57 protein-coding genes (1 of these 57 cut by a window edge) are annotated in these 56,713 nt (G+C 59.7%); 39 read left to right on the top strand and 18 right to left on the bottom strand.

The features are described 5' to 3' along the window. Together ileS and PY650_RS22380 are read left to right on the top strand one after the other, a co-directional pair. Positions 1-271, top strand: partial view of an isoleucine--tRNA ligase gene (gene ileS / locus PY650_RS22385; RefSeq protein ID WP_285881753.1) — the 3' end only. 2,612 nt of this gene lie to the left of the window's left edge; the window shows 271 of its 2,883 coding nt (coding positions 2,613-2,883); its start codon lies beyond the left edge, outside the window; it ends in the stop codon at positions 269-271. Between the two features lie 134 nt (positions 272-405). Continuing rightward, positions 406-1,041 (top strand): hypothetical protein, encoded by a 636-nt coding sequence (locus PY650_RS22380; protein WP_285881752.1) that lies wholly within the window; start codon positions 406-408, stop codon positions 1,039-1,041. 39 nt (positions 1,042-1,080) lie between these two features. On the opposite strand, the gene PY650_RS22375 is transcribed toward PY650_RS22380, so the two are convergent. After that, on the bottom strand, positions 1,081-1,539 hold the full coding sequence (locus tag PY650_RS22375; protein WP_285881751.1) for a nucleoside deaminase: 459 nt from the start codon (positions 1,537-1,539) through the stop codon (positions 1,081-1,083). A gap of 72 nt (positions 1,540-1,611) precedes the next feature. Here PY650_RS22375 and PY650_RS22370 point away from each other — a divergent pair, with 72 nt between their 5' ends. From PY650_RS22370 to PY650_RS22360, 3 genes are read left to right on the top strand one after another with little or no spacing between them, the layout of a single operon-like run. Next, positions 1,612-3,537, top strand: coding sequence for a pseudouridine synthase (locus tag PY650_RS22370; RefSeq protein WP_285881750.1), 1,926 nt, complete (start codon positions 1,612-1,614; stop codon positions 3,535-3,537). A 6-nt stretch (positions 3,538-3,543) separates the two neighbouring features. Beyond that, entirely contained in the window at positions 3,544-4,110 is a 567-nt protein-coding gene (gene rsmD / locus PY650_RS22365) for a 16S rRNA (guanine(966)-N(2))-methyltransferase RsmD (protein ID WP_285881749.1), read from the top strand. Positions 4,111-4,128: 18 nt separating this feature from the next. Beyond that, positions 4,129-4,995 carry a patatin-like phospholipase family protein gene (locus tag PY650_RS22360; protein ID WP_285881748.1) on the top strand — a complete coding sequence of 289 codons (867 nt, stop codon included), beginning with the start codon at positions 4,129-4,131 and terminating at the stop codon, positions 4,993-4,995. Here PY650_RS22360 and PY650_RS22355 read toward each other — a convergent pair. Then, on the bottom strand, positions 4,992-6,812 hold the full coding sequence (locus PY650_RS22355; RefSeq protein ID WP_285881747.1) for a monovalent cation:proton antiporter-2 (CPA2) family protein: 1,821 nt from the start codon (positions 6,810-6,812) through the stop codon (positions 4,992-4,994). The two genes, PY650_RS22360 and PY650_RS22355, sit on opposite strands and share 4 nt — an antisense overlap. 149 nt (positions 6,813-6,961) lie before the next feature. Between PY650_RS22355 and PY650_RS22350 the strand changes: the two genes are divergently transcribed. The 6 genes from PY650_RS22350 to lpxK all read left to right on the top strand — a co-directional run bounded on the left by PY650_RS22350 (position 6,962) and on the right by lpxK (position 12,926). After that, positions 6,962-8,311: a TldD/PmbA family protein gene (locus tag PY650_RS22350; protein ID WP_285881746.1), complete on the top strand. Its 1,350-nt coding sequence runs from the start codon at positions 6,962-6,964 to the stop codon at positions 8,309-8,311. Between the two features lie 21 nt (positions 8,312-8,332). Further along, on the top strand, positions 8,333-9,142 hold the full coding sequence (locus tag PY650_RS22345; RefSeq protein ID WP_285881745.1) for a 3'(2'),5'-bisphosphate nucleotidase CysQ: 810 nt from the start codon (positions 8,333-8,335) through the stop codon (positions 9,140-9,142). A 61-nt stretch (positions 9,143-9,203) separates the two neighbouring features. Continuing rightward, the gene (locus PY650_RS22340; RefSeq protein ID WP_120703322.1) at positions 9,204-9,449 is read left to right on the top strand and encodes a DUF4170 domain-containing protein; all 246 of its coding nucleotides are present in this window, start codon (positions 9,204-9,206) and stop codon (positions 9,447-9,449) included. Positions 9,450-9,628: 179 nt separating this feature from the next. After that, positions 9,629-10,948, top strand: a complete 1,320-nt coding sequence (gene waaA / locus PY650_RS22335) for a lipid IV(A) 3-deoxy-D-manno-octulosonic acid transferase (protein WP_285881744.1) — start codon at positions 9,629-9,631, stop codon at positions 10,946-10,948. A gap of 12 nt (positions 10,949-10,960) precedes the next feature. Continuing rightward, positions 10,961-11,689 (top strand): HAD family hydrolase, encoded by a 729-nt coding sequence (locus PY650_RS22330; protein ID WP_285881743.1) that lies wholly within the window; start codon positions 10,961-10,963, stop codon positions 11,687-11,689. Between the two features lie 193 nt (positions 11,690-11,882). Beyond that, positions 11,883-12,926, top strand: coding sequence for a tetraacyldisaccharide 4'-kinase (gene lpxK / locus PY650_RS22325; RefSeq protein WP_285881742.1), 1,044 nt, complete (start codon positions 11,883-11,885; stop codon positions 12,924-12,926). A gap of 12 nt (positions 12,927-12,938) precedes the next feature. On the opposite strand, the gene PY650_RS22320 is transcribed toward lpxK, so the two are convergent. Together PY650_RS22320 and mutL are read right to left on the bottom strand one after the other, a co-directional pair. After that, positions 12,939-13,169 carry a DUF2093 domain-containing protein gene (locus PY650_RS22320; RefSeq protein WP_285881741.1) on the bottom strand — a complete coding sequence of 77 codons (231 nt, stop codon included), beginning with the start codon at positions 13,167-13,169 and terminating at the stop codon, positions 12,939-12,941. Positions 13,170-13,252: 83 nt separating this feature from the next. After that, on the bottom strand, positions 13,253-15,082 hold the full coding sequence (mutL, locus tag PY650_RS22315; RefSeq protein WP_285881740.1) for a DNA mismatch repair endonuclease MutL: 1,830 nt from the start codon (positions 15,080-15,082) through the stop codon (positions 13,253-13,255). 344 nt (positions 15,083-15,426) lie between these two features. Between mutL and PY650_RS22310 the strand changes: the two genes are divergently transcribed. Next, positions 15,427-17,160: a response regulator gene (locus PY650_RS22310; RefSeq protein WP_285881739.1), complete on the top strand. Its 1,734-nt coding sequence runs from the start codon at positions 15,427-15,429 to the stop codon at positions 17,158-17,160. 127 nt (positions 17,161-17,287) lie between these two features. Continuing rightward, a complete protein-coding gene (locus PY650_RS22305) occupies positions 17,288-18,646 on the top strand; it encodes a putative bifunctional diguanylate cyclase/phosphodiesterase (RefSeq protein ID WP_285881738.1) in 1,359 nt (452 codons plus the stop codon). A 103-nt stretch (positions 18,647-18,749) separates the two neighbouring features. On the opposite strand, the gene PY650_RS22300 is transcribed toward PY650_RS22305, so the two are convergent. The 5 genes from PY650_RS22300 to PY650_RS22280 all read right to left on the bottom strand — a co-directional run bounded on the left by PY650_RS22300 (position 18,750) and on the right by PY650_RS22280 (position 22,922). After that, entirely contained in the window at positions 18,750-19,364 is a 615-nt protein-coding gene (locus tag PY650_RS22300) for a PRC-barrel domain-containing protein (protein WP_285881737.1), read from the bottom strand. A 327-nt stretch (positions 19,365-19,691) separates the two neighbouring features. Next, positions 19,692-20,579, bottom strand: coding sequence for an SMP-30/gluconolactonase/LRE family protein (locus PY650_RS22295; RefSeq protein WP_285881736.1), 888 nt, complete (start codon positions 20,577-20,579; stop codon positions 19,692-19,694). A 5-nt stretch (positions 20,580-20,584) separates the two neighbouring features. After that, complete coding sequence (locus PY650_RS22290) at positions 20,585-21,220, bottom strand: 2-dehydro-3-deoxy-6-phosphogalactonate aldolase (protein ID WP_285881735.1); 636 nt, start codon at positions 21,218-21,220, stop codon at positions 20,585-20,587. Continuing rightward, positions 21,220-22,152: a 2-dehydro-3-deoxygalactonokinase gene (locus PY650_RS22285; protein ID WP_285881734.1), complete on the bottom strand. Its 933-nt coding sequence runs from the start codon at positions 22,150-22,152 to the stop codon at positions 21,220-21,222. Before PY650_RS22285 ends, PY650_RS22290 begins: the two co-directional genes overlap by 1 nt. Continuing rightward, positions 22,152-22,922: an SDR family NAD(P)-dependent oxidoreductase gene (locus PY650_RS22280; protein WP_285881732.1), complete on the bottom strand. Its 771-nt coding sequence runs from the start codon at positions 22,920-22,922 to the stop codon at positions 22,152-22,154. The genes PY650_RS22285 and PY650_RS22280 overlap by 1 nt, the downstream gene beginning before the upstream one ends. Before the next feature lie 200 nt (positions 22,923-23,122). Here PY650_RS22280 and PY650_RS22275 point away from each other — a divergent pair, with 200 nt between their 5' ends. The 12 genes from PY650_RS22275 to PY650_RS22220 all read left to right on the top strand — a co-directional run bounded on the left by PY650_RS22275 (position 23,123) and on the right by PY650_RS22220 (position 35,334). After that, on the top strand, positions 23,123-23,860 hold the full coding sequence (locus PY650_RS22275; RefSeq protein WP_285881774.1) for an IclR family transcriptional regulator: 738 nt from the start codon (positions 23,123-23,125) through the stop codon (positions 23,858-23,860). 321 nt (positions 23,861-24,181) lie between these two features. After that, complete coding sequence (locus tag PY650_RS22270; protein WP_432761565.1) at positions 24,182-24,922, top strand: helix-turn-helix transcriptional regulator; 741 nt, start codon at positions 24,182-24,184, stop codon at positions 24,920-24,922. 759 nt (positions 24,923-25,681) lie between these two features. Continuing rightward, positions 25,682-26,833 carry an Mrp/NBP35 family ATP-binding protein gene (locus PY650_RS22265; RefSeq protein WP_285881731.1) on the top strand — a complete coding sequence of 384 codons (1,152 nt, stop codon included), beginning with the start codon at positions 25,682-25,684 and terminating at the stop codon, positions 26,831-26,833. 411 nt (positions 26,834-27,244) lie between these two features. Further along, on the top strand, positions 27,245-28,222 hold the full coding sequence (locus PY650_RS22260; protein ID WP_285881730.1) for a magnesium transporter CorA family protein: 978 nt from the start codon (positions 27,245-27,247) through the stop codon (positions 28,220-28,222). A 17-nt stretch (positions 28,223-28,239) separates the two neighbouring features. Beyond that, complete coding sequence (locus PY650_RS22255; RefSeq protein WP_285881729.1) at positions 28,240-30,141, top strand: potassium transporter Kup; 1,902 nt, start codon at positions 28,240-28,242, stop codon at positions 30,139-30,141. A gap of 166 nt (positions 30,142-30,307) precedes the next feature. After that, positions 30,308-31,486, top strand: coding sequence for a cell wall hydrolase (locus PY650_RS22250; protein ID WP_285881728.1), 1,179 nt, complete (start codon positions 30,308-30,310; stop codon positions 31,484-31,486). Between the two features lie 305 nt (positions 31,487-31,791). Further along, a complete protein-coding gene (locus tag PY650_RS22245) occupies positions 31,792-32,136 on the top strand; it encodes an AtpZ/AtpI family protein (RefSeq protein WP_285881727.1) in 345 nt (114 codons plus the stop codon). A gap of 78 nt (positions 32,137-32,214) precedes the next feature. Further along, a complete protein-coding gene (locus PY650_RS22240) occupies positions 32,215-32,967 on the top strand; it encodes a F0F1 ATP synthase subunit A (protein WP_285881726.1) in 753 nt (250 codons plus the stop codon). A 69-nt stretch (positions 32,968-33,036) separates the two neighbouring features. Then, complete coding sequence (locus tag PY650_RS22235; RefSeq protein WP_028750571.1) at positions 33,037-33,264, top strand: F0F1 ATP synthase subunit C; 228 nt, start codon at positions 33,037-33,039, stop codon at positions 33,262-33,264. Positions 33,265-33,343: 79 nt separating this feature from the next. Continuing rightward, positions 33,344-33,937, top strand: coding sequence for a F0F1 ATP synthase subunit B (locus PY650_RS22230; protein WP_285881725.1), 594 nt, complete (start codon positions 33,344-33,346; stop codon positions 33,935-33,937). A 3-nt stretch (positions 33,938-33,940) separates the two neighbouring features. After that, a complete protein-coding gene (locus tag PY650_RS22225) occupies positions 33,941-34,432 on the top strand; it encodes a F0F1 ATP synthase subunit B (RefSeq protein ID WP_285881723.1) in 492 nt (163 codons plus the stop codon). 128 nt (positions 34,433-34,560) lie between these two features. Then, positions 34,561-35,334: a phosphotransferase gene (locus PY650_RS22220; protein ID WP_285881722.1), complete on the top strand. Its 774-nt coding sequence runs from the start codon at positions 34,561-34,563 to the stop codon at positions 35,332-35,334. 16 nt (positions 35,335-35,350) lie between these two features. On the opposite strand, the gene rnhB is transcribed toward PY650_RS22220, so the two are convergent. Together rnhB and PY650_RS22210 are read right to left on the bottom strand one after the other, a co-directional pair. Continuing rightward, a complete protein-coding gene (rnhB, locus tag PY650_RS22215) occupies positions 35,351-36,010 on the bottom strand; it encodes a ribonuclease HII (protein ID WP_285881772.1) in 660 nt (219 codons plus the stop codon). 103 nt (positions 36,011-36,113) lie between these two features. Beyond that, positions 36,114-37,271, bottom strand: coding sequence for a PA0069 family radical SAM protein (locus tag PY650_RS22210; protein ID WP_285881720.1), 1,158 nt, complete (start codon positions 37,269-37,271; stop codon positions 36,114-36,116). Between the two features lie 242 nt (positions 37,272-37,513). Between PY650_RS22210 and PY650_RS22205 the strand changes: the two genes are divergently transcribed. Next, positions 37,514-38,032, top strand: a complete 519-nt coding sequence (locus tag PY650_RS22205; RefSeq protein ID WP_285881718.1) for a glycosyltransferase family protein — start codon at positions 37,514-37,516, stop codon at positions 38,030-38,032. Positions 38,033-38,213: 181 nt separating this feature from the next. Continuing rightward, entirely contained in the window at positions 38,214-38,528 is a 315-nt protein-coding gene (locus tag PY650_RS22200; protein ID WP_285881717.1) for a hypothetical protein, read from the top strand. A 41-nt stretch (positions 38,529-38,569) separates the two neighbouring features. Here the strand turns inward: PY650_RS22200 and moaB are convergent, their stop codons facing one another. The 4 genes from moaB to PY650_RS22180 form a co-directional block, all read right to left on the bottom strand. Continuing rightward, positions 38,570-39,124 (bottom strand): molybdenum cofactor biosynthesis protein B, encoded by a 555-nt coding sequence (moaB, locus tag PY650_RS22195; protein ID WP_285881715.1) that lies wholly within the window; start codon positions 39,122-39,124, stop codon positions 38,570-38,572. Next, the gene (locus tag PY650_RS22190; RefSeq protein WP_285881713.1) at positions 39,124-40,038 is read right to left on the bottom strand and encodes a 4-(cytidine 5'-diphospho)-2-C-methyl-D-erythritol kinase; all 915 of its coding nucleotides are present in this window, start codon (positions 40,036-40,038) and stop codon (positions 39,124-39,126) included. The genes moaB and PY650_RS22190 overlap by 1 nt, the downstream gene beginning before the upstream one ends. Positions 40,039-40,046: 8 nt before the next feature. Beyond that, positions 40,047-41,903 carry a tetratricopeptide repeat protein gene (locus tag PY650_RS22185; RefSeq protein WP_285881711.1) on the bottom strand — a complete coding sequence of 619 codons (1,857 nt, stop codon included), beginning with the start codon at positions 41,901-41,903 and terminating at the stop codon, positions 40,047-40,049. A 122-nt stretch (positions 41,904-42,025) separates the two neighbouring features. Beyond that, positions 42,026-43,042 (bottom strand): polyprenyl synthetase family protein, encoded by a 1,017-nt coding sequence (locus PY650_RS22180; RefSeq protein WP_285881710.1) that lies wholly within the window; start codon positions 43,040-43,042, stop codon positions 42,026-42,028. A gap of 108 nt (positions 43,043-43,150) precedes the next feature. On the opposite strand from PY650_RS22180, the gene PY650_RS22175 reads away from it, so the two are divergent. Continuing rightward, positions 43,151-43,381, top strand: coding sequence for a putative signal transducing protein (locus PY650_RS22175; RefSeq protein WP_285881709.1), 231 nt, complete (start codon positions 43,151-43,153; stop codon positions 43,379-43,381). Positions 43,382-43,389: 8 nt separating this feature from the next. Next, positions 43,390-44,166, top strand: coding sequence for a tRNA1(Val) (adenine(37)-N6)-methyltransferase (locus tag PY650_RS22170; protein ID WP_285881707.1), 777 nt, complete (start codon positions 43,390-43,392; stop codon positions 44,164-44,166). A gap of 23 nt (positions 44,167-44,189) precedes the next feature. Here the strand turns inward: PY650_RS22170 and PY650_RS22165 are convergent, their stop codons facing one another. Continuing rightward, the gene (locus tag PY650_RS22165) at positions 44,190-45,524 is read right to left on the bottom strand and encodes an Nramp family divalent metal transporter (protein WP_285881706.1); all 1,335 of its coding nucleotides are present in this window, start codon (positions 45,522-45,524) and stop codon (positions 44,190-44,192) included. Positions 45,525-45,795: 271 nt separating this feature from the next. Here PY650_RS22165 and PY650_RS22160 point away from each other — a divergent pair, with 271 nt between their 5' ends. Continuing rightward, a complete protein-coding gene (locus PY650_RS22160; RefSeq protein ID WP_285881705.1) occupies positions 45,796-46,059 on the top strand; it encodes a hypothetical protein in 264 nt (87 codons plus the stop codon). Here PY650_RS22160 and PY650_RS22155 read toward each other — a convergent pair. Together PY650_RS22155 and gltS are read right to left on the bottom strand one after the other, a co-directional pair. Next, complete coding sequence (locus PY650_RS22155; RefSeq protein ID WP_285881704.1) at positions 46,034-46,168, bottom strand: hypothetical protein; 135 nt, start codon at positions 46,166-46,168, stop codon at positions 46,034-46,036. The genes PY650_RS22160 and PY650_RS22155 overlap by 26 nt on opposite strands. An 88-nt stretch (positions 46,169-46,256) precedes the next feature. Then, the gene (gene gltS, locus PY650_RS22150) at positions 46,257-47,462 is read right to left on the bottom strand and encodes a sodium/glutamate symporter (protein ID WP_285881703.1); all 1,206 of its coding nucleotides are present in this window, start codon (positions 47,460-47,462) and stop codon (positions 46,257-46,259) included. A 363-nt stretch (positions 47,463-47,825) separates the two neighbouring features. On the opposite strand from gltS, the gene PY650_RS22145 reads away from it, so the two are divergent. The 9 genes from PY650_RS22145 to PY650_RS22105 form a co-directional block, all read left to right on the top strand. Continuing rightward, positions 47,826-48,875, top strand: coding sequence for a helix-turn-helix domain-containing protein (locus PY650_RS22145; RefSeq protein ID WP_285881702.1), 1,050 nt, complete (start codon positions 47,826-47,828; stop codon positions 48,873-48,875). A gap of 231 nt (positions 48,876-49,106) precedes the next feature. Continuing rightward, the gene (locus PY650_RS22140) at positions 49,107-50,156 is read left to right on the top strand and encodes an alpha/beta hydrolase family protein (RefSeq protein ID WP_285881701.1); all 1,050 of its coding nucleotides are present in this window, start codon (positions 49,107-49,109) and stop codon (positions 50,154-50,156) included. Positions 50,157-50,281: 125 nt separating this feature from the next. After that, positions 50,282-50,518, top strand: coding sequence for a hypothetical protein (locus tag PY650_RS22135; protein WP_285881700.1), 237 nt, complete (start codon positions 50,282-50,284; stop codon positions 50,516-50,518). A 68-nt stretch (positions 50,519-50,586) separates the two neighbouring features. Then, complete coding sequence (locus PY650_RS22130; RefSeq protein WP_285881699.1) at positions 50,587-51,447, top strand: S49 family peptidase; 861 nt, start codon at positions 50,587-50,589, stop codon at positions 51,445-51,447. A gap of 16 nt (positions 51,448-51,463) precedes the next feature. After that, positions 51,464-51,655, top strand: coding sequence for an NfeD family protein (locus PY650_RS22125; protein ID WP_285881698.1), 192 nt, complete (start codon positions 51,464-51,466; stop codon positions 51,653-51,655). Between the two features lie 123 nt (positions 51,656-51,778). After that, positions 51,779-52,738 (top strand): glycine--tRNA ligase subunit alpha, encoded by a 960-nt coding sequence (locus PY650_RS22120; RefSeq protein WP_285881697.1) that lies wholly within the window; start codon positions 51,779-51,781, stop codon positions 52,736-52,738. Positions 52,739-52,824: 86 nt separating this feature from the next. After that, the gene (locus tag PY650_RS22115; protein WP_285881696.1) at positions 52,825-53,376 is read left to right on the top strand and encodes a LemA family protein; all 552 of its coding nucleotides are present in this window, start codon (positions 52,825-52,827) and stop codon (positions 53,374-53,376) included. 83 nt (positions 53,377-53,459) lie between these two features. Next, positions 53,460-54,716, top strand: a complete 1,257-nt coding sequence (locus PY650_RS22110) for a 3-phosphoshikimate 1-carboxyvinyltransferase (protein WP_285881695.1) — start codon at positions 53,460-53,462, stop codon at positions 54,714-54,716. Between the two features lie 79 nt (positions 54,717-54,795). Next, on the top strand, positions 54,796-56,713 hold a 1,918-nt coding region (locus PY650_RS22105; protein ID WP_285881694.1), incomplete at its 3' end, for a DUF2207 domain-containing protein.

Below are 56,713 nucleotides of genomic sequence, written 5' to 3'. Positions count from 1 at the left end.
CGCCGATCCGGAGCTGTTGAAGGTATTGGAAGGCCAGGATTTTTCGGAGATCTGCATCACCTCCGACATCACCATCCGTGGTGGCGAAGGCCCGGCCGATGCCTTCCGCCAGGACGACGCCGCCAAGGTGAGCGTCGTGCCGAAGCTGGCAGAAGGCCGCAAATGCGCCCGCTCCTGGCGTATTACCGCCGATGTCGGTTCCGATCCGGAATATCCTGACGTATCGGCGCGCGATGCGGCGGCCTTGCGCGAGTTGATGGCTGTCATCTGAAGAAAATTACCGGATGAATTGCCTTTGCGGCGTTCATCCGGTAAAAGCTGCCTGAAAATGGCCCGATTTTTGCGGCAGTTGGCGTGAATTGGGATTCTGCGATAGTTGTACCGGCATGGCTGGGAAGGGTATTCATGAGAGCGATGCATAGGGTTCGTGTCGGCGTCAGCTTGACGGCACTCGTGGTTGGCTGCGGTCTTATGGCCGGCTGCATGAGCAGCCCGCGCTACGGCACGGACAAGACCGCCGGCGAACAGCTCTTCGACGATATCAGCGACATCGCTTCCGTTTCGGCGGCCACGCCGAAGGACAAGGGTGTGAAATATCCGAACCGGCCCGGTCTGGTTGTCCCCGGTGAGCAGAACAGGCAGGACCTGACAGCACCGCAGCAGTCGCTGGCAAGCAAGGATAATCCGGCCTGGGTAGAATCACCCGAAGAAGCGCGTAAGCGCCTGGCCGAGGAAGCAGATCAGAACAAGAACGACGTCAATTATCGCTCGCCGCTCGCCAAGGCCGATAGTGGCCGCAATCGCGTAACCGAGGCGCAGCAGACGGCCGCCTATCGCGCCGCGCGCCAGGATCAGGCCGGTACCTATATCGACCAGCGCCGTTACCTGATCGATCCGCCGCAGCAATATCGTCAGGTCTCCGATCAGGCTGCTTTGAACGACCTCGGCACGCCGGAGAGCAAGAAGGAAAAGCAGCGCAAGAAGGATGCCGAGGCTGCGCAGCAGTCCAGCAACAGCAGCTGGTGGAAACCCTTCCAATAAGCCTTTTCTAGCTGGAGCGGCGGTCAAATCCGCCGCTTTTTAGTCTTCCATGCGCTTTTGCTGGAAGAATTCCTTGAGAATGTCAGCCGCGTCCAGTTCGGCCATGCCCGAATAGACTTCTGGCGCGTGATGGCAGGTCGGCTGGCGATAGAAGCGCACCCCATTGTCCACCCCGCCGCCTTTTGGATCTTCCGCGCCATAGTAAAGGCGGCGGATGCGGGCAAACGAAATGGCGGCGGCGCACATGGTGCATGGCTCCAGCGTCACATAGAGATCGGCACCCGCCAGCCGCTCTTGACCAAGCGCCTCGCACGCCATGCGGATCACAGTGATTTCGGCATGCGCGGTGACATCGCTGAGTTCACGCGTGCAATTGCCGGCTTTGGCGATAACGGTGCCGTCGAGCACGAGGACGGCTCCTATAGGCACTTCATCACGCGCTTTAGCGGTCTTCGCTTCGGCCAGCGCCAGCTCCATGAAGCAATTTGTCTGCACCATCTAAGATTTTCCACTTAACCGCGGGGGCGTGACCTGATAGGAACACGCCTTAAAAATTCAGGCAAACAACAAATGACAATGAATGACAAGCCCAAGCGGCCCGGGTCCAAACCCTTTACCCGCGACGTCAAGACGAAGCCGGCGAAGACAGGCGACGACGCCAAGCCGATGAAGGCTGCGTCAGCCAAGGCGACGGCAGAGACAGAAGGCGGAGATGGAAAGGCCGAGCGTATTTCCAAGGTGATGGCGCGCGCCGGCGTAGCATCGCGCCGCGACATCGAACGTATGATCATGGATGGCCGCGTAAAGCTGAACGGCGTGCTATTGGATACGCCGGTCGTCAACGTGACCTTGACCGACAAGATCGAGGTGGATGGCGTGCCGATCCGCGGCATCGAGCGCACGCGTCTGTGGCTTTATCACAAGCCAGCAGGCTTGGTGACCACCAATGCCGATCCCGAAGGGCGTCCGACTGTCTTCGACAATCTGCCGGAAGAGCTGCCGCGCGTCATGTCGATCGGCCGACTCGACATCAATACTGAAGGCCTGCTTCTGCTCACCAACGATGGCGGTCTCGCCCGTGTTCTGGAACTACCAACCACAGGCTGGCTGCGTCGCTATCGCGTCCGCGCCCACGGCGAGATTGATCAGGAAGCTCTGGACAAGCTGAAGGAAGGCATTGCCGTCGATGGTGTGCTCTATGGCTCCATCGAGGCGACGCTCGATCGCACGCAAGGGTCCAACGTCTGGATCACCATGGGCCTGCGTGAAGGCAAGAACCGCGAAATCAAGAATGTGCTCGGCGCCCTCGGCCTCGAGGTCAACCGTCTGATCCGCATTTCCTATGGCCCGTTCCAGCTCGGCGAGCTGGCGGAGGGCCGGGTGCTGGAAGTGCGCGGCCGCACGCTGCGCGATCAGCTCGGTCCCCGTCTGGTCGAAGACGCCAAGGCGAATTTCGATGCGCCGCTCTATAATGCCTCTGCTGGTGCCCTCGAGGATGAAGCCGACGCCAAGCCGGCACGCGCCGCGAAAGAGGAACGCCTGCGCCGCGAGCGGCCCGAGGATAAGCGCGAGCGGGCCCTGAGCCGCCTGGACACCAAGCGTGAGGATCGCCGCGAAGGCGGCCGTCGCGCGGACGACCGTCGGGAAAGCTCTCGCCATGGGGAGGACGACCGTGCGAAGCGGCAGCCGCTCGGCCCGCGCCGCAGCGCCAACGTCTGGATGGCGCCCGGTGCCCGACCGCTTGGTGAAAAGGCTGCCCTCAAGGCTGCCAAGAATGCGAGGACTGCTGCCAAGCGAGGCGAGACCGAGCGCCCGCAGCGCGGCGGTTTCGACCGCCCGGATGAAGGCCCGCGCGTTCGCGTCAATCGTGTCGACGAGGCGGACGGCGAATGGATACGCTCGAGTGAGGTCGCACCGCGCAAGCGCGGCGATGACGAGGGCTTCGAGCGTAAGCGCTCCCGTGGAGATCGGCCGCAGAGCGACCGTCCCGCTCGTGGGGATCGTCCATTTGGCGATCGTCCGCGTGGCGAACGTGGTTCGCGCACTGAAGGCGGCGACCGGCCCCGTACGAAATCCTTCCAGGGCGAAGCCCGCTCCGAGCGTCCTCGCGGTGATCGCCCATTCGGTGATCGTCCGTCGCGCGGCGACAAGCCCTTCGGCAGCAAGCCGCGTGGGGATCGACCGTATGGCGACCGGCGGCCGCGTCCTGAGGGAGACGACCCCGCCAGGTCTTTCCACGGCGAGCAACGCTCCGAACGCCCCCGCAGCGACCGTCCACAAGGCGAGCGTTCCTATGGCGAACGCCCGGCGGGCAAGCCCTTCGGCAAGAAACCGGGCGGGAAGTCCTTTGGCGGCAAGCCGGGCGGAAAGCCCGGTGGGGCACGCGGTTTCTCGGGCAAGCCCGGCGGGGCCGGTCGCCCATCGGCTGGTCCTGGCCGCGGTGGCGCAAATCGCGGCGGCTCCGGAAGGGGCGGCCCAAAGGGCGGAAGGGGTTGATACGCAGTGCGGATCGTCGGCGGTGAGTTTCGCGGCCGGTCGCTTGCGGTGCCGAAGTCGGACGACATTCGTCCGACGGCGGACCGCACGCGCGAGAGCCTGTTCAATATCGTGAGCCATGCCTATCCCGGGGCCATCGACGGCACGCGGATGATGGACATCTTTGCCGGCACCGGCGCCGTTGGCCTCGAAGCTGCCTCCCGCGGTTGCCGTCATGTCCTTTTCGTCGAAAGCAGCGTCGAGGGCCGCGGCCTGCTTTGGGAAAATATCGATGCACTCGGCCTGCATGGCCGCACGCGCATCCTCAGGCGCGACGCCACCGATCTCGGCAGCGTCGGCAATCTGGAGCCCTTCGATTTTCTCTTCGCCGATCCGCCCTATGGCAGGGGTCTGGGCGAGAAAGCCTTCGCAGCTGCCGCGGCTGGCGGCTGGCTTGTGCCGGGAGCCTTGGCTATTCTTGAGGAGCGCGCCGACGTCGCCGTTGCCGTCGCGCCCGATTTTCTCTTCCTTGAGGAGCGGACTTTCGGCGATAGCAAAATGCATTTCTTCCGTTATCGACCTCGGCAGGACTAGCGGCGGAGGAAGAGAAATATGGGCGATTATGCCGATTTTGTTGGGAGCGATTATCCGCTCGCGACATCCAGCACACCGAGTGTCGCGGTCGCCTTCGGTTGCGGCGGCGCGCGCGGACTTGCCCATATCCATATCATCGAAGCGCTGGACGAGCTCGGCATTCGTCCAGTTGCAATCGCCGGCGCCTCCATCGGCTCGATCATGGGTGCGGCGATGGCAGCCGGCATGAGCGGCGCGGAAATCCGTGATTACACGCTCGCCACCGTCGGCAACCGTCCGGCTGTGCTGAACAAGATCTGGAGCCTCAGGCCGGCAAACATGCGCAGCTTCCGGATTGGCCAGTTCAATCTCGAACGCATCCTGCGCGCTTTCATGCCTTCAACCTTTCCGCAGGATTTTTCCGAACTGCACATCCCGCTGAAGGTGGTGACGACGGACTACTATGATCAGGCGGAAGTCGTCACGGAAAAAGGCGAGCTTTTCCCGGTGCTTGCGGCTTCCGCCGCCATCCCCGCCGTTTTCATGCCGGTCAAGGTCGGCGACCGCGTAATGATCGACGGAGGCATCATGAATCCGGTCCCCTACGAGCATCTGGCTGGGCTTGCCGACATCATCATCGGCATTGACGTCGTCGGCGGACCGGAAGGCGACGGCGCCCATATTCCGAACCGCATCGAGAGCCTGTTCGGCGCCGGCCAATTGACGATGCAGTCCAATATCGCGTTGAAGCTGCGGCTGCTTGCGCCGCAGATCTTTCTGAGGCCGTCTATCGGCCGCACAGGCGTGCTCGATTTCCTGAAGGCCCGCGAAATCCTTGCCATGTCCGCAGGCGTCAAGGACGAACTGAAATTCGCCATCGACCGGGTGATCACCGCGAGGAATTAAGCCCGTTCCGCCTCCTCTTGCGGCAGGGCGGAGAGGTCGTCGGCGTCGCTGAAAACGTCGGCGCTGCGCTTCGGCTTGACCAGCGGTTCCGGCTTGACCGGTCGTGAGTAGAGCATGTCGCGGCCGGCCTGCAGTCCTTCGCTCGTCTGCAGCACCAGCCGTTGTTCGTCGCGCTTGCGGATATCCTCGCCGATCTCGAAGGCTTCAGTCTCGCTGATGCCGAGGGCTTCCAAAGTGCGGCGGCCGAAAAGCAGACCGGATTCCAGCGTTTCGCGCAGCTCGAAATCGACGCCTTTGTTGCGCAGTTCGATCGAGTGAATGCGGTCGTAGGAGCGGACGAAGACGCGGGCGTGCGGATAATCCGTCTGCACCAGCTCGACGATCTTGTCTGTAATCTCGCGCTGATGCGTGCAGACGACGACGACCTTGGCGCGATCGATCCCGGCCGAGCGCAATACGTCCTTTCGGGTACCATCGCCGAAATAGATGCGGAAACCGAAGTTGGAGGCCTGGCGGATACGATCGGCGGAAAAGTCGATGACGGTGACGTCGCGGCCGCCGGCAAGCAGGATCTGTGCGGCAATCTGGCCAAAGCGCGAGAAGCCGATCATCAGCACGTCGGAGCCCGCACCCTCGAAATCCTCGTCCAGCTCCTCATGTGTATCGCCACTCAGCAGACGCTTCGAAAGCGCCGCACCCAGCGGGGTCAGCGCCATTGAGAGCGTTACGATCGCGATCAGCAGCGATGCCGTGCTGGCCGAGAAGAGCCCACCGCTGGCGCTGGCCGTGCTGAACAGCACGAAACCGAATTCGCCGCCCTGGGGAAGCAGGAAGGCCATGCGGATGGCATCGTCGTGAGAAGAGCCGGTTAAGCGGCAGAGCGCATAAATGATCACGCCCTTAATGATCATGACGACCGGCACGGCGAGCACGATCAGCACCCAATTTTCGACGATGACATCCAGCTTCAGCGACAGGCCGACGGCGATGAAGAAGATGGCGAGCAGCACGCCGCGGAACGGCTCGATATCCGCCTCCAGCTCATGGCGATAGGACGATTCGGCGAGCATCACGCCGGAGAGAAAGGCCCCCATTGCCATGGAGAGGCCGGCAAGCTGCATCAACGTCGCCGACCCCATGACGACGAGCAGGGCTGCGGCGATCATCGCCTCACGTGCGCCGGTCCGGGCGATGACCTGGAACAGCGGCGTCAGCAGGTAACGTCCGGCAATAATCATCGCCGCGACCGCGCCGACGGCGATGGCAAGGTCCAGGATCGGATCGGAAGCCTGCGTCGGTCCGCCGAGAACCGTGACCAGGGCAAGCAGCGGCACGATCGCCAGGTCCTGCAACAGCAGGATCGAGAAGGAACGCTGCCCGTATTTCGTATTGACGTCGCCGTCCTGTTCCAGGATCTGCATGGCAAATGCCGTCGAAGATAGCGCCAGGCCAAAGCCAACGATGATGCTGCCGCGCCAGCCGGCGATGCCTGCGAGATCGGCGGCGAGCGTTAGCGCCAATCCGCACAAGATCACCTGCGCCGTGCCGAGACCGAAAATGTCGCGCCGCATCTGCCACAGTCGCGATGGCTTCAGCTCCAAGCCGATGATGAACAGCAGGAAAACCACACCGAGTTCAGCGACGGCAAGCACGGATTCACCGTCGCCGATGCCGTGCAGTATCGGGCCGATGACGACCCCGGCGGCGAGATAGCCGAGCACGGTGCCGAGCCCCAATTTCTTGAAGATCGGTGCCGTGACGACGGCGCCTCCGAGCAGCAGCAGGGTTTCGGTAAAGAGAGCATTAGGCGCGGACATCGTCTGTTTCTTTCTTTGGGCAGGCGGTGTTGCAGCGCATAGTGGTCAGAAACAACTATGCGTGAAGACATTCGGACAAGAATCGGCTTGGCCGCCCTTGATGCTTTATGTAGTGCACAATAAATGGAACGCGAAGGAAAGGCCAAATCATGTCCTCAGAAATCGATTCCGCCACTCTGCTTTCCCGCGCCAGCCAGTTGATCGACCTCGCCCGGAAAGCCGGTGCGGATGCGGCCGATGCCGTCGTCGTGCGCTCGCGGGCGCAATCCGTCAGCGTTCGCCTCGGCAAGGTCGAGGGCACAGAATCCTCCGAAAGCGATGATTTTTCGCTGAGGGTGTTTATCGGCAACCGAGTCGCCAACGTTTCGGCCAATCCCGGCTTCGATCTGCAGGCGCTCGCTGAACGGGCCGTCGCCATGGCCAAGGTCTCGCCGGAAGATCCATTCGCCTGCCTTGCCGATGAAGCCGATCTCGCAAAGACCTATCCCGATCTCGAACTATTCGACCCGACCGAGGTCTCGTCGGTTCAACTGCGCGATGCAGCCCTTGCGATGGAAGAGGCGGCGCTCGCCGTGCCGGGCGTCAGCAATTCCTCGGGCTCCGGTGCATCCGCCGGCATGGGCGGCATGGTGCTCGTCACGTCACACGGTTTTGCCGGTCACTATAAGGGCTCCCGCTTCAGCCGCTCCGTCAGCGTCATCGCCGGCGAAGGCACCGGCATGGAGCGTGATTACGATTTCGACAGCCGCCTCTATTTCTCTGAGTTGGACGCAGCCGAGGATATCGGCCGCCGCGCCGGAGAGCGGGCGGTCAATCGCATCAATCCACGTCAGGTTCCGACCGGCAAGGATTTGACGGTCGTTTTCGATCCGCGCATTGCGCGCGGTTTCGTTGGGCATATCGCCGGTGCTATCAACGGCGCGTCCGTTGCGCGCAAGACCAGTTTCCTGCGCGACAAGATGGGCCAGCCGGTTTTGAAGACCGGCCTGTCGATCACCGATGATCCCTTGATCGTGCGCGGTCCGGCCTCGCGCCCCTTCGATGGCGAAGGTGTCTCCGGCAAGCGGCTGGTGATGATCGAGGACGGCGTGTTGAAACATTGGTTCCTGTCCACGTCGACGGCGCGCGAGATCGGCGGTCTCAGGACCAACGGCCGAGGATCGCGCGGCGGCACTGCCGTTTCCCCATCCTCCACCAATCTGGCGCTGGAGCCGGGTGATATTTCTCCGGAAGAGCTGATCCGCAATGTCGGCAACGGCTTCTACGTTACCGAGCTGATCGGCCAGGGCGTCAATATGATCACCGGCGAATACAGCCGCGGCGCTACCGGTTTCTGGATCGAGAACGGCGAGCTGACTTTCCCGGTTTCGGAGGTGACGATTGCCTCCAACCTCAAGGACATGTTCATGCGCGTGACGCCGGCAAACGATATCGACCGCAATTTCGGCGTCGCGGCTCCGACGCTCGCCATCGAGGGCATGACGCTCGCTGGGCGCTGAGTCGGAGATTGGAATTTCGGAATGAGCGATAGAGACGTAGTCGGCCAATTGAGCGATCTCGAATTGATCGTTGCAGCAGCGCGCCAGGCCGGCGAAATCGCTCTCGGCTACTTCCGGCAGTCGCCCGAGGTCTGGTGGAAGAACGAAGGCCGCTCCCCCGTCAGCGCCGCCGATTTCGCGGCCAACGAAAAGCTCGCCGCGATCCTGCGTCCCGCACGACCGGACTATGGCTGGCTTTCGGAAGAGACCGACGACGATGCCGAGCGGTTGTCGCATGAGACGCTCTTCGTTGTCGATCCGATCGACGGCACGCGTGGGTTTCTGTCGGGACTCGAGCTGTGGTGTGTCAGTGTCGCAGTGGTGACTGATGGCCGCCCAACCGCGGGCGTACTTTATGCACCGGCGCTCAAGGAATTGTTCGTTGCGACGGCCGACGGCCCGGCACTGAAGAACGGTGAGCCGATCGCGGTTTCCGCCAGGCCGGATCATGATACCTGCAGGCTTGCCACCGCAGAGGACATGCTGAACGGATTTGATGGGGATTTCCGCAAGACGATCGAACGGGTGAAGCATGTGCCTTCGCTCGCCCTTCGCCTTGCCATGGTCGCCGACGGCCGGCTGGAAGGGACGATCGTCAAACGCAATTCTCACGACTGGGATCTCGCCGCCGCCGATCTCATCCTGGAACGGGCGGGTGGGGCGCTGGTCGATCTTTCAGGCCATCCGCTCACCTATAATCGAGCCGATGTCTCGCATGGCGAACTCTGCGGCTCGCCGGTGGCACGGCTGCCGGAATTCCTGCGCCAACTTGCCCACAGACGAGACAGTTGACCTTTTGGTCAAAATCCCGCACAGGAAGAGCGGAGGGGGACGACGACAGAAAGAGACGAAAATGACGAACTCCAGCGGCAAAAAGCAGCTTTTGCACCTCGTATTCGGCGGGGAATTGGAAAACCTCGAGGAAGTACAATTCCGCAATTTGAACGAACTCGACATTGTCGGCATGTATCCCGACTACGCGAGCGCCCTGACTGCCTGGAAGTCGAAGGCTCAGCAGACCGTCGATAACGCCCATATGCGGTATTTCATCGTCCATCTGCATCGTTTGCTTGATCCGCAGGATAAGGCTTCCTCGTAAAGCCGCGTCCCGCTTCATTTAACATTTGATATTCCCGCTCGGATGGGCGTTATCGTTTTCATCCGGCTATGGCGCGGTATTTTTGACGCAATCAGAACGAAAAGTCGGCCGATCTTTCGGCCGTGAGACAATTGGGATTTGGTATCGATGACGATCAGCTTGGATCGGAGGCAATCGAGATGAGCAGCCTCAGGGCGCGCCTCACTTTGGGTGCTTACCGCCTCGGTGGGATTGCGATCTATCCCCTCATCGGGCCTTATCTCGCCGTCCGCGCTGCCAAGGGCAAGGAGGACCGTTCCCGTCGGCTCGAGCGTTTCGGCTACGCCAGCGCCAATCGCCCGCAGGGACCGCTTGTCTGGATTCATGCCGCGAGCGTCGGCGAGACTTCGGCAGTCGTTCCGCTGATCCGGGAAATCCGCCGCCGCGACATCCACGTGATTCTCACCACAGGAACCATCACGTCGGCCAAGGTGACACAGGAGCGCCTCGGCGACGAGGTCATCCATCAATATGTGCCTCTCGACCTGAAGCCTGCCATCAGCCGTTTCCTTGATTATTGGCAGCCCGATTGCGCCATCATCGCGGAATCCGAGATTTGGCCGATGACCATCATGGAGCTTGGCCGTCGGCGCATCCCGCAGATCCTCGTCAACGCCCGCTTGTCGGATCGTTCTTTTGCGCGCTGGGGCAGGCATCCTTCGCTCTCAGAAGCACTGTTCGAAAGTCTTGCGCTGGTCGTCGCGCAGTCCGATCTCGATGCCGAGCGCTTTCGCGATCTCGGTGCGCGGCAGGTTATCAAATCCGGCAATCTCAAGGTGGATACCGACGCGCCGCCCTATAATGCGCCGACCCTTGCCCGCTACATGAAGCAGATCGGCGACCGCAAAACCTGGGCGGCTGTCTCGACCTTCGAGGGTGAAGAAAGTGCTGCTGCCGTCGTCCACAGGACGCTGAAAGAGCATAATGGTCAGTTGACCATAATCGTGCCGCGCCATCCCGAGCGCTGCGACGCGATTGAGGCGATGCTCGTCGAGCAGGGACTGAAAGTCGCGCGCCGCACACGCAACGATGTGCTGTCGCCGGATGTTGACGTCTTCCTCGGCGACACGATCGGCGAGATGGGGCTTTATCTGAGGATGACCGAAGTTGCCTTTATGGGCAAGTCGCTGTTCAACGAAGGCGGCCAGAATCCGCTCGAGCCGGCCATGCTCGGTTGCGCGATCCTGTCCGGCGGTCATGTCCAGAATTTCCGCGATGCCTACCAGTTGCTGGCCCGCCGCGGCAGCGCTCGTATGGTGCGCGATACCGAGATGCTGGCGAGGGGCGTGCATTATCTGCTAACCAACGATGCGGCCCGGCGCGGAATGATCGACGCCGGCTACGTGGCTGTGCACGAGATGCGCGGAGCGCTGGCGGCGACCGTCAAGGGATTGGAACCCTACATCAACCCGCTGACGGTGAAGGCGCGATTGCTGCCGAAGACGATGGCGCAGGGATAAAGGGAGTACTCCATGACGGCAATCAAGCTGGGTGCGATCGCGGGCATTCTCTTCGACAAGGACGGCACGCTGCTTGACTATGATGAGAGCTGGTTGCCGGTCAATCGCGAGCTTGCCAGCATTGCCGCAAAGGGAGATGCCGTACTTGCAGATCATCTGCTTCTGGCCTGTGGCATGGACCCGGTCACCGGCCATATTGTACCTGACAGCCTGCTCGCCGCTGGCAATACCCGCCAGATTTCCGAGGGCCTCGTGGCTGCCGGTTCCAGAATGGATGTGATCGAGCTGACGGAAAAGCTTGATGCGTTATTTTCCCATGCCGCGGATTTCTCCGCGCCGGTCACCGATCTCGCTGGGTTCTTCCACCGCCTGCACGAACGCGGCTACAGGCTTGGCGTTGCCTCGAGCGACAATGAGCGCTCTATCCGCCAGACGGCGGCCCGCTTCGGTTTCCTCGACTATCTCGATTATATCGCCGGTTACGATAGTGGCTTCGGAACCAAACCGGAGCCCGGCATGGTGCTCGGTTTTTGCGAAGCGACAGGCCTTTCTCCCTCGCAAATCGCCGTCGTCGGGGACAACAATCATGACCTGCACATGGCACATAATGCCGGTGCCGGCCTGAGGGTCGGCGTGCTGACGGGCACCGGATCGCGTGAATCGCTCGCGGCCGCCTCCGACTATTGCCTGAACGATATCACCGAGCTGGAAAGCCTGCTGCCCGTTGCTCAGCCGGTGTGACCAAGGCAATGGCTTGCTTTTTCATCCGATCTGCCCTTTCTTGCCGCCTTGCTAGAGCAATTCCAGGAAAAGTGCGCAACGGTTATCCTGGAATTGCGGAAGAACAACAGATCCAGTGGTTCTTAAATTCGATGAAAAGCTGAACCGCTCCAGGATCTTATGGGCAACAGTCGGCGCGAGGCGGGATTAGACTATGGTAACGGAAGCACCGCCTTTCTGGTGGCGAAAGCCTGATTGGCGCGCCTGGGGGCTTTCGCCCTTTTCGTTTCTGTACGGCCGCGTTGCCGGCCATCGAATGGTGCACGGCCGTCGCGCCTCCGTTCCGGTGCCGGTCATCTGCGTTGGCAATTTCACGGTGGGGGGTGCTGGCAAGACACCGACAGCGCTGACGCTTGCCCGTGTCGCCAAGGCAAAGGGATTGAAGCCCGGCTTCCTCAGCCGTGGTTATGGCGGTTCGCTTGACGTGACGACGGTCGTCGATCCACATCACCATCACGCCACTGCGGTCGGCGACGAGCCGCTGCTCCTTGCTCGCGAGGCATTGACCGTAATCTCGCGCCGCCGCTTCGAGGGGGCGGAGCGGCTGGTACACGAGGGCGCCGATCTCATCATCATGGACGACGGCTTTCAGAGCGCGCAACTCGCGATCGACTATGCCCTGGTCGTCATCGACGCCACGAGAGGCATTGGAAATGGCTATCTCGTTCCCAGCGGACCGGTGCGTGCGCCGCTGCGGACGCAGTTGCGCTGTGCCTCGGCGCTGCTGAAAGTTGGCGAAGGCAACGCCGCCGATCGGACCGTGCGCATGGCAGCAAGGGCCGGGAAGCCTTTCTTCGCGGCGTCGGTCAAGGTGTGTGGGCAGGAGGATATGCACGGCCGAAACGTGCTCGCCTTCGCAGGTATTGCCGATCCCACCAAATTCTTCCGCACAGTCGAGTCCCTGGGGGCCAATATCGCTGTTAGCCGTACCTTCGGCGATCACGAACATCCGGGCGAAGACGATATAGCCGACATTCTCCATATGGCCGCCCGCGAGGGCCTGGAGATCGTCACTACCTCCAAGGACTATGTCCGCTTGATCGGCCATCATGGCCGCGCCGACGAACTGCTACGGGCCTGCCGCGTCATCGAGATCGACATGGTCTTCGATGATCACCGTGCGCCGGGCCTGATTATCGACCGGGCAATAGCAGCCGCCCGCGAAAGGCGGTTACGGGACGGACGGAGAGCGAAATAGGGATTGAAGTCGTCAGCTCTTCTGGTTCGGGAGCGCGCCGGCGCGTTTTTCGGCTTCCAACGAAGACATCACGTCAGCATAGGGCTCCTGCCGGGCGACGCTCCAGTAGCGTAGCTCATCGAGCGCGATATGCTTGCCAGTCATGGCGCAAACGACATAGGAGCCGGGCATGAGGATTTGGAAATCGCCGTCGAGATAGCGAATCTTCGCCTCGCGGTTTCCATGCCCCTCAAAAAGATTCATCTTATGCCGTCCCCAATCTTTGTCATCTGTGTGCCATACCTCGGCAAGCAGGACATTTCCAGTTCTTTCGATCGCATCCACTCTCAGCTGCGTCCGAACAGCCGTTCGATATCCGACAGCTTCAACTCTATATAGGTCGGCCGACCGTGATTACACTGGCCCGAGCCGGGCGTTGCCTCCATTTGACGCAGCAGCGCGTTCATCTCTTCCGGCCTCAGCCTTCGGCCGGAACGCACCGAACCGTGGCAGGCCATCGTTGCGGCGACATATTCCAACTTGGCGGCAAGGCCGGAAGCCGTGTCCCACTCGGCGATCTCGTCGGCCAATTGCCGGATCAGCGCTTGGGCATCTACTTCACCGAGCATGGCCGGCGTCTCGCGTACCGCGATCGCGCCGGGACCGAAACGCTCGACCGCAAGGCCGAGTTCGGCAAGCTCGTCGGCAAATACCATCAATCGATCGCAATCTTCCTCCGCCAGGTCGACGATCTCAGGGATCAACAAGACCTGCGAAGACAGCCGCTTCGAATGCAGGGCTTTGCGCATTTCTTCGAATACCAACCGCTCATGCGCCGCGTGCTGGTCGACGATGACGAGACCATCGTCCGTCTGTGCGACGATGTAATTCTCATGCAGCTGGGCACGGGCCGCACCCAGGGGGAACCGAGCCGGGTCCTCCGCACGTGCAGGCTCGATAGATGCTGCGGTTTCGGCACGGGCGGTCGGCATGGCGAGGCCGTCGAAGGCAGCCTGGGGCCGCTCGCCGAATCCATATCCTTTCGTTGCCTGGGGCTGGTATGGCCGCGATGGCGAGGCCTCGGGTGTCCATGGTGCGCTTGATGCCGAAGGGCGCCATGCGGGCTGGAAGCCCGAACGGCCCTGGTTGAAGGCCCGAAGCATGCCGTCGGCGCCCGACGTCGCCGCACGATCGCCCTCCCGCGCGAGCGCCTCGCGGATCGCGCCCACGATCAGGCCGCGCACGAGGCCAGGATCGCGGAAGCGGACATCGGATTTCGCCGGATGCACGTTGACGTCGACTAAGGCCGGGTCGAGCGTGATGGAGAGGACAGCAACGGGATAGCGCCCGGAAGGTATGGTTTCGGCATAAGCGCCGCGGATCGCCGACAGGATAAACTTGTCCTGCACCGGCCGGCCGTTGACGAAGGCATATTGATGCGCCGAGTTGCCGCGATTGAACGTCGGCACGCCGATAAAACCGCTCAAGCTCACATCTTCCCGTAAGGCGTCGAGCTCGATGGCGTTATCCTTGAACTCGTTGCCGAGTACTTGTGCCATGCGGGCGAGATGATCGTCGCCGGTCGCCGGAAATTCGAGAGTCGAGCGGTCGCTACCGGAGAGCACGAAACGCGCGCGCGGGAAGGCGATCGCCATGCGCTTAACCACCTCGGTGATCGCCGCGGCCTCGGCCTTCTCGGTCTTTAGGAATTTCAGCCGCGCTGGCGTCGCGAAGAACAGGTCCCGCACTTCCACGATCGTGCCCGGATTGGTGGGTGCTGGGCGGAGGTGCAGCACCCTGCCACCGGCAACCGCAATTTCGGCGCCGCCATCGCTGCCGGGCCTCCGGCTGGCAATAGATAGCTTCGCCACCGAGCCGATCGAGGGCAGGGCCTCGCCACGGAAGCCGAGGGTGCGGATATCCTCCAGTGTATTGGAAATCTTTGAGGTGCAATGCCGCCTGACTGCCAGCTCCAGATCCGCCTGCGCCATGCCGGATCCGTTGTCACTGACCCGCAGCAGCGCTTTGCCACCACCGGCCGTTGCGATCTCGATGCGCGTCGCGCCGGCATCCAGCGCATTTTCGATCAACTCCTTGGCAGCGCTCGCCGGCCGCTCGATGACCTCGCCGGCGGCGATCTGGTTGATCAGGGTTTCGGAGAGTTGCTTGATGGCCATGTCGCCATTTTCGTGGATTCGCGGCGAGGTGGAAAGAGAAAACGCAAGGCTGCCTTTCGTCATCCACCCGATTCAGGTGAGAGGTTGATTAAAAATTTAATCAATGTTTAAGGGAATAATGACAGGTTGCATTCACAGAACTTGAAATGATTGCAGGTGGCGCGCTTTTGCACGTTAACGGCTTTTGGCGGCAGGCTGGTGACCGTCAAATTTCGAGGGCCGACTTCCGCCTGTTTCAAGTGTTCAGGCCAGCATGATATCTTCATAAATTTGCTTTGAGAGCTATCACTATTGCTTTCAACTTCAGCGTGCAGTGATATCGAATAGATGTAGGAATCGGACGAATGACTGCCGAGATTGACAAGGCAGCTTTTGCAGCAATCACTGAAGATGTTCCGTCTGACGGCAATCTGCAGGCGGCGCTGTTCGACGCTGTCTGTGATGGGCTCTCAAGTGCTTTCCTTGTCTACGACAAGAACGATCTGCTGCTGTTCGTCAGTCGTCAGGTCCTGAATTTTTTCCCAATCCCGCTGCAATTCCTGCAGCCGTCAACACGTCTGCGCGATTTTCTCGGCGCTGTCTTTGACACCGGCATCCGACATCGCGATGCTCACACGAAGTCGGCGGCAACACGCGACGATTGGGTCTCACAGCGGATTGCCTCGCATTGGCGCGAGCGTTTCGAGGCGACGGAGCGTCTCGGTGAGGATCGTTGGGTTCGTTTCGTCAAGCGCCGGCTGCCGTCAGGGTTCGGCGTTTGCATCCTCTCGGATATTTCGGAGGTGAAGAAGCGGGAGGAGCAATGGCGCATCGACATGGAGCGGGTGCAGCTTACGGAAGATATTCTCGACAGCCTTCCGTTTCCCCTCTTCGTGAAGGACCGTAACATGGTCTATGTCGCGGTCAACAAGGCGTTCTGCGACAAATATCAGACTTCGGCGGATGAGGTCCTGGGCCGTAAGGGCATCGATCTCTTCTCCACCGATGTCGCAAACCGCTTCGAGGAAAGCGACCGGCATGTCATGGAGACCGGCGAAATGTCGATCTCGCGCCAGCGCCAGATTGCCCGCGATGGCGTCGAGCGCGAAGTGGTTACAAGGAAACAGCGTATAGGCAAGCCCGGCCGCTATTTCCTCGTCGCCACCATGCAGGATCTGCCGAAAGAGGGCGCGGATTTCGATGAGTTCGCTCTTGCCTCGCAGATCAAGGAGAACAACGACCGGTCCTATCGGCGCGCTTATGTACCAATGGCAGCACTTCAGACTGCCTCGCGCCGCCCGCCGGCCATGGAGACGTTTGTTCCCGAGAATTTCTCCGGTCGCAAGATTCTTGTGGTTACCAGCGATCTTGCGGCTGAATCGGCGGCATTGAAGATGCTTGCCAAATATGGCTTTGAGGCTTGTTCGGTCCATGATGAAAGCGAGGAGGCGGCGTTTCTGGATGTCGCAAGCTCCCTCGGTATCAAGATTGATCTGGTCATCGTCGACAATCAGCTCGGCAAACGCGGTCTGGAACTGGCCGAGCGGCAGAATGTGCCGGGGTTGTTGCTGGACGGTTCGCAGCTCGCCACCGAGCTCACTTTCCTGATCGCTCGGCATTTCAACCGCAACATCCGCGGCAAGGCGGGCGAGCTTGCGGAAGGCGGGGCAGATGACTGGCAGATCGCAACCCGTGGCGAGGATCGTGGTTTCCAGATCCTCGTCGCCGAAGACAATGACATCAATCAGATCGTCTTTTCGCAGATCCTGGAGGGGCTCGGCTATCGGTATGTGATCGCCGCCAGCGGCGACGAGGCGGTGCGCCTATGGAGCGAACATCGCCCGGAGCTGATCTTGATGGATATTTCCCTGCCGGGTCTCAACGGTTTCGAAGCCGCAAGACTGATCCGCCGTTCGGAAAAGGGCAGCGGAGCACGTACCCCGATCATCGGCGTGCTCACCCAGGCTTTCGAGCGGGACCGCAACGAATGCGTCGACGCTGGCATGGACGACGTCATCATGAAGCCCGTCAGCCCGGATATTCTGGAGACGGTGTTTCAGAAATACATGCAAAGCAGTCGTAAGGTACAAATTAAATAAGTCTCATTGCTGTATAGTTCCTAATAGATAGATATTGCTCCCTTCGAATGACTGCCGCCCCGCCACCCTTTGTTAAGACTTCGCCGTCATGCTCCTTCGTGGTCGGAGGAAAATGTCGGAACTGAATATGAAATCGGCTGAAATATCGCTCGCGCCAGTCAGTCAGAATGAATTGCAGGCGATGGCTTACACCGATCCACTGACGGGGTTGGGGAACCGCTACCGCATGCGCGACCGCGCGCGCCTGCTTTCCGTCGAACGCGCCAGCGATCCGGCCCCCTTCACCATCGGCATTGCCAATCTCGATTCTTTCAAGCCGATCAACGACCTCTTCGGTGTCGAAGCCGGTGACGAGATCCTATGTCAGGTCGCCCATCGCTTAAAAGCCTGCATTCCCGATGGCGCCACCGTCACCCGCCATGATGGCGACGAATTTGCCTTCGTGCTGCCACTGGTCTTTGAACGTGTCGGCGCGGAGAAGTTCGGGCAGATGATCCGCGAGGTGTTATCGGCGCCCTATGATCTCGGCGATCGCAATGTTCGTCTTTCCGCCTCCTTTGGCTTCGCCATCTATCCCTTCGCCGGCGAGGAATTCGAGGATCTGCTGAAGAGCGCCGAGACTGCCCTTTATCGCTCCAAGCGGCGCGGCCGTGGCCAGATCACCGTCTATTCCAAAGAAATCGCCCAGGAGATGAAGCGCGCGACGCAGCTCGAACAGGCGCTGCGCAACGCCATCATTTCGAATGCTATCGACGTGCATTTCCAGCCCATCGTATCGCTCGCCAGTAATCTGATCGTTGGCTTTGAGGCCTTAGCCCGCTGGAACGACGCCGATCTCGGCTTCGTCTCACCCGCTGTTTTCGTCCCGCTCGCGGAAGAGCGTGGCTTTATCGACGCTCTCTCCGAGACACTACTGCGCAAGGCTGCGGAGGCGGCGCTTTCCTGGCCGCGCGAGCTTTTCCTTTCCTTCAATCTGTCTTCGGCGCAATTGATGGATCCCGGCACGAGCAGCAGCATTCTCGCCATTCTCGGCCGCGTCGGCTTCGATCCGCATCGGCTGGAATTGGAAATCACCGAGACGGCCGTCATGAGCTCAGCTGACACGGCACACCGCATCATCGCCGATCTCAGGGCGGCAGGCGTGCGCATCTCGCTGGATGATTTCGGCACCGGCCAATCCAGTCTCGGCCGCCTGCGCGATTTCATTTTCGACAAAGTGAAGATCGATCGCGCCTTTGTCTCCCGCATCAACTCTGACCGGGCCTCCGAACATATCGTCAAGGCGATCCTTGCGATGTGCGAGGGGCTTGATCTGGAGGTGGTCGCCGAGGGGATCGAGGACTACGCCGAGGCGGTAAAGCTCAGGTCGCTCGGCTGCGCCATGGGGCAGGGTTATTATTACGGCAAGCCTGCCGACAGCGTCGCGACGCTGCGCTATCTTCACGAGAACTACTACGAATTGGCTGGTGAGCGCGAAACCGCCTAGATTGGCCCGGATCAAGGACCACAGGTCGTTCTGCTGCGCATGCAGATATGAAAAGCGACGACCCGCAAAGATCGCCGTTTTTCAAAGCTATGCGACACTTTCGTCACTTACTGGTCGACGAGGTCGTCGTGGTGTCGGTTCCAGGCACCGCAGCCGTCGCCGGGGTCTTTGCAGCCTTTTCAGAGGCCTGCATAGCAAGCGTCTTGAACTCTGGTGCAGCCTTCAGCGAGTCAGCCGTTTCTGTGGTCGTCAGCTTGATGCTGCCGTCCTGAGCGTTCTGGGTTGCGGTGACCTTGGCGAAGGGAACGGCGACATTCTTCTGGCCGATGCCAAGGAAACCGCCGACGCCGACGACCGCGGCGATAACACCGCCCTGCTTCTGCAGGATGAGGTCGTTGATGCTGCCGATGCTTTGATTTTGACCGTTATAGACCGACTGGCCCATATAGGTCCTGGCGCTGATCTGATCTGCCGACTGCTCAGTCAGATATCCACCGCCCTGCGCCGTGTTTGTCGTCGGTGCCGGGGCCGGGGCCTGGGCGTCGTTCTGTGGCTTAGCCGTCTTGGTGTCTGGCGTTGCCGGGGCGGTCTGCGTCATCGGCGCGGCGTTGTTGCCGGTTGACGGCTGCTGTGCTTGAGCGAAAGCCATCGGTGAAAGAACCGATGCTGTGGCAAAGATCGCGCCAGCAGCAGCGGAAGTGAACAATTTGCCGGTCATCGTGAACCTACCTTTCATTCTGATGGGCACGTTAACCAACTCGGGCGGGGCCACTCTTTTGGCTGACCATCACCGTGCCGGTTCGTTAGGAGAATGGTCGAAAAGAGCTTTAGTTCCGGCAACAGTTGCGCGAGAGGGCTGGCCGTCACCACCGCGAGGTCGATATAACGCGAAAAATCAAAGGATAACCTATAGATCAATGCAACCTAAGCAATTGATTTTATAAACGGTTGCAGCGATGAATGCGCTTAGTCCGAAGCACAGGACGCGCTTATCTGCTGCTCGGCGCGCCGACAGAATTTTCGGCGCGCGATCACCAAAATACAATCAGATTTTGTAGATCGGATCAAAAACGCCCTTGACCGTAGGGCCAAGTTCCAGGAGCGCGCCGGCTTGCGGCTGCATCGAGCGCGCGTCTTCGTCGAGGCCTTCCCAGGCTGTCGTCACCGCAAGCCGATCGGCATTCTGGCCGATGAAGGCCGGGCAGGAGGGCTGCATGGCGGGCACGCGATAGCGCTCGATGCGCAAGCCGTCGGGGCTGTATCGGTCAACGAAGCCGGAGCCCCAGCGGGCGTTCCAGATGTAACCGTCAGCATCACAGACCGAGCCGTCGAGGCCGCCAGGGTCCTCCATGCTGTCGACCATGACAATCGGCTCGCCGACCGGCATCCCGGTCAGCGGGTCGACCAGCACCCGCATCAACTGGCTGACGCGAGTATCGGTGAAATATCCGATCGTACCGTCGGGTGAGAAGCAGATGGAATTCGGGATGCTGAGCTGATCGAAGATCTTCGTCACCTTGCCGCCAGCGACATGATAGATTGCGCCAGCCTGCATTTCCGCCCGCTTGCCCATGGTGCTGATCCACAACGAACCGGAAATGTGAGTCCGCCCGTCGTTGGAGCGGTTCTCCGGCTTGTCCGCCTCGATCGCGGCATAAAAAGTCAGTTCGCCGGATCCGACATCGCGAACAAACAGTCCTTCTTCGGTGGCGAGCAATTGCCGCCGATCGTCGATGCGGGCGAGTACGCTTGCCATCATCGGCAGAGCATGGACTTCCTTCTTGCCCGTCGCTAGATGCAGTTCATGCAGTTCCTTGCCAATAATGTTGAACCACCAGACCGTATCCGTATCGGGATCATAGGTCGGTCCTTCGCCCAGAGCCGATGCGGTGTTGCAGAGAATATTGCCCTGAAAATCATGAATATCGGTCATACGGGTCAGACTCCTACGGCAGCATCATAAGCGTAAATGGTTACCTTGGCGCGTTCGGCAACCTCTGCCGTCGTCATTCCCGGCTTGTAGAGACTGGTGCCGAGACCGAAAGCCAGGATGCCGGCCTTGGTGTAATCGGCGAAATTCTTGTCGGAAACGCCGCCGACGGCTGCGATGACAAGCTCGGGCGGGAGCACAGCGCGGATGGCTGTGATACCGGAGGCGCCGAGCACGCCGGCGGGGAAGAATTTAAGACCCGTCGCACCGGCAGCCGCAGCCGAAAGCGCTTCCGTCGCGGTGAATACGCCTGGCATAGTCACCATGCCTTTGTCGCGTGCGCGGCTGATGACGGCAGGTTCGACATTCGGCGTCACCAGCAATTTGCCACCTACGGCGTCCAGCCGGTCGACGTCTTCAACGGTCAGCACCGTGCCGGCGCCGATCAGGCAATCGGCGGGCGCCATCTTGGCGGCGATCTCGATCGAGCGGAAGGGCTCCGGCGAGTTCAGTGGGATTTCGATTGCCGTCAGGCCGGCATCGATCAGAGCGCCGAGTATATCAGCCGTCTCTTCGGGCTTGATGCCGCGGAGAATGGCGATAAGCGGGCGCTTCATCGGAGGGAAAGGGATACGGGTCGTCATCAGCTTTTTCTTTCGTTATTCAGCCAGATCGCCTTCGCGGCGGCCGAAAGCCCGCGGCGGACAGCGGCTTCCGCATCAACAGTTGCATAGGTAAGGCCCATGGTGCGGAATGCATGTTCGTAGAGTGCCTGCAGGCGTCCGGACGCGACGAGGGTAATTTCAGCCCCTTGTCCGGCAGATGACAGGGCGCCGGCGATTTCGGCGCCGATCAGCGTGCCCGAGATCAGCGCTTGCGCTCCGGCGGCCGTCAGGCCATGCAGAAGTTGGCCGGCACGAGCGGTAAAGAGCAGGTTCGTGGCGAGGGCCGGCTTGTTGAAGGCAGCCTTAATCGCGGATTCGAATGCGATGCTGTCAGCAGGCATGTCGGCCGCGCCGGCAACGGCATGCGATAGGATGCTGTGCTTTGTGATAACGTCGAATAGTTCGCCGGTCATGAATGTCGAAAAGCCGTTAACCTGGCCGTCGACGACACGCACCCATTTCGAATGCGTGCCGGGCATGCAAACGACCTGCTCGCCCTTGGCATCAGCTGCGATCGCGCCGAGCAATTGCGTTTCCTCGCCGCGGATGACGTCAGGCGTCTGCTTGTCGCGTTGCGCCAAACCCGGCAGAATACGGACATCACGCGATTGGCCGAGCACGGAGACGGCGCCGGTGAGGATGGCGGAGAGCGAAGTCGGCGTGTTGATATAGCCGGCTTCTACCCAGCCTTGACGCGCACCGGCCATGCCGCAAACGATGACGGGAAGATTTTCCGGCGCGGCCAGAGCATCGAGATGCGATTGTAGCACCTGGGCAAAGCCTGTCTGAGCCGCCGATGTCATGCCTTCGGCGCTGCGGCGCTCGCCGAGAATGCTGTCATCTTCGCCGATCAGCCACAGCCGGAAACTGCTGGTGCCCCAATCGACCGCGATATATGCGGGACTTGCCACTAGAAAATACCTCCGTCTACAATGATGGACTGCGCGGTGATGCTGCCTGCGCTATTGGATGCGAGAAATAGTGTCGGGCCGACCAGATCGGCCGCCTTTAGGACATGCTTTAGGCATTGGCGCTCGATCGTCTTGGCGATGCTTTCCTCGGTCAGCCAACGCTCCATCTGCCGTTCGGTGACCACCATGCCCGGCAGAACGGCGTTGACACGGATGTTTTCCGGCCCAAAACGGCCGGCAAGGCTCTTGGTCAGGCCGATCACGCCGGCCTTTGCGGTCGCGTAGGCGGAAAGATGTGGCGGGTTCATCTTGAAGACGATCGACGAGAAATTGATGATCGCCCCGCCGCCGGCTGCGCGCATGCCGGGCGCTGCTGCCTGCGAGACGAAGAAAACCTGCTTCAGGTTGATCGCCTGGTTGTTATCCCAATATTCCTCGGTCGTCGTGTCGATCTCGTGCCGGTCGTCCCAGGCGGCGTTGTTGACGAGGACGCGGATTGCGCCGAGATCGGATTCGACGGCTGCGACCGTGCTTTTGACGGTGCCGACGTCGCGAAGGTCGGCATGATAGAAGGCGACCGGATGAGCAGATTGCGCCGAGAGCCGGGCGGCAAGCGCCTTGCTCGGCTCTTCCGCTATGTCGATGAAAGCGACCTTGGCGCCCTGCTGAACGAAGCCCTCGACAAGGGCCGCGCCTATACCGGAGCCACCGCCGGTGATCAGGACAGTCCGATCCTTAAGATCGGGAAAATTTGCCTGTGTCTCGGTCAAGTTCGTCTCCCTCCCGAAAAATATGTAGTTCCATTATTTGGAACTGTATTTGACTATATGGAATTATCGGATTACCCTTCAGCCGTGTCAAGGATGTGATGGTACGCAGTAGACGTGGCGAGGCAGTCGTGAATTCGAAACAGGGCGAACATACGGGGGATGTCCGCCGCGGCAGGGAGACCGGGACGCTCGGCAAGCTCATGGCGCTCATTGATCTCGTTGCGCTGGCCGACAGTCCGATGCGCTTCACCGACATCCTGTCGCTGTCCGACCAGCCGCGCGGAACGCTGCATAGGCAATTGTCGCATCTCGTTGAGGAGGGGTTGCTGGAAACCGATCGCGACGGGCGCTATCTGCCCGGCATCAGGCTCTTGAACCTTGCGTCACGCAGTTGGGCGCGCAACGAATTTCGGGCCGTCGCCGAGCCGCATCTGCGCCTTCTACAGGCGCAGACCGGCGAGACTGTGCACCTCGGCGTCCTGCGTGGCACCGAGGTCATCTATCTCGACAAGGTCGAAGGCCGGCAGTCGGTGCGCATGTATTCTGAGATCGGCAACGCCTCGCCAGCCTATTGCACTGGGGTCGGCAAGGCGGCTTTGTCTGCGCTGGACGATATCAGCCTCGAAGCCCGAATCTCCGCCCTCCAGTTTCGTGCCTATACCGAGCATACCCACCGCAGCGTTGCAGATCTTCAGGCCGACATCGCTGCTATAAGGGTGCGCGGTTGCGCTTTTGATCGTGAGGAGCATGAAACCGGCATATGCTGCGTCGCCGCGCCTATCCGTTCAGACGATGGCGATATACTGGCCGGCGTCTCGGTGACCGGCCCGGCCTACCGCGTTACGTCGGAAAAATTGCAGGAATGGGCGCCTTTGGTAAAGGCTGCAGCGGCCGCAATCATGCAGGATATGCGCAGTCGGCTTGGCCCGAGGCGTTAATCCCGCCGATTTTTCTCGACTGTCATGTGAAATTCACCAATTTTGCCTTTCATGTGCTGGACCTTGGCCAACTTAAACATTTATTCTAAATCGCTTGATGAGAATCGTAGATGAACTGCCATTCTTGTTGAGTACCTGCCGCTGCGTTCTGAGGAGATAGGCGAACGATTGCCGGGCGCCGCAGTATGAGTGTCGCATTGTGCGAGATTTTTAAAAATTTATATTTGATCAAGCGCCGGCCTGTCGGCGTTAATGTGGTGACCCGGAGGCCTGGAGGCGGCGATTTCGAGTATGCGTCCCTCCATTACATGAAGAAGACTAATGATGGCAGCATTGGTGCAGACGGGAAGGCCCCCTCGGGGCGAGGATTATATTGATGAAATTACCGGTCTGAAGACACAGTTCGATGTTTTTCGCTTTATGAAGCGGCTGACGGAAGCCTATCGCTGCCGGGCATTCATGGTCCTGAACCTGCCGCCGGTTACATCTTTCGAACTGCAGAGCAATTCGGTAATCAACAACTGGCCCGTCGAACTCCTGGCAACCTACGACCAGGAAGGGCTGATGACGAACAGCCCGGTGCTGCGGCGTTTGCGCAATTCCACATTGCCTTTTATTCACGAGACAACGGCAAGCACCAATCGCGATGATGGCAGAGCCCAACTTATTACCGCGTTGTTCGAACGTTTCCGCATGACACGCTGCATCTATTTGCCGACCCACGACGCATCTGGCCTTCGCGGAGCAGTGTCGCTTGCCGGCGACCGCGAGCTCTTCTCAGCCGAGGAGATTAAGGATCTCTGCTACGTCGCGCTCTATATTTTCGACCGCCTCGCGGAAATCCGCAACATGGACATCCGGGTGGCCGACGCGCTGACGGATCGAGAGATCGATTGCTTGAACTGGACGGCCGCGGGTAAGACCAGCGCCGAAATCGCAGAAATCCTGACGCTCTCCGAACACACGGTCAATCACTACCTGAACCGGGCAACCAAGAAGCTGGACACGGTCAATCGCACCCAGGCAGTCGCCAAAGCGCTCCGAGTCGGGTTGATCAAGTAAGACATGATCCCAAAAAGTGCGGAGCAGTTTTTGGAAAAGATCATGCCCAGAATGGACCATGACCCCAAAGAGGGCGCGACGGTTTTGGAGAAGATCATGCTGACAAAAGACCGTGGTCCCTAGCCACGTTACGGCTTTGGCGCGGATTCTGCTCGGATGAAGAGTGAGAGCGAGTGAAATCCGGGCAATTTTCTGCGCCAATTTTGTGCGTTGCACATAAATCGTGCTGACAGCTTCTGCACCGATTTCCGGATTGAAACTGGCTGCGTCCGCAATAGCTTGAAAAATATATGGTTTTCAAATTTCGCGGAACTGGCACGCTTTCTGCATTTCAATGGACAGAGGTCCAGAGGGGACTTTGATACCAGCGCCGGTTAATGCGCGCGGATCCGGCAGCTGCTGCCGATGCTGTTGTCGTTGCTTCTCCCGGCGGCACGGTATCGGCGGCGGCTGTTGCTTATTTGGCACGTTTTAAGAACCAAGGGGGTTTAATGCGCGATTTTTTGGGCGCTCGCCCTAGTCCTTTCAAAGCTTTGCTTTACGTGCCCCGCGAATATCGCTTCTCCTAGCGAGCGTTGCGGCTGGCGGGGCTCTAAGCCCGGCGGACCTGCCGGCCGCAACACACTCAGCGTTTTATCCATATTCCCCTTAATTTCGTTTGGCGAAGTTCCATCACTCCACTATCTAAGCCTCAAGAGATCCGGAGCGTTTGCTGGGGCCGCGCCGCGATCCGGATGGAAATCGTGCAGCGAGGATGGAATGGCAGACATCACCAAGGAACAGGTTCTGGAAACGCTTAGAACCGTTCGCGGCCCGGATCTGGAGCACAACATCGTCGAGCTCGGCATGGTATCGGATGTCTTCATTTCCGATGCCAAGGTATATTTCTCGATTACGGTTCCGGCTGAACGTGCCAAGGAATTGGAGCCGATGCGCCTCGCTGCCGAGCGCGTTATCAAGGAATTGCCTGGCGTGAAAGGAGCGTTGGTCGCGCTGACTGCGGACAAGAAGGCCGGCACTGGCGCATCTGCCGCGCGCCCGGCCCCCGCTCAGCCGGCTGCGCATTCTCACGCCCACGCAGCACCGCAACAGCCGCCGCGTGCCGGCAAGATCGGCGTTCCCGGCGTTGGCGCCATTATTGCCGTTGCATCCGGCAAGGGCGGCGTCGGCAAATCGACGACAGCCGTCAATCTCGCGCTCGGCCTGCTCGCCAACGGTCTGCGCGTTGGCATTCTGGATGCTGACATCTACGGCCCGTCCATGCCGCGTCTCTTGAAGATTTCCGGCCGGCCGACGCAGATCGATGGTCGCATCATCAACCCCATGCAGAATTACGGCCTGAAGGTCATGTCCATGGGCTTCCTCGTCGAAGAAGAGACGGCGATGATCTGGCGCGGGCCGATGGTGCAGTCGGCACTGTTGCAGATGTTGCGCGAAGTCGCGTGGGGTCAACTCGATGTACTTGTTGTCGACATGCCGCCAGGGACAGGCGATGCGCAACTGACCATGGCGCAGCAGGTGCCGCTCGCTGGCGCCATTATCGTCTCGACACCGCAGGATCTGGCACTAATTGACGCCCGCAAGGGTCTCAACATGTTCCGCAAGGTGGAAGTGCCGGTGCTCGGCATCGTCGAAAATATGAGCTATTTCATCGCTCCGGACACCGGCGCACGTTACGATATCTTCGGCCATGGCGGCGCGCGCAAGGAGGCTGAGAGGATCGGCGTACCTTTCCTCGGCGAAGTGCCGCTGACCATGGGTATCCGTGAGACTTCCGATGCCGGTACGCCGCTGGTCGCTTCCGACCCGAATGGCACTGTCGCAGGCATCTATCGCGATATCGCAGCCAAAGTCTGGGCGCAGATAAGCAACATGCCTCAGCGCGCGGCGCCAACCATCGTCTTCGAGTAATTTACAAGATGCGTGCCGATCAACGGTTGGCACGATTGCCTTGCCAGCGCCGTGTGCTATGACTCCCCACGATCGTGAATCTGCGGTGAAAGCGCGCATCGAAGGGGTTGTGACTTGATTCTTTGCGAGCTTTGCTTCATATGCGCCGCCGGCGTGAATTTGGTCGGGCATTTCAGATGACGGCCAACTGCCAAATGGTGACTTCGTCTCGCCTGAGCAATCAGCCTTCTCAGGACGGACGAGGGATTGGTACAGCTGCGCAATGGAGCATGGACACGGATTCTCAGCCGGACCGGCGGGATACGCCGGGAGTTTTATGAGCTTTATTTACTGGGCATCGGCAGAATCGCGGCAACAGCGCACAAAGCGCCACGGCTACCGCTTTGCCTCTGACGCGCCGAGGGCGATCCGTTGATCACTGCCTACAGCTCCGACTGCAAGGCTCTCGAATTGGCTGATCTTTCGAGCATTGCTCGATTGCCGGAGAGCGCAGTCTGGATCGACATGGTCGAACCGTCGCGGGAAGAGGAAAAAAATATCGAGCGCCTGCTAGGGCTCGAAGTGCCGACTCGCGAAGATATGAAGGACATCGAACCCTCGAGCCGGCTCTATGTCGAAGAGGGCTCGGTTTTCTTGACGGCTTCGCTGCTGTGGAAGATCGACACCAACCTGCCGACGCTGACCGATGTCGCCTTCATCCTGACGGATCATCGCCTGGTCACGATCCGCTATGCGCAGCCGAAATCCTTTGCGCTGTTCATCGCAGCGCTGCAGCGAGTTCCGAAGGAGCGGCGGACTGGGGTCGCGCTTCTGGCGAAGCTTCTGGAAACAATTGTCGACCGCACGGCGGAAGTCCTTGAACAGACGATCTCCGGCATCGATATATTGTCGGTGCATGTTTTCGGCGATCGCGTGAAGAAAATCCGCCGTCCGTCGAACTATCTGGAAGAGAAGCTGAAGGACATTGCAGGTTACCATCGCACGGTCAGCAAAGTGCGCGATAGCTTGAGTTCATTGTCGCGGCTTCTGACCTTCCTTCATACGATCCCCGCCATGCAGCAGGACCATGAGGCCAAGGAATTGTGCCACAATGTCTCGCGGGATGTGCAATCTCTGTCCGAACATGCGTCATTCGTCGCCGGTAATATTACTTTCTTGCTCGATGCGTCGCTCGGCCTGATCAATATCGAGCAGAACGCCATCATCAAGATTTTCTCGATCGCCTCCGTAGTCTTCCTGCCGCCGACGCTTGTGGCGTCGATTTATGGTATGAATTTCGAGTTCTTACCCGAGCTGCATTTTGCCTATGGTTACCCGGCGTCGTTGCTCTTGATGGTGGTGTCTGCCGTCGTTCCGTTTTTCTTTTTTCGCTGGAAAGGCTGGCTCTGAGAGTCTAGTGACCCTGAATGTCTGACGAAACCCATCATTCTCCCGACGGGAAAATGAACGCTGGTAAGCTCGCATATCTCGCCCTCGGTTCGATTGGCGTGGTGTACGGCGATATCGGCACGAGCCCGCTCTACGCCTTTCGCGAAGCATTGAAGCCGGTAGCCGCCGACGGCTTGACGCGCGGCGAAGTCATCAGTGTCATCTCGCTGATGTTCTGGACGCTGACGATCATCGTCACGATTAAATACGTCCTTTTTCTGCTCCGCGCGGACAACGACGGTGAAGGCGGCACACTGTCGCTGCTGGCGCTGTTGATGAAGACGGCGAACGGCCATACGGCCATCCTGATGCTGCTGGGATTGATGGGCGCCGCACTCTTCCTCGGCGACGCGATGATCACTCCGGCCCTTTCGGTTCTCTCCGCCGTCGAAGGCCTGAAGCTCGTCACACCATCTCTGACGGACTACATCGTGCCCATATCCGTCGCGATCATGGCGCTGCTTTTCGCGATCCAGTCGCACGGCACCGGCGCAGTTGCCCGCTTCTTCGGTCCGATCATGGCACTCTGGTTCATCGTCCTGGGCCTTGCCGGCATCATGCACATTTCCGATGATTTCAGCATTCTGGCCGCACTCAATCCCTATTATGCGGTGAGCTTCCTTGTACGGGAGGGCTTTCTCGGCGTCGTCGTCTTGGGTGCGGTGTTCTTGACCGTGACGGGTGCGGAAGCCCTTTATGCCGACCTCGGCCATTTCGGCCGCCGCCCGATCCAGTGGGCCTGGTTTGCGCTTGTGTTTCCGTCACTGACTTTGAACTACTTCGGTCAGGGCGCCTTGGTGCTACGCGACCCCATGGCTATGTCCGACCCGTTCTTCCTGATATTTCCGCATTGGGCTATCCTGCCGGTGGTTATTCTTGCCACCCTGGCGACGATCATCGCCAGCCAGGCGGTCATCACCGGTGCCTTCTCGCTCACGCGCCAGGCAATCCATCTCGGCTTCCTGCCGCGCATGGAGATCCTCTTCACGTCCGAGACCAATACAGGACAGATCTTCCTGCCGTCGGTCAATGCCGTGCTGTTCTTCGGCGTCATCTTCCTCGTATTAAGCTTCAAGACCTCGGATGCGCTGGCGATTGCTTACGGCATCTCCGTGACCGGCGCGATGGTTGTCACCTCAATCATGGCCTTCGAGTTCGTGCGCGTTCGCTGGAACTGGTCGCTGCCGATGGCGGTCGGCGTGCTTGCGCCGCTGGTGTTGCTGGAATTCGTCTTCCTCGGCGCGAACCTCCTGAAAATCCGCGACGGCGGCTATGTTCCGGTGCTGATGGCGACCGCCTTCACCGTGATCATGTGGACCTGGCGCCGCGGCACGGCTCTCCTGATGGAGAAGACGCGGCACACCGATATTCCTTTGTCGTCCTTCGTCAGTTCGATCGAGCGCAAGAGCGACCACTCGCCGGCCCATGTCCCTGGAACGGCGATCTTCCTCACCAGCGATCCGGAATCTGCGCCCGCCGCGCTCCTGCATAATCTGAAGCACAACCACGTCCTGCACGACAAGAACGTCATTTTGACGATCCGCACCATCAACAAGCCGCGTGTCGCTCAGGAAGACCGCTACTCGGTCGATAAAGTCTCCGACCGCTTCTCGATTGTCGAGCTGCGCTTCGGCTTCATGGAGTCACAGAACGTCTCGCAGGCATTGGCGACTTTGCGCAAAACCGGGTTGAAGTTCGACATCATGTCGACCTCCTTCTATCTTGGTCGCCGCAAGCTGGTGCCCGACGCCAAATCCGGCATGCCGCACTGGCAGGACCGACTTTACATCGCTCTCGCCAATGCCGCGACCGATCCTTCCGACTACTTCCGCCTACCGGCCAACCGCGTGGTGGAATTGGGATCGCACGTCATCATCTGAGCTCGACACCATTTTAATGTGTTCGAAGGCCCGGTGGATCTCCGCCGGGCCTTTTGTAGCCGGCATTCCGAATGTATTCGTGAATGCGCAACAGCCGAATTAACCATCCATCAAGGTTAATCGGAGATTATTCCGGCTCCTAGTCCAGTGCCGTTGGAGTCCGGTGTTGCCTCGTCCGAGTCGTGTACCCCGCAAGTTTGGTTTCTTGCCGAAAAACTGGACTTCGCCAGCCGTCTTCGGGTTTTGCGCCTGGCTGATCTTTCCGTCCACCGTGGCCTATGCCGATCTTGCCGGGCTGCTGGCGGGTATCGACAGGGGTAGTAGCAACTGGCGCATGGTAATCACCAAATCGCCGGCCGGTTCCACGCACCAGGAAGAGCTTGCCTTCGGCGATGCGTCCACCGCTGCAGCCGTCGGCGACGGCGGTTTGGTCATGCCCGACGGCCGCCGCGTCGCCTTCGTGTCGCAGAAAAAGGGCAGCGATCCAAGGCCCGACGAAGATCGCATCAATCGCCAGGACAAAAAGAGCCGGGTGGTTGCTGTCGCGCCGATGCAGCCGCCCAAGGATTTTTCCGCCGGCTCCGTGCTGCAGCGCGACAGCATGCTGCTCCGCCCAGAGCTTGATACCAAGGACAAGACCGCTTTCCTGAAGCCGAAGATCGGTGGCAAGGAGATCCAGATTGCCACGGCCTTCTATAAGAAAGAGCCGCCGAGGCCGGACAACAGCGTGCCGTCCTACCTTGCGAGCCTGGTGACTAGCCAGGATGCAGATGTTCTAGCTGCCGCCTATGCATCGCCGCCACCAGACTACGCCCGCGTCTCGCCCTTCGATTCGATTCTCGCCAAGGATCAGGACAACGAAGGCCGCTTCGTGCCTCAGATTGGCCCCGAGGACCATGCATGGGCCGCGAATGTCCTGCCTCCTTCGGTCTTTTCGTCGGATGAACAGCAGTGCCTCGCGACCGGTATCTATTTCGAAGCGCGCGGGGAATCCGTGAAGGGGCAGGCGGCTGTCGCCCAGGTCATCCTCAATCGCGTCCGCAACCCGGCCTACCCGAAGACCATCTGCGGTGTCGTTTATCAAAACGACAATTGGCACAATGCCTGCCAGTTTTCCTTTGCCTGCGACAACGTCAAAGACCGCGTCAATTCGCCGGAGCACTGGAAGATCGCCCGCCAGGTCGCCATGGCTGTGACCGCCGGTAGAATCTGGCTGCCAGAAGTCGGCTCCGCCACCCACTATCACGCCGTCTACGTTCGGCCGCATTGGGCGGCCGAAATGGTGAAAGTCGGTCGCATCGGCATGCATATCTTCTACCGGACCTATGGCGGCGGCTGGAGCTGACGACGACGGGGTTGACGCGGTCCGACAGGCGATAGGTGGTCGGCAAAAAGGCCACGGAAAAGCGCGGCCCGAAGAGGATTCTTTGGCCTAGTTTCCCACCGGCATCGCATGTTCGCGCTAAGATCATGTTTTAATTCGGCTAATTTATGGCTGGACAGATGGCGTCTACGCCTTGACTATGCTTTTTCCTAAAACTATGTTGCGCGCGACTTCAAACGGGCCGAAAAGGTGACGAAACCTGCCGTTCGTTTACGCGTTGACCGGGGTAATGGGGCTGCGCGCTGCGAAAATGGGAGGACATCACCATGGCGGATGACCACGACGAAGGTCTGGAAAAGCGACGAGAGCAACTGGAAGCCGAACTGGCGAACAAGCGCTCTGCGTTGGGAGAGGATGAACGAGGGGAGGTTCGCGCCGAGGAGGGCCGCAAGGGCTACGCCGAGGCGATGAAGCTTTCTAGCGAATTCATTGCTGCCATCATCGTCGGCGCTGTTCTGGGCTATCTCTTCGACCGTTTTGTTGGCACGGCGCCGTGGGGCATGATTGTACTTCTGCTTCTCGGATTTTGTGCCGGCGTGCTGAATGTTCTGCGCTCTGCAGGCAAGGTGGCGACACCGATGCTTGAAAAGCACGGGCTTGATAAGAAATGAGCTGGAACCGGCGCCGCGGCGTGGTTTCCTGGTGAGAGGCATCCGCTTTGACAAGCGGGAAAATGAAAGAGAACAGCGGTGGCAAACGGACCTACCCATCAGTTCCTGATCTTCAAGATTATACCGATTGATATCGGCGGGATTGATTTTTCGTTCACCAATGCTTCACTGTTCATGGTCGCTTCGGCAGTCATCTCTGCTGGCTTCCTTTATTTTGCCACGTCGCCGCGCAGCGTAATTCCGGGCCGCGCCCAATCGGTGGCGGAGATGGCTTACGAGTTCATTGCCTCGATGCTGAAAGAAGGAGCGGGAACCAAGGGAATGCAGTTCTTCCCGCTGGTCTTCTCGCTCTTCATGTTCGTGCTGACGGCGAACCTGCTTGGCATGGTTCCCTATTTCTTCACCGTCACCGCCCAGATCATCGTTACCTTCGCGTTGGCGCTTTTGGTCATACTGACGGTCATTATCTACGGCGTGATCAAGCATGGCTTCGGCTTTCTGAAGCTCTTTGTGCCGCAAGGCGTACCCGGCATACTGTTGCCGCTGGTGGTGAGTATCGAAATTATCTCGTTCCTGTCCCGGCCGGTTTCACTCTCCGTTCGTCTTTTTGCCAACATGTTGGCAGGCCATATCACGCTCAAGGTGTTCGCAGGCTTCGTTGCCTCGCTCGGAGCCCTTGGCGCGCTTGGCATCGGCGGCGCTATTCTTCCCCTGGCTATGACGGTCGCTCTGACCGGTCTCGAGCTACTCGTCGCCTTCCTCCAGGCTTACGTCTTTGCGGTGCTGACTTGCATGTACATCAATGACGCAATCCATCCGGGTGGCCACTAAGGATTACCGACATTGACGTCCGCAGGGCGTCAGTCATTCGCCGCAACAACCATTTCAAAGGAGTTCAACATGGAAGCGGAAGCAGCAAAGTTCATCGGTGCAGGTCTGGCTTGCTTTGGTATGGCCGGTACGGCTCTTGGCCTCGGCAACATCTTTGGCAGCTACCTGTCCGGCGCACTTCGCAATCCGTCTGCCGCTGACAGCCAGTTCGGCCGTCTGGTATTCGGCTTCGCCGTTACGGAAGCTCTGGGCATCTTCTCGCTGCTCATCGCTCTCCTTCTGCTCTTCGCCGTCTGATATCAGTGGCGTGATAGATCACGGTTCGCGGGACAGCGGGCCGTGATCCTTTGTATTTGCAGACCACCTGGAGGTGAGCATGTTTGTGACCCCGGCTTATGCTGAAGAAGCACCGCCGGCAGCCGGCGCGGTGAATACGGAGACGGGTGCGCCCGATCAGGGCCATCACGCTGGCGTATTCCCGCCGTTTGACCATACGACGTATCCGTCACAGCTCCTTTGGCTGGTGATCACCTTCGTGATCTTCTACGTGACCATGCAGAAGGTCGTCGTTCCGCGCGTTGGCGGCATTCTGGAAAGCCGCCACGAGCGCATCGCTCAGGATATCGACGAAGCTTCGCGCCTGAAAGCCGAAGCCGATGCGGCCGTTGCGACCTACGAAAGCGAGTTGGCCGCAGCACGCGCCAAGGCGAATTCGATCGGTGCCACCGCCCGTGATGCCGCCAAAGCAAAGGCTGAGGAAGACCGCAGGGCGATCGAAGCAAGCCTTTCCGAGAAGTTGAAGGCCGCAGAGGCCCGCATTAGCGAAATCAAGGCGAAAGCCTTTGGCGATGTCGGCGCCATTGCTGAAGAGACGGCAGCCGCCGTCGTTGAGCAACTAGTCGGCAGCGTCGCCGGTCAGGCTGACGTCGCCTCGGCCGTTGCCGAAGCATCCGCCAAGCGGGAGGGTTGATCCATGGAATTGGGTTTGGACGAAACTTTCTTTGCCTTCGTCGCTCTCATCATCTTCCTCGGCATCGTCGTCTATCTGAAGGTTCCGGGCATGATGGCAAAGTCGCTGGACGACCGTGCCGATCAGATCCGCAACGATCTGGCCGAAGCCAAGCGCCTGCGCGAAGAGGCCCAGCATTTGCTGGCCGAATACCAGCGCAAGCGAAAGGAAGCGGAAGCAGAAGCCGCGCATATCGTTGCGGCAGCCGAGCGCGAAGCTGAAATGCTGACGACGGAAGCTCGCAAGAAGACGGAGGAATTCGTCGCCAACCGCACGGCGCTGTCGGAGCAGAAGATTAAGCAGGCGGAAGCCGAGGCGATGAAGGCGGTTCGCTCCGCTGCGGTCGATCTGGCCATTGCCGCTGCCGAATCACTGCTTGCCAAGAAGGCCGACGGCCGCGTTCAATCCGAACTCTTCAGCAACGCCGTCGGCGAAGTGAAGACCCGACTGAACTGAGCGCACAAGCGATCGTTCTTTGGAAAAGCCCGGCTTCGGCCGGGTTTTTTGTCTTGTGAGTGATACCCCGCCACGGCGACAGCTGACAATGGATCGAAACTGGATTTCGGCCGGGATGAGGGAGTGAGATGGTCATACCGAGCAAGGACGACGGCGAAGGGCCAGTTCGCCACGATGATCTCGTCTATCGGCGTACCCGTCCCTGGACTGCGAGCGTTCACTCGCTGCTCATTGCACTTCAAAGACATGACTTTGCGAACGCGCCATTGTCCGCGGGACATGACGCGACGTGGGAAAGGGCGAGCTTTCTTCCGGGTGAGACCGGTGACCTGGGTGACAATGAGAATATGAGGTCCATGAGAGTTCTGCAGTCGGCGGCGCGGTTGCTGCGGCGTTATCATGATTGCACGGCGCTGTTTATGCGGTCGATGCTAGAGGACCAGAAATGGCAATTGCCGCCGAGGCTACCGTTCGAGGTGATCTGCCATGGCGATTTCGCACCTTATAATGTAGTTCTCAACAGCGGCGCGGCGACTGGCATCATCGACTTCGAGACGGCGCATCCTGGCCCGCGATGCTGGGATCTTGCCTACGCCATCTATCGCTGGGCGCCTCTGTCCGCGGGCGTCGTGGCCAAGGATCTCGGCGAGCTCGACACACAAATCCTCCGCGCCCGCAGCTTCCTTAATGCTTACGACCTGCCCTCACAGCAACGCTCGGCGTTGCCGGGTATGATCCTTGACCGTCTGAATGTCTTGGTCGGCTTCATGGAACTCGAGGCGGCCAATGGTGTGGAAAGATATCGCCGCAATGTCGAAGAAGGCCATGCGGACATCTACCGGCGGGATATCGCTTATATCAAAGAACACCAAAACGAGATCATGGCCGGTTTCGGGGGATAAAAAGAGCTGACTCCCGTCAGGCCTCATCGCGTCGGAGCGGCCGGAAGCTCATGCGATGGAGTGAGCAGGGACCGTGTTTTTCGATGCCGGCGCGATGCTGGGGGGTTGCGTAGCCGGCATGGGCCGCGAAGCCGTAGGCCGGGAAGACGTCTCCGGCGCGAGCCATCATCCGGTCGCGTGTCACTTTGGCTACGATCGAAGCGGCGGCGATGGAAAAGGAGCGGCTATCACCCTTGACCACGGCTTTTCCTGGGCAGGCGAGCCCGGCGGGCACATCCAGCCCATCGGTCAGGACGTAACCTGCCGGTATGGCAAGGCTGCAGATGGCGCGTCGCATCGCGTCGAGGCTCGCCTTACGGATGTCGGTGATGTCGATGCGAGCAGCACTTGAGGAGGCAATGGAGACCGTGGCGGTCGCGAGGATTTCGACAAACAGCGTCTCGCGCCTGGCGACCGAAAGCAGCTTGGAATCGTTCAATCCCTCAGGAATGCGCTCAGGGTCGAGAATTACCGCAGCCGCGACGACCGGGCCTGCAAGGGGCCCCCGTCCCACCTCATCGGCACCAGCAACGGGCCAATGTCCGGCGCGACGAGCAATCAGCTCCAGCTCAAAGGTCGGAACGATCGGCTCCACGTCAAAAAGCATGGGAGAATCGGGTGGTGTGCTGCGTGGCATGCGGCAAAGCTCGCACACCACCCGATCTCCTGCAAGCCCCCGGTGGATCATGGCGGCGAACCGGGGGCCCTTCCGGCGGGCAGGGAAGCCCGGGGGAAGGGGTTCAGAGTAGTGAAAGCTGCACGCCACTGCCATCCGGCGGCACGAATAGGTCGTCGCGTATCGCTATGCTGCGGCGCGTTAACTCTAGGCGCTTGGTCGCCATTTCGAAGCGGCGGCTGATCTGCCACGCGTAAGGACCTGCACCCTTCATGCGTTTGCCATATTCGGCGTCATAGTCCTTGCCACCACGCATCGAACGGACCAGCGACATGACATGGCGGTACCGATCCGGATGGTTTTGCAGCAGCCAGTCGCGGAAGAGCGGGCTGACCTCCAGGGGCAGGCGCAGGAGGACATAGCTCGCCTCCATGGCACCGGCGGCCTTGCCGGCATCGAGAATGCGCTCGATTTCGTGGTCGTTGAGGGCAGGGATGATCGGCGCCACCATCACGGCAGTCTGGATGCCGGCCTCGCTGAGCATCCGGATCGCCTCCAGGCGCCGCTGAGGTGTGGCAGCGCGCGGCTCCATAGTGCGCGCCAGCTTGCGGTCGAGGGTGGTCACGGAGATACCGACCCGCACGAGGCTCTTGGCCGCCATCTCCTTCAGGATATCGATATCGCGCATTATCAGCGCCGACTTGGTGACGATCGCGACCGGATGGTTCGCCTTGTTCAGCACTTCGAGAATTTGGCGCATGATCCGCCATTCTTTCTCTATCGGCTGATAGGGATCGGTATTGGTGCCGATGGCGATGACCCTCGGCTTATAGCCGGGCTTGGCCAGTTCTCGTTCCAACAGTCGCGCAGCATCGGGCTTGGCGAAGAGTTTCGATTCGAAATCGAGCCCGGCCGACAGACCCATATAAGCGTGCGTCGGTCGTGCGAAACAATAGATGCAGCCATGCTCGCAGCCGCGATAGGGGTTGATAGAACGATCGAAGGGGATATCGGGAGACTCGTTGCGCGTGATTGCTGTGCGCGGCTTTTCCACCTGCACTTCAGTTTTGAACGGCGGCAGTTCTTCCAGTGTCTGCCAGCCGTCATCGAATGTCTCACGCCGCAGCGGCTCGAACCGGCCGCTGGGGTTCAGTCCGGCACCGCGACCGCGCCTGCGGTCGATCTCGACTCTGAGCCCGGTGTCGGCGATCAAAGCATTGGCAACATCTGCCGTATTGGCAGGCGCAAATGCGGACTGCCCTGCAAGGGACTGCTGGTTCATCGGTAGCTCCGGGGCGGTTCGTGGTATGGCAACGCCGCGTCTAAGATGATTAAATTCCTATCCGACTAATGAGAACAATGCAAGAACAAAAAAATACGGAATTGGGTTCCGCCATACCGTGCATCCGCCCGGACGCTCAAGGTTGAAAGGTATCTTGAAGCTGTGTGTTAGCTTTATCTAAACCTTCGAGTTCAAGGGGTTCTGCGCTGGCAATAAATTGTGCGGCGCTTTATAAATGGGCGATGTTGACGGTAATCATTGAATGCCAGGATCAGGAACCTGAGCTGGCGCAGACATTGGCGGTATTGGTGGCGGGCGCGATCGAAGGGCTGGTGTGCGACGTCGTCGTGCTCGATCACGGTTCGCGCGACGGCAGCTCACACGTTGCCGACGCCGCCGGCTGCCGTTTCTATTCGCAATGGGATATCAAGGACATATTGAGTTCGGCGCGGGGCGATTGGCTGCTTCTGGTCGAGCCCGGCGCACGTCCGCAGGCAGGATGGATCGATGAGATCGCCGAATATGTCTCGCTGAATAAGATGCCGGCCCGCTTCACCGCTTCACGCGGCTATCGTCGCCCTTTGTTGCAGCGCATTGGACGCCGTCTGCCGCCGCTGGAGTTGGGCTTGCTCCTTTCCAAAGGCCAAGCCATCGCCGCCGCCAAAACGGGCATGCGGCTTGCCGAGTTCGCCAAGGGCCAGAAAAGCCGCCAACTGTCCAGCGAACTGATTCCCTCCTGGGTCGCGCGCGCAGCGCGGTAGCACGGCGGTTTGATCGATCCGAATTCTATTTGAAAATAAGACAATAGATGTCATAATTTTCCTATGGCGGCACCTCTCGCGTGTCGCGTCGGGCGGCCGACCATAAAGATGCCGGTATGCGGCAGAGCAGGTCAGCAGAACTCTCCTCTTCTGCCGAGTTTCCGGCGAAAGGAGGTGCGTCATGGGACGCACGATGCTCTACCGGCTTATCGGAACGGCCCTCGTGGCAACGCCAATGCTTCATCCGAGTTCAGTAGCTTCACAAGCGATGCTCGCCTGTGCCCAGCGAGTCGATATTGTCGCTTTCCTTGATGCGCAATATTCCGAAAAGCTCTCGGCCGTTGGTCAGCTTGACCCGAAGAGGATCGTCGAAATCTTCGCCGCCGAAAGCGGCAGTTGGACAATGATGATCACCGATGTCTCCGGCCGGAGTTGCGTAATTCTCAGTGGTCAGAATTGGGAATCAATTCCTGTTCTGCCGGGATCGAAGGCATAGGATTGGAAAAGTCGAGGAATAATCCTCGGCAGGCGCCAATCTTATTTCGAGCCAGCGCCGCGCTTCAAATGTTCATCGAGCCGCGGCATGATCTCCACAAAATTGCACGGCAAGTGCCGGTAATCGAGCTGCGCTTTCAAGATGCCGTCCCAGGCATCCTTGCAGGCGCCCGGGGAGCCGGGCAGCACGAAGATGAAAGTAGCGTTGGCGACACCGCCGGTTGCCCGCGACTGGATCGTCGCCGTGCCGATTTTGTCGTAGGAGATACGATGGAACACCTCGGAAAACCCGTCCATCCGCTTTTCGAATAGGGGTTCCAGCGCTTCGGGCGTGACGTCGCGGCCGGTAAAGCCGGTACCGCCGGTGGTGATGACGACGTCGATGGTTTCGTCGTACATCCAGGCTTCCACCTGGCTTCGGATAGGCTGCTTATCGTCGGGAACGATCGCGCGGGCAACCAGCCTATGGCCGGCTTCCGCGATGCGACTTACCAGCGTGTCGCCGGATTTGTCATCGGCGAGCGTGCGTGTGTCGGAAACTGTCAGCACAGCGATACCGACAGGGATGAAAGGCCTCACTTCGCTTGAACCGGCCATCATGCATCTCCCTTTATCGTTTCTGTCGCCTGGAAATACCAGTCAGGCCTTAAGCTGTGAAGCGATGCCGCGGCAGCCTTCGCCTGCTCAAGATGATCGAAGAGGCCAAAGCAGGTGGCGCCCGAACCGGACATGCGCGTAGCGACGGCGCCCTGGGTCTCGATCAATTGCGAGAGCGTGGCGATCTCGTTGCAGAGCGTCCGCGCCGGCGGCTCCAGATCGTTGCGCAACCCCTTGATCGCCTCGATCCATTGCGCGTGGTCGTTCGGCATCTGCAAAGAAAGCGCAAGCGCTGGATTGTCCTTCCGGGCGAGCAGACTAAATACTTCGGGCGTCGAAACGCTGACGAGGGGATTGCCGAGCACCATAGCGAAAGACGGAAAGTGCGGCAGCAGTTCGATCGTTTCGCCAATGCCGCGTGCGATCAGTGGCCGGCTGACGAGGCACATCGGCACATCGGCACCGAGCTTGAGCGCAATAGCCATCATTGTGTCGGAGGATGGTGCAATCCCCCAGAGCCGCATCAGCCCCCCCAGGGTCGCCGCCGCATCCGCCGAGCCGCCGCCGATGCCCGAGGCGACGGGCAGGTTCTTTTCGAGATGGATATGCACCGGCGGCGCCTCGAACCCCGCGGTCCGAGCCGCCTGTCGCAAGAGATCACGGGCCTTGAGCACCAGATTGTCGCCGGCATCCGCCTCGTCTGCAAGAAGGGGGGAGAAGCGCCCGGACAGGCTGAATTCGTCACGGTGGCTTGCGCGAAAACCGAGACGGTCGCCATGCCGCGCAAAAGTAACAAGCGTGTCGAGCAGATGATACCCGTCGGCTCGCTGGCCCGTCACTTGCAGGGCCAGATTGATCTTGGCGGGCGCTTCCTGCACGAAGTTGAAATCGCCCGCCGCAAAAATCACGTGCATTGGAGGTCTTAGGACTTCTTGTCGGCAGGCGGCGTCGTTGTATTGGGTGCCGGCGTTACCGCCGGAGCCGGATCAGGCTGCTTGGTCTTGTCGACCGTCCTGGGGTCGGTGTCGACCGCCGGCAGACCGTTGGCGATCTTTTCCTTGATCCTCGGAATATCCGCATCCTCTGGCTTGGAAGCCAGCGCGCGGTTCCATTGGTAGACCGCTTCCAGCTTGCGGTTCACACGCCAGTAGGCGTCGCCCAGATGGTCATTGATCGTTGGGTCGCCGGCCTTAAGCTGAGCGGCACGCTCCAGCTCGTTCACCGCATCGTCGAAGCGGTTGAGGCGGAAATAGGCCCAGCCGAGCGAATCGACGATGTAGCCGTCATCTGGCTTCAGATCGACGGCCTTCTTGATCATGTCCAGGCCCTGGTCGAGATTCATGTTCATGTCGACCCAGGAATAGCCGAGATAGTTCAGGACCTGCGGCTGGTCGGGGTTCAGCTCCAGCGCTTTCTTGAAGTTCGGCTCGGCCTTGTCCCACTTCTTCAGTCGTTCATAGGCGATACCGCGCTGGAAGAACACGGCCCAGTCACCACGATTCGGCACGGCACCGATGACCTGCACGGCCTTGTCGTAATTGTCAGCCATGCCCTGGAAGTCTTTGGCGTCCGAGAGAACGCTGCCATAGGCAAGATAGCTGCGGATATCGTTCGGGTCGGAATCGATCAGCGCCTTTAGATGCTTGCGCGCATCATCGACCTTACCGGCCTGAGCTAGCGCAAGGCCGAGCTGCAGCTCGGAGATACGGGCCATCGGCGAATCAGTGGGGACCTTCTTGTAGAGAGAGATCGCGCGGTCGATCTGCTCCTGCTTTTCGGCAAGCCCACCGAGCAGAACCAGCGTGTCGGCGCTTCTGGGATCGAGTGTATTGGCAATCTGCAGATAAAGCGAAACGACGTCTTCAGCGCCATCACGGTTGAGCGCCGCGCCAATGGTAAAGAGCACCGAAGCTGCACCCTGCGCGGTGTCGGTCACCTGCTGGTCCGGCACTTGACCCTTGTTAATGCTGTCGCGAAGCGCGTTCAGCGGTGCGTAATTATTGATGAGGTTGTCGCCGACCGAAACGGCATCCAGTGCCTTCTGCTTGTCGCCGGCTTTGGCTTCAACTGCCGCAAGCGCCATAACAGCGCGCATGAATGTGTCCGGAGCGGTTGCGCCGCCCGCTTTGTCGAGAATCGCGTCGTTCAAGTGCGAACGGGCGGACTTCGTATCACCAATGGTAATGGCGATGGCGCCGGCGTGGTAGTTCTTGAAGATGTTGAACCAGTCTGGTCCCCTCATCTTGTCGATCATGCCGATCGCTTCTTTGCCATGGCCGGAACCAGCACGCGCCCAGGCGAGCAGAAGACTGTTCATCATCCGGTCGAGATCGTTCGGACCATCATATTTGAGGATGTCCTGCGCGGCCTTGTATTCATGCCGGCGGATGGCGTCCATGCCGCGTACGATCGTGGTGACACGTTCGACCGAAGGATCGTTCTTTAGCTCGTTGGCATATTTCACGCCCTCTTCGAGATTACCGTTGAGCAGCAGCGAAATCATCAGTCGCTGCCGGATCTCCGGATTGCCCGGCTCGAGCATCAACGCCTTCTTATAGAGCGAGATCGCGGTGTCATAGTCATGGTCAACATCGGCAGTGCGGGCAGCAAGGAAGGCACCTGCGAAGGTGTCGACGCTTTCCGCGTCGAAGGTCGCTGGGGCACTGGCCTCGGGCGTTGCCGGAGCATCCTCAGCGCGCGCGCTATTCAGCGCGGACATCGAAAGGATCGCCGCCAGGGCTGCGCCCGAGAGGAAACGAATGGCAAGTCTCTGCCGCATTAGAAGGCCTTTCATCAAGGGATTGCCGGTGAGCGTGCCGGCGGCACAAATCGTTCGTGTCAATCATTCACAACAGGATGGCTTTTTTGAAGCGGTCCTGCAAGAAATTCGGCCGGCTGCGATTAGTTCACGCGTTCGATGCAGAAATCGATCACTTCCATGAGAGCGGATTTCCACGGCGTTTCCGGTAGCGGCGCCAGTGCGTCGCGGGCGATGGTGCCGTAATGGACGGCGCGGGCAATGGTGTCGGAGAGCGCACCGTACTTGGTGATCAGACCCAGTGCCTTTTCCAGGTTCTCGTCGCTATTGTTGCCGGCCTCGACGGCGTTGCGCCAGAATGCGCGCTCTTTTTCGGTGCCGCGGCGATAGGCGAGAATCACGGGAAGGGTGATCTTGCCTTCGCGAAAATCATCGCCGACATTCTTGCCGAGATCGGCGGCCTTGCCACCGTAATCCAGCGCATCGTCGACCAATTGGAAGGCGAGGCCGAGGTTGGTGCCATAGGACTTCAAGGCGTTACGTTCGGCCCTGCCGGCATTGGCGACGATGGGGCCAACTTCGGCGGCGGCGGCGAAAAGCGCTGCCGTCTTGGCCCGGATGACGGAGAGATAATCGTCTTCGGTGGTCTCCATGTTCTTTGAGACGGAGAGCTGCAGCACCTCGCCTTCGGCGATGACGCAAGCCGCCGATGAAAGGACGTCGAGCGCCTCAAGCGAACCGACCTCGACCATCATGCGGAAGGCCTGGCCGAGCAGGAAGTCGCCGACGAGAACACTTGCTTGGTTGCCCCAGATCATGCGGGCCGTGGACTTGCCGCGGCGCAAATCGCTTTCGTCCACCACGTCATCGTGCAACAATGTCGCCGTGTGCAGAAATTCGACCGATGTGGCAAGCTTGATGTGGTTGTCACCCTGATAGCCGTAGAGCGCGGCCGAGGAGATGGTCAGCATCGGCCGCAGGCGCTTGCCCCCGGAAGAGATCAGATGCTCCGCAACTTCCGGGATCATCTGCACATCGGAGCCGGCTTTCGACAGGATCAGCTGGTTGACGCGCTCCATATCCGCCTTGGTCAGATCCACCAACGGCTTGATGGATGCCAGTTTATTCTTGCTTTCTTCAAGCGGTATCACGACGCCCAACGATCCGGACTCCTGTTCATTTTCTGCAAAGCACAATAAGAAGGGGCGAAAGAGGCGGCAAGAGGCGATTTGTCTCGTCTCGCAAATTTGAGAGGAAACCCAAAGCTTATGCACGAGTTGATCCGCACCAATGATCCCGTTCTCCTCTCCTTCGCCGAGAGCCTGATGAAAGACGCTGGGATTCATTGCTTCATCGCGGATCAAGGCATGAGCGTTCTCGAAGGCTCGCTCGGCATGCTGCCGCGCCGTTTTCTCGTCGAGGACGAGCGTGCCGATCAGGCCCGGCGCATTCTGACCGACGCCGGCCTCGGCGACGAGTTGCGCCCGGTACGCGGCTGAGGTCTGCTATGGCCGACAACCTTTCCGAGACCATCGATGCGTTCCATCGCGGCGCATTCCATATCGTCCAGCCGAAGGGCAGGGGCCATCGTTCCGGCATGGATGCCATGTTGCTTGCGGCGCTCGTGGCCGATGACCGCGCTATCAGGGTAGCCGACCTTGGTGCCGGCGCGGGGGCGGCCGGCATGGCCATTGCCTCCCGGCTCGAGCAGGCGAAGGTGGTGCTGTTCGAGCGCTCGCCGGAAATGGCCGAGTTTGCCCGCAAGAGCCTAATGCTCCCGGAGAATGCCCGCTTTGCCGACCGTGTCGCTGTTGTTGAGGCCGATGTAAGCCTGACCGGAAATGCGCGCAACGAGGCTGGTCTCACCGATGACAGCTTTCATCATGTCGTCATGAACCCGCCTTTCAATGATGCCAGCGACCGGTTAACGCCGGATGCGTTGAAAGCGCAGGCCCATGCTATGAGCGACGGCCTGTTCGAAAGCTGGGTGCGAACGGCGGGCGCGATCATGATTCCCGGCGGGCAATTGTCGCTGATCGCCCGGCCGCAATCGATCGGCGAGATCATCGCCGCTTGCGGCCGCCGTTTCGGCGGCATCGAGATCACGCCCATCCATCCGCGCGAGGGCGAAAATGCCGTTCGCATCCTGGTGACGGCGGTCAAGGGCTCGCGGGCACGGCTGGCGCTGCGGGCGCCGCTCATCATGCACGGCGAGGGGACGCACAAATTCTCCGACTTTGTCGATGACCTCAACAATGGCCGTGCCGCCTATCCCCGAAGTTAGCGCAAGTGAAATCAGGGAATGCCTCAAAACGCGTCGAAGATCAGCTTGACGTTCAGAACGGCTATGATGAGGGCTATGATATAGGCGACGGTGGTCAGCCAGCGTGGCGCGACCAGCTCGCCCATCTTGGTCTTGTCGGCGGTAAACATGACCAGCGGGAAGACGGCGAAAGAAAGCTGCAGGCTGAGCACGACCTGGGTCAGGATCAGCAATTCCGCCGTACCGGCGTCGCCGAACCAGATCGTGACGATCCCGGCGGGGGCGATCGCCAGCCCGCGTGTCACGAGGCGGCGCAGCCAGGGTTTCACCTTCAGCCGCAGAAAACCTTCCATGACGATCTGCCCGGCAAGCGTAGCCGTCACCGTCGAGTTGAGGCCGCAGCAGAGAAGGGCGATCCCGAACAGCGTCGGCGCAATCGCCAGGCCGAGGAGAGGCGCCAGCAGCGATTCCGCCTGGGCGAGCTCGACCACATCGTTATGGCCCCGCGCATGAAACGCCGCCCCGGCGAGAATGAGGATGGAAGCGTTGATGAGCAGCGCAAAGGTCAGCGCCACGGTCGAATCCATCGTGGCATAGGTTAGCGCCTCTTTCTTTTCCGGCAGCGTTTGACCGAATGCGCGGGTCTGCACGATGCCGGAGTGCAGATAGAGATTGTGCGGCATGACGGTCGCGCCAAGGATGCCGAGCGCGAGGTAGAGCATGTTCGGATCTCTGACGATCGCGGTTGTCGGCAAAAAGCCCCTGATGACCTCGCTCCAATTGGGATCGGCAAGGAAAACCTGAATGCCGAAACAGAAGGCGATGACACCGAGCAGGGTGATGATCAGCGCTTCCACCCACCGAAAGCCCAGCCGCTGCAGGAAAAGAATGAGAAAGACGTCGAAAGCGGTGACCAGCACGCCGAATTCGAGCGGCAACCCGAAGACGAGATTGAGGCCGATAGCGGTGCCGACGACTTCTGCGATATCCGTCGCGATGATGGCGATTTCCGCCATCGCCCACAGGGGCACGGAGACGAAGCGCGGAAAGGCGTCTCGGCATGCTTGGGCCAGATCGCGGCCAGTGGCGATCGCCAAGCGCGCGCAGAGCGCCTGCAGCACCACGGCCATGATGTTGGACAACAGCGCGACGGTCAGCAGCGCATAGCCGAATTTCGATCCGCCCGCGAGCGATGTCGCCCAGTTGCCGGGGTCCATATAGCCGACGGCGACGAGATAGCCCGGACCCGCATAGGCGGCGATGCGGCGCAGCGTCGAGCCGCCCTTGGCCGTTTCGACAGAGCGGTAGACATCGGAAAGAGGGCCCTCTTGCCGATCGTGACGCCAGCCCGCATCGGGCTTGGGTTTCATGATATCCATAGGGATTCCGCAGGCTTCGATCCCGCAAGAGGTAAGCGGTTTAGAATGACAATACAATTCATTCGCAACAAGAAAAACCATTCCAGGCCACGTTCGCATCGCCTGTGACTTTCCTGCAATCCGCAATAATGGAGGAAAATCCCCGACAACGAATTTGCTCAATAATGAAGCGGACGAGCCTTCATTCTGTTGTAGCAAAGATTGTTGGAACGTTTTTTTATACCGGGCGTTAGTTTTAGTCGTTTTATCCGAATGCTCACCGAAAGCCGAAATGCGGCTGAGCACCGGAGATGATCAAGATGGATCCCGCCACGAATTTGATGTCGATGATGAGCCCGATGATGGGCGGCATGATGAATCCGATAATGAGTGGTATGACGCCGATGATGAACTCCATTATGGGCGGCATGCCATGATGCAGATGATGACGGGCAAGATGACCTGCAAGATGACACCGAAAGACATGGTCTGCCAGAGGATGCCGATGGAAGGCATGGACAAGAATATGTTCATAGAATGCCGCAAGCGCGCATGATGTCCATAATGTCGTCCGGCATGTCGATGATGATGTGCGGCAACATGATGATTTGCGGCACGATGGAAGCGGCCTGATCCGTCGGGCTGCCGCAATCCCCGAATAACAAGCAGACCTCCATCTGCCTCTGGCCGCCCGCAAGGGCGGCCCTTTTTTCACTGACGCCTTAGCCGTGAACTACAAATGCGCAGGACCAATTACCGAACAAGGAACCCAAGGATTGCTGCATTTGCCAGATCGATGAAGAACGCAGAGACGAGCGGTAGAATGATGAATGCGATGGTTGCTGCCCCGTGAGTTTTGGTTACCGCCGTCATGTTGGCGATTGCCGTCGGGGTCGCTCCAAGCGAGATGCCAAAGAAGCCTGCGGAGATCACGGCCGCATCATAAGTGCGACCCATCGCAGGGAAGACAACGAACATGACGTAAACGACGACCGCAACCGTCTGCACGGCGAGGACGATCACAAGCGCGGTGCCGAGTCCGCTTAGAGCCCACAACTGCATGCTCATCAGCGACATTGCGAGAAAGACGTTCAACGAGAGATCGGAGATCAGCGAGAGCGCTCGCGTGCGTGTCGGCCAAGGGAGGCGCGGTGCGAGCAGCGGTACGGTGTTCGTCATCACGATCGCGACCAGTAAGCAGACGACGAACAAGGGAAGATTGACGCCAGCTTCCACGATGATCTCATGCAAGGCGTACCCGATAAGAATGGCGATATTGGTCACCAGCAAGGCTCGCAGCAGGCTGACATAGCTGACATCATCTTCATGGCTGGTTTCTGCAGCATGCGATACACCGATCACCAGCTCTTCCGCGGCGGAGCCGCTCAGGCTATGGCGTTTGATCAGGTATTGCGCGGTCGGTCCGCCGATGAGGCTGGCGATGACAAGGCCAAGCGTTGCGCTCGCAATTCCGATTTCAAGCGCATTCGTCAATCCGAAGCGACCGGTGATAATCGGTGCCCAGGCAATCGTTGTGCCGTGACCGCCGATTAGAGACGTAGAGCCAAGCAAGATTGCCATGCCATCGGGGAGGCCGAGCATGTCGCTCATTCCGATGGCGATCGCGTTCTGGATGACGAGAAATACAAGCGTGACACCCAACAAGATAAGAAACGGCTTGCCGCCAGCCACGAGGTCGGAGAGCCTGGCGTTGAGCCCGACTCCGGTGAAGAAATAGAGAAGAAGCATGTCGCGTGCAGCGAGCGTAAAGCTGATCTCCAAACCGAAGAATTCGTACGCAATCAGCGTTATCAATGCGGCAAGTAAGCCACCTGTCACCGCCTCGGGTATGCTCCAGCGAGCAAGGAGGGGAATGAAACGGTTGAGGTTTGCACCAGCGAAGAACACGAGGATCGCAATGGTGAACGATTGCAGTCCCGGGATCTGCATTACCGACATGGACCACCTTCACCTTGGTTGCAGCCGAGCCCGCCTTTGCCCGTCACCATGACATGCGCCGGACGAATAGACGAGCGGAAAAGAGGCTCGGTACTCTCGTTCAAAAGCATTAAGATGGTCATGTATCGGCGCGCAATTGAATGTGGCATCCTAGGAGACCGAATTCGGTAATTGCCAGTGACCAGAGCAAAGGCAATCAATGGCCGCGATTGGCGCAGGAGCGGTTATAGCGCCCGTTATATGATTTGCTATCGTGCGACGGCGCGAAACCGCTGAAACAAGTGTCGCTTTTGATCGGTATTTTCGCGAATTCCAGATGACGCTCGGATACGAATAAAAGACCTCACATGATAATAGTCATCCATGCCATCGATTCCGCTGCCGTTCGTCGTTTCACTTCTACTCTGCCTTATCCTTGTGCGGATGGTCCGACAGGGAGAGCGAAAGGTTGGCCTATTTTCGCTGCTCGTCGCGAGCCTCGCCGTTCAAGCGGTTTTGTTGGGACTGAACTGGAACATCGGTTGGTATCCGGCACGCTTTATCCAGCCGATCGTCGCGGCGCTTCTGCCGGGGCTCTCCTTCGCAGCCTTCGATCAGCTCCATCGTAACAACGCCGCGAAATTCTCAGACCTGTGGCTACACGTAATACCGGCGAGCTTTGTGGCAGGTCTTGTCGCCTTCTGGCGCACGCCAATCGATTTCGTTCTTTTTGCGACCTGTCTCGGATACGGACTTGCCCTGCTGCGGGTGGCGCGGCAGGGGCCAGGTGCACTTGCCGCAGTGCGGATCAACGATGAGTGGACCGCGCATAAAGCGCTCGTCGCAGTGGCGGTTTTGCTTATTACGACGGCCTTTATCGACGCAACGGTAGCGCTCGATCTTTCCTTCGGCGAAAGTCAGCAGGCCCGAACGGTCCTAACCGTTGCAAATGTCCTTTGGCTGGCGGTTGCTGGCTATGCCGCTACGGTTGCCTACAACGCCCGTCCCGATATGGACTCCAACGCGACGGAGCGGAGCTTCGCAACTCCCGAAGCTCTATCTTTCCCGTCCTCTTCAAGCAGCGAGGAGGACGCAACCATAGCGCAGCGGATCGATGCGCTGATGAGCGCGCAACATCTCTATCGCGACCCGGACCTGACACTGGAACGCCTCGCGCGGCGAGCGGGCATACCTGCACGGCAGATTTCTGGCGCTCTGAACCGAGTTCACGGTCGCAACGTCTCACAGATCGTGAACGAGTACAGGGTCGGCGATGCGAAGCGACGGTTGGTCGCAACAGGTGATCCGGTGACAGTGATCATGCAGGAATCCGGGTTCGGCACGAAGTCGAACTTCAATCGGGAGTTTATGCGTATCATGGGCATGACCCCTAGCGCCTATCGCCGCGTCGGTGGTGAAATACCTTTGCCCTGAGGCGCGGACTGAGGCCCGCGTCTCCTCGCAGTCCTCCGCCTCGGGCGACAATCATTAGACTAAACGACCTGGATCGCGATCTCGGACGTCCAAGATCGCGTTCGAGGGCGAGCTGGCCTGTTTTCCCGTCAATCTTGAGCCTGAGCACACGTCATCCCGGGTTGCCTAATAATCCAAGTGCGCTGCGGGGATTGACGGTATGTCGAGGATGAGAGCCACAAGAGGGGCACAATGAAATTATTGATGAAAATTTCGCTAATGCTTTGTGCCATCGCGATAATGCAGCAATCGGCCTCTGCCAGCGGAGATGTCGGCGTGCGTCAGGTTGCGGTTCCCTCCAAGGAGCGGGGCAGCGATCTCGCTGTGACTGTTTGGTATCCGGCAGACTCAGGTGGCAAACCGGTCTCGCTTGGTGAGAGCCTCTTTTTTGTGGGGACGCCCGCCATGCTCGACGCTCCGATCGCGTACGGGAAATTCCCCCTGGTATTGCTTTCTCACGGCGCTGGATTGGCAGGAAATGCACAAGCCTTGAGCTGGATTGCGATGCCCTTAGCGAAGCAGGGGTTCGTTGTGGCCGCCCCTACTCATCCCGGAAATACAGGTGCAAACCGATCCGCAGCGGAAACGATGAAACTTTGGTTGAGGCCTGCGGATATCACTGAGACCCTGAACGCGACGAGAAAAAACGCTGCTTTTAGAGAGCACCTTGAGCTTAACAAGGTAGGGATCCTTGGGCTTTCAATGGGCGGCAGCACGGCGTTGGCAATAGCAGGTGCTCGCATCGACTCCAAACGCTTGGCGAGCTATTGCGATACGGACGCGCTCAATTCTTCGCTTTGTGAATGGGTCAGGCAAAGCGGCGTCGATTTACATGCCATGGATTTGACGTTGGCCGGTCGCGACAATGAAGATGCGCGCGTCAGATTTGCTATGGCGATTGATCCTGGGCCTGTCGATGTCTTTGAATTCAGTACCTTTTCCCGAATTTCAATTCCCGTTGTCCTCGTAAATCTAGGTCAACCCGGAAAAATCCCTCTGACCGTGCAGGCCGCTAAAATTGCAGAAGCCATTCCACATGCGACATATTCCACGATCGAAGATGCGAGCCACTTTAGCATGTTTCCCGAATGCAAACCCGGTGCAGCCGAGATCGCCGAATCTGAAGACCTAGGTGATCCGATCTGCTCGGATGGTAGAGGACGCTCACGGAACGAAATCCATGCACAGCTGATCGATATGGTTGTTACCGCATTTAGTCGAGCGTTGAAGACAAGCCCCTAAGAGACCGCACGATGTGACCGACCGAAAGCAAGCGACATAATTGGGGTTGCCACGCGACACCACAGGGACAAAACCCATGAACGGAATCCACATCAAGAAGGGCCGAGCAGAAGCGGGAGCCCGCCGTGTCGGCGCGTTGGCAGCCTGGCTGGACATGCGGAAATCCTGATCACAACCCCACAAAACTAATTTTTTTGATCTACGAATGTAGAGGGGCGACGCCCAATCTTGGCGGGAACGGAGAAAAGCTTTTCCAGGCTGCCGTGCTTGCGGCGAAAGCCGGTCCTCCCTTCCCCTCAACCTCTCTTCATATTGATGAAAAACTATGCCGGCAGAAGGAAGCCGAGCGCGAAATGCAATGATTGATGTTGCGTTTGCCGTTTCCATGCATACATCACCTGCAGCAAACATCATGAATCAGGAACGACGAATGGCTGGATTTTTCAGGCGCATGCTTCCGAAGCGGTTTCGCAAGGATGAAGTGGTTGTCCCTGTCGTCCGGCTGAGCGGCGTCATCGCGTCCGGCGGCGGTCCTCTCCGGCAGTCGCTGAATTTGGCGGGTGTCTCACTGGCGCTGGAAAAGGCCTTCAGCATGAAGGCTGCCCCGGCCGTTGCGATCGTCATCAATTCGCCGGGCGGTTCGCCGGTCCAATCGCGGATGATCTATAATCGCATCCGCGATCTTGCTCGTGAGAGAGAGAAGAAGGTGCTGGTCTTCGTCGAGGATGTCGCGGCATCCGGCGGCTATATGATCGCGCTGGCAGGCGATGAGATCATTGCCGATGCCACTTCCATCGTCGGTTCCATCGGCGTCGTTTCAGGCGGGTTCGGTTTTCCGGAGCTGTTGAAGAAGCTCGGGGTGGAGCGCCGTGTATATACTGCCGGCGAAAACAAGGTGATCCTCGATCCGTTCCAGCCGGAGAAAGAAAAGGACATTGAATATCTGAAGAGCCTGCAACTGGAAATCCACAAGGTTTTCATCGACATGGTGCGCGAGCGTCGGGCGGGTAAACTTGCCGGCGACGAGGACGTGTTTTCCGGCCTCTTCTGGACCGGCGGGCGCGGTCTGGAACTGGGCCTGATCGACGGGCTCGGCGATATGCGCCAGGAACTGAGGAAGCGTTTCGGCGACAAGGTCAAGCTTGAGCTGGTCACGACGCCGCGCAGCCTCTTCGGCCGCCGTGCGCCGGGCATTTCCCTTTCGGGCATGGACGGCATCGGCGCCGGCCTTGCCTCTGGACTTGCGGAGGTGGCAGAGGAGAAGGCATTGTGGGGGCGGTACGGATTGTAACCGGGAGTGCCGCGAGATGCCGCAGATCATCTTCTTCATCGTCGCCGTCGGCGGTATTTGGTTTCTTTATCGGCGCTTCGTGCGCGATGCCCAAAAGCTCACCGAGAAATCGCGCCGCGCCGAAAGCGAACGGCGCACAGGCGCCATGGGCACGCTGGTAAAGGACCCGAAAACAGGGGAGTATCGGGTGAAGCGGGATGATGAATAGCGTCAGATAGCTGGCGGAAACAGGAAAGGTGACCGCGACGGTTTGGCGCGAAAGCCTTGACCCTTCCGTCTCGCCGTGGCACCTGTCCGGCAAATAATCCATTACCTGAAGAAATCGATCTCCATGACCGCGACCCCGCCCGACAACATGAATCCGAAGCGCTCGTTCCAGGCGCTGATCCTGACCCTGCACAATTATTGGGCTGACAAGGGTTGCGCGGTTCTTCAGCCCTACGACATGGAAGTCGGCGCTGGCACGTTCCATCCGGCAACCACGCTGCGCGCGCTTGGCCCGAAGCCGTGGAAGGCCGCCTATGTGCAGCCGTCGCGCCGGCCATCGGACGGTCGTTATGGCGAAAACCCCAATCGCATGCAGCACTATTATCAATATCAGGTCATTCTGAAGCCGAACCCGCCAAACCTGCAGGAGCTTTACCTCGGCTCGCTCGCGGCAATTGGCCTCGATCCATTGGTGCATGATATCCGTTTCGTCGAGGATGATTGGGAAAGCCCGACGCTTGGCGCCTGGGGTCTCGGCTGGGAATGCTGGTGCGACGGTATGGAAGTGTCGCAGTTCACCTATTTCCAGCAGGTCTGTGGCATCGAATGCGCACCGGTCGCCGGCGAATTGACCTATGGTCTCGAACGGCTGGCAACCTATGTCCAGGGCGTCGACAGCGTCTACGATCTGAATTTCAACGGTCTCGAAGGCGACGAGAAGATCACCTACGGTGATGTCTTCCTGCAGGCAGAGCAGGAATATTCCCGGCATAATTTCGAGTACGCCAACACCGAGATGCTGCACCGCCACTTCATCGACGCAGAAGGGGAATGCCAAGCGCTGCTCGCCGCCGGCGCGCCGGGCGACAATGCCAATCAGCTCCTGCACAAGTGCGTGTTCCCCGCTTACGACCAGTGCATCAAGGCCAGCCACGTCTTCAATCTGCTCGATGCCCGCGGCGTGATCTCGGTCACCGAACGGCAGAGTTACATCCTGCGTGTCCGCACGCTGGCGAAAGCCTGCGGCGAAGCTTTCCTGCTGACGGATGCAGGCGGGGCGAACTGGGACAAGCAGGCAGCCTAAGTCCTTCATAGAATGGCGAAAGCGGATGACAACATCCGCGAAGGCGCATAGTCTCCCGTGCATTGTAATCGCAGCGGGGGTTCGCGATGTATCTTATTTTGGCGGTCATCATTCTGGCCGTGCTTTACGTCGTTTTCATCTACAACGGTCTCGTTCGCGCCAGACAGGTGGCGGAGGAGGCATGGTCCGGTATCGACGTGCAGTTGAAGCGCCGCGCCGACCTGATCCCCAATCTGATCGAGACCGTAAAAGGCTATGCGGCCCATGAGCGGCAGACGTTGGAAGAGGTCGTGGAACTGCGCAACAAGGCCCAGGCCGTGCCACCGGGCGATGTCGCTGCTCGTGGCCAGGTGGAAGGCCTGCTTTCGCAAGCTCTCGGCCGTGTGATCGCGCTTGCCGAAGCCTATCCCGATCTGAAAGCCAATGCCAATTTCCTCGAATTGCAGCGTTCCCTCGAAGGTATCGAGGACGAAATCCAGATGTCGCGACGGTATTACAATGGCGCGGCCCGCGATCTAAACGTCAAGGTCGAGAGCTTTCCCAACAATCTTCTCGCCGGTTCCTTCGGTTTCACCAAGCGTGCCTTCTTCGAAATCGCGAACGAGGCCGATCGCGCCGTTCCATCCGTCAAATTTTGAGATTTCTGCTACCGGTTTTGTATTCCAGGCGGTAAAGGAAGCCGCAGGCCGTCGGCCGCTTTCCTGATTGACCAAAGAGATTGATGATGGGTAGAGCCAAACTCACGATTATCCCCCCCGGCAAGCCGCTAACCGGACGCGCTATGCCGCCGGGGTCAAAGTCGATCACCAACCGCGCGTTGCTGCTTGCCGGCCTCGCGAAGGGAACGAGCCGGCTGACGGGCGCGCTGAAGAGCGACGACACGCGTTATATGGCCGAAGCGCTGCGCGCGATGGGAGTGACGATCGATGAGCCCGACGACACCACGTTCATCGTCACCGGCAGCGGCAAGCTCAACTCGCCTGTCGCGCCCCTATTTCTCGGCAATGCCGGCACCGCGACGCGCTTCCTGACGGCTGCCGCTGCGCTCGTCGACGGCAAGGTGGTGGTCGATGGCGACGCCCATATGCGCAAGCGGCCGATCGGCCCGCTGGTCGATGCTCTGCGCTCTCTCGGCATCGACGCGACTGCCGAGACCGGCTGCCCGCCGGTCACCGTCAACGGTACCGGTCGCTTCGAGGCGAACCGCGTGCAGATCGATGGCGGCCTCTCCAGCCAATATGTTTCCGCCCTTCTCATGATGGCCGCCGGCGGCGACCGTCCGGTTGATGTCGAGCTGCTTGGCGAACATATCGGCGCGCTCGGCTATATCGATCTCACGGTCGCCGCAATGCGCGCTTTCGGCGCCAAGGTCGAGCGCCCCAGCCCGGTGACCTGGCGCGTCGAGCCGATTGGCTACCATGCGACCGATTTCCCCGTCGAACCCGACGCGTCGGCTGCGACCTATCTCTGGGCGGCTGAGGTGCTGACCGGCGGCAAGATCGATCTCGGCACGCCGGCGACAGAATTCTCGCAGCCGGACGCCCGCGCTTACGACTTGATCTCGCAGTTTCCGCATTTGCCCGCCGTTATCGACGGATCGCAGATGCAGGACGCCATTCCGACGCTTGCGGTCCTTGCCGCCTTCAACGAAACGCCAGTGCGTTTCGTTGGTATTGCCAATCTCCGCGTCAAGGAGTGCGATCGCGTCCGGGCACTGTCGAGCGGCCTGTCGCGCATCTTTCCTGGCCTCGGCACCGAAGAAGGCGACGACCTGATCGTTGCATCCGACCCGAGTCTTGCCGGCAAAGTGCTGCCGGCCAAGATCGATAGCTTTGCCGATCACCGCATCGCCATGAGCTTCGCGCTTGCCGGGCTCAAGATTGGTGGCATCACGATTCTCGACCCCGATTGCGTCGCCAAGACCTTCCCGGCCTATTGGGATGTTCTCGCGTCATTAGGGGTCGCCCACAGCGACTGACACTGCCTCAGGGCAGGCGGATAAAGATTTGGGCATGTGCGGCATCCTGATTGGTGCCGTCGGATCACATGGGGGTGTGATGACGCGTTGGCTTTCCGGACTCTTTGTCGCCTTGCTCTTGCTGTTTTCCGCATCAATTGCGTCGGCCACCGAAGTCATCAACGCTTTCGATCAGGCCATTACCCTCAATCGCGACGGCTCAATGCATGTCACCGAGACGATTGCGGTAAATGCGGAAGGCCGGGCCATCCGTCGCGGTATATTCCGGGACTTTCCGCTAACTCTCGTCGATTCCGCCGGCCGCCAGGTGCAGGTGGATTTTGACGTTGTCTCTGTCGAGCGCGACGGAGCGCCGGAGGACTGGCGCAAGGAACACATCGAAGGCGGGGAGCGCATCTACATCGGAAACGCCGATCGGATCATAAACCGCGGTCCGCATACCTTCCGTATCACCTACAACACGAACAGGCAGATCCGCTATTTTGACGATCACGACGAGCTTTATTGGAACGTCACCGGCAATGGCTGGCAATTCCCGATCCTTCGCGCTTCGGCCACCGCCACCCTGCCGGATGGTGCGAAGCCGCAGCAGATTGCCTATTACACCGGGCCCATCGGCTCGACGGGCCGGGACGCGAGCGCCAGTGCGGAGGCGGACAGGATCACCTTCGTCACGACACTGCCCCTGGCCCCGGGCGAGGGCCTGACGATCGCCATCAAACTGCCGAAGGGCGCGATCGCGGCGCCGAGCAGCAGCCAGCAATGGCGTTGGTTCATCACCGACCATCTCGACGCGATCATCGCCATCAGCGGCCTGTCTTTAGTGTTCGCCTACTATCTCCGCAGTTGGATCGCCGTCGGGCGAGATCCGCCGCGAGGCGTGATGGTTCCGCGTTGGGATCCGCCCGATGGCATTTCGCCGGCATTGGTCAACTATATCGACAATAGAGGTTTTTCCGGTGCGGGATGGACGGCGCTGTCGGCAACCGCGATCGATCTTGCGGTGCGCGGCTATGTCGTCCTCGACGATCTGAAGAGCAAGGTCGTCATCCGCATGACTGGCAAGGCCGGCAGCGATCTCGGCGGCGGCGACAAGGTGCTCATGCAGGCCCTCGGGCCATTCTCCCCGCTTGTCATCGACAAGGAAAGCGGCCAGTCGGTGCAGCAGCTCGGCTCGAAATTCCGCAGCGCCATTGAGCGCGACCATCGCGGCGAATATTACAAGGCCAATTCGCTCTACATTACTGCCGGTATTGCCGCGTCGGTGCTGATCCTGGCCGCTATCGTCATCTTCGGCCGCCTACATGAGAATGCACTGCCGCTCATCGTGTTGCCGGGCATCCTGTCGATCGTCGTCACGATCTTTGCCGGCGCGATAGGTCGGACGTTCCTTCGTCACGATGCCGGTCTCGGACGGCGCATCTTTTCCGTGCTGGTCTTCGCCTTCATCGGGTTCGTCATGGTGTCGGTCATCACCAGCGTTTTCGCGGCGTTGGTTGCGCCGCTGATGAAAGCGGGCGAACTGGCGTTGGTGGCCGGCATCGTCGGCATCTTCGCTCTCAATGTCGTCTTCTTCTTCCTGATGGGGGCGCCAACGCCGCTCGGACGAAAGATGACAGATGGCATTGCTGGCTTGCGGCAATATCTGACGCTCGCCGAACGCGACCGAATGAACATGCAGGACGCGCCGCAGATGTCGCCGCAGCACTTCGAAAAACTGCTGCCCTATGCAGTCGCACTCGGCGTCGAAAAGCCCTGGTCGCGCGCTTTCGAAGCCTGGCTTGCCACAGCCGCCGGGGCAGCGGCAGCGGCGTATGCGCCGGTCTGGTATTCCGGCGATTTTCGCTCGGGTAATATCGGCGGAACGATCGGCGACTTCTCTTCCTCCATGGCATCCACGATCGCGTCTACCATCCCGGCGCCGGTATCGAGCTCTTCCTCGGCATTTTCCGCGGGAGGCGGTGGTGGCGGCGGCTTCTCCGGCGGCGGAGGAGGGG

Origin of the sequence: Martinezella calliandrae, from assembly GCF_030272695.1 — a bacterium.
Taxonomy (GTDB): Bacteria; Pseudomonadota; Alphaproteobacteria; order Rhizobiales; family Rhizobiaceae; genus Rhizobium; species Rhizobium calliandrae.
This window is presented reverse-complemented; position numbering and strand designations above follow the sequence as displayed.

Bases quoted from the DNA above. Each gene is read 5' to 3' on its own strand.
- PY650_RS22380 (WP_285881752.1), top strand. From the start codon at position 406: ATGAGAGCGATGCATAGGGTTCGTGTCGGCGTCAGCTTGACGGCACTC.
- PY650_RS22375 (WP_285881751.1), bottom strand. From the start codon at position 1,539: ATGGTGCAGACAAATTGCTTCATGGAGCTGGCGCTGGCCGAAGCGAAG.
- PY650_RS22370 (WP_285881750.1), top strand. From the start codon at position 1,612: ATGACAATGAATGACAAGCCCAAGCGGCCCGGGTCCAAACCCTTTACC.
- PY650_RS22360 (WP_285881748.1), top strand. From the start codon at position 4,129: ATGGGCGATTATGCCGATTTTGTTGGGAGCGATTATCCGCTCGCGACA.
- PY650_RS22355 (WP_285881747.1), bottom strand. From the start codon at position 6,812: ATGTCCGCGCCTAATGCTCTCTTTACCGAAACCCTGCTGCTGCTCGGA.
- PY650_RS22350 (WP_285881746.1), top strand. From the start codon at position 6,962: ATGTCCTCAGAAATCGATTCCGCCACTCTGCTTTCCCGCGCCAGCCAG.
- PY650_RS22345 (WP_285881745.1), top strand. From the start codon at position 8,333: ATGAGCGATAGAGACGTAGTCGGCCAATTGAGCGATCTCGAATTGATC.
- PY650_RS22340 (WP_120703322.1), top strand. From the start codon at position 9,204: ATGACGAACTCCAGCGGCAAAAAGCAGCTTTTGCACCTCGTATTCGGC.
- waaA (WP_285881744.1), top strand. From the start codon at position 9,629: ATGAGCAGCCTCAGGGCGCGCCTCACTTTGGGTGCTTACCGCCTCGGT.
- PY650_RS22330 (WP_285881743.1), top strand. From the start codon at position 10,961: ATGACGGCAATCAAGCTGGGTGCGATCGCGGGCATTCTCTTCGACAAG.
- lpxK (WP_285881742.1), top strand. From the start codon at position 11,883: ATGGTAACGGAAGCACCGCCTTTCTGGTGGCGAAAGCCTGATTGGCGC.
- PY650_RS22320 (WP_285881741.1), bottom strand. From the start codon at position 13,169: ATGAATCTTTTTGAGGGGCATGGAAACCGCGAGGCGAAGATTCGCTAT.
- mutL (WP_285881740.1), bottom strand. From the start codon at position 15,082: ATGGCCATCAAGCAACTCTCCGAAACCCTGATCAACCAGATCGCCGCC.
- PY650_RS22310 (WP_285881739.1), top strand. From the start codon at position 15,427: ATGACTGCCGAGATTGACAAGGCAGCTTTTGCAGCAATCACTGAAGAT.
- PY650_RS22305 (WP_285881738.1), top strand. From the start codon at position 17,288: ATGAAATCGGCTGAAATATCGCTCGCGCCAGTCAGTCAGAATGAATTG.
- PY650_RS22300 (WP_285881737.1), bottom strand. From the start codon at position 19,364: ATGACCGGCAAATTGTTCACTTCCGCTGCTGCTGGCGCGATCTTTGCC.
- PY650_RS22295 (WP_285881736.1), bottom strand. From the start codon at position 20,579: ATGACCGATATTCATGATTTTCAGGGCAATATTCTCTGCAACACCGCA.
- PY650_RS22290 (WP_285881735.1), bottom strand. From the start codon at position 21,220: ATGACGACCCGTATCCCTTTCCCTCCGATGAAGCGCCCGCTTATCGCC.
- PY650_RS22275 (WP_285881774.1), top strand. From the start codon at position 23,123: ATGGCGCTCATTGATCTCGTTGCGCTGGCCGACAGTCCGATGCGCTTC.
- PY650_RS22270 (WP_432761565.1), top strand. From the start codon at position 24,182: ATGATGGCAGCATTGGTGCAGACGGGAAGGCCCCCTCGGGGCGAGGAT.
- PY650_RS22265 (WP_285881731.1), top strand. From the start codon at position 25,682: ATGGCAGACATCACCAAGGAACAGGTTCTGGAAACGCTTAGAACCGTT.
- PY650_RS22255 (WP_285881729.1), top strand. From the start codon at position 28,240: ATGTCTGACGAAACCCATCATTCTCCCGACGGGAAAATGAACGCTGGT.
- PY650_RS22245 (WP_285881727.1), top strand. From the start codon at position 31,792: ATGGCGGATGACCACGACGAAGGTCTGGAAAAGCGACGAGAGCAACTG.
- PY650_RS22235 (WP_028750571.1), top strand. From the start codon at position 33,037: ATGGAAGCGGAAGCAGCAAAGTTCATCGGTGCAGGTCTGGCTTGCTTT.
- PY650_RS22230 (WP_285881725.1), top strand. From the start codon at position 33,344: ATGTTTGTGACCCCGGCTTATGCTGAAGAAGCACCGCCGGCAGCCGGC.
- PY650_RS22225 (WP_285881723.1), top strand. From the start codon at position 33,941: ATGGAATTGGGTTTGGACGAAACTTTCTTTGCCTTCGTCGCTCTCATC.
- PY650_RS22220 (WP_285881722.1), top strand. From the start codon at position 34,561: ATGGTCATACCGAGCAAGGACGACGGCGAAGGGCCAGTTCGCCACGAT.
- rnhB (WP_285881772.1), bottom strand. From the start codon at position 36,010: ATGCCACGCAGCACACCACCCGATTCTCCCATGCTTTTTGACGTGGAG.
- PY650_RS22210 (WP_285881720.1), bottom strand. From the start codon at position 37,271: ATGAACCAGCAGTCCCTTGCAGGGCAGTCCGCATTTGCGCCTGCCAAT.
- PY650_RS22205 (WP_285881718.1), top strand. From the start codon at position 37,514: ATGTTGACGGTAATCATTGAATGCCAGGATCAGGAACCTGAGCTGGCG.
- PY650_RS22200 (WP_285881717.1), top strand. From the start codon at position 38,214: ATGGGACGCACGATGCTCTACCGGCTTATCGGAACGGCCCTCGTGGCA.
- moaB (WP_285881715.1), bottom strand. From the start codon at position 39,124: ATGGCCGGTTCAAGCGAAGTGAGGCCTTTCATCCCTGTCGGTATCGCT.
- PY650_RS22190 (WP_285881713.1), bottom strand. From the start codon at position 40,038: ATGCACGTGATTTTTGCGGCGGGCGATTTCAACTTCGTGCAGGAAGCG.
- PY650_RS22185 (WP_285881711.1), bottom strand. From the start codon at position 41,903: ATGCGGCAGAGACTTGCCATTCGTTTCCTCTCGGGCGCAGCCCTGGCG.
- PY650_RS22175 (WP_285881709.1), top strand. From the start codon at position 43,151: ATGCACGAGTTGATCCGCACCAATGATCCCGTTCTCCTCTCCTTCGCC.
- PY650_RS22170 (WP_285881707.1), top strand. From the start codon at position 43,390: ATGGCCGACAACCTTTCCGAGACCATCGATGCGTTCCATCGCGGCGCA.
- PY650_RS22165 (WP_285881706.1), bottom strand. From the start codon at position 45,524: ATGGATATCATGAAACCCAAGCCCGATGCGGGCTGGCGTCACGATCGG.
- PY650_RS22160 (WP_285881705.1), top strand. From the start codon at position 45,796: ATGCGGCTGAGCACCGGAGATGATCAAGATGGATCCCGCCACGAATTT.
- gltS (WP_285881703.1), bottom strand. From the start codon at position 47,462: ATGTCGGTAATGCAGATCCCGGGACTGCAATCGTTCACCATTGCGATC.
- PY650_RS22145 (WP_285881702.1), top strand. From the start codon at position 47,826: ATGCCATCGATTCCGCTGCCGTTCGTCGTTTCACTTCTACTCTGCCTT.
- PY650_RS22140 (WP_285881701.1), top strand. From the start codon at position 49,107: ATGAAATTATTGATGAAAATTTCGCTAATGCTTTGTGCCATCGCGATA.
- PY650_RS22130 (WP_285881699.1), top strand. From the start codon at position 50,587: ATGGCTGGATTTTTCAGGCGCATGCTTCCGAAGCGGTTTCGCAAGGAT.
- PY650_RS22125 (WP_285881698.1), top strand. From the start codon at position 51,464: ATGCCGCAGATCATCTTCTTCATCGTCGCCGTCGGCGGTATTTGGTTT.
- PY650_RS22120 (WP_285881697.1), top strand. From the start codon at position 51,779: ATGACCGCGACCCCGCCCGACAACATGAATCCGAAGCGCTCGTTCCAG.
- PY650_RS22115 (WP_285881696.1), top strand. From the start codon at position 52,825: ATGTATCTTATTTTGGCGGTCATCATTCTGGCCGTGCTTTACGTCGTT.
- PY650_RS22110 (WP_285881695.1), top strand. From the start codon at position 53,460: ATGATGGGTAGAGCCAAACTCACGATTATCCCCCCCGGCAAGCCGCTA.